We start from the raw sequence: 43,276 nt of genomic DNA, 5'->3' as shown, positions 1-43,276 counted from the left end.
ATGGTTATCAAATGGGATCGAAAAATCAAAAATAAAGGCAATGCTATTTTATCCGGTTTAGCTGCGTAGCAGCTTATTAGTTTCTACAAAAGCTTTCCAAAATGGCAAAAGTTGAGAAAATCGCCAGCGTCGCTCTAACGCAGCCCGAAAATTTGTTTTATTTAGTTCTTCACCTAATACATCTGAAAGTAGCTGCCACAACCGGAAGCCAACTTCTTTAACATATATTTCAGAGCGATGATGATGCCTAGCAATTTCTTTATATTTTTGATTGTCCCACGCCCCCCGCAATATAGCCTTTTGCAGATTATCTAGGTGTTTGCCCGTCATGGCAAAAACCAGATGGTCAGCAAATTCTAAGATTTCTTCAACATCCATCGGTCAGTTGGAGGTAAGTTTTTCATTCTATTATAACATAACTAAATATAACTTTTTCCAACTCAACCAACTAAATCCAGCTTTTTTCAACTAAATTCAAAATAAAATACCTACTTTATCCAACTTTATATGACTTGACAGGGAATACGTTCACCGCCAAAATTAAAAGTAGTTAATATTTGTTAATAAGTCGTAAGGAGCTATCTGTGTCTTACTTATTAATCTATGGAATTCTTGCCTTTTGGGTATATAAGGATTCACTAAAAAGAAAAATCGATCCAACTTTTCCTTGGGCAATAGGAAATTTACAATTGGGTTCACTTATATTGAAAAAGCAAGCGATAGTTCCTTGGGCGCTTGGAACTTTTTTGTTAGGGCCGATCGTATTGCCGGTTTACATCGCTAGACGACCTTTAATGGTTGGTGAAGTGCGCGAGGGTGGCACAGCTTGGAATATTCTGAAAAGCTTTGCCATTTTCTGGACAGTTTTTATGTTTGCCTCGCTAGTCTTAACTATAATAGGAGTTGGCAGCCAAGCTTCAACAGAAGCAGAACAGGCAGGAGTAGCGATCGGAGCTTTCCTTTCCTTGATTCTGTTCTGGTTCTTTCCAGTCACAGGGGCACTGATACTGGGACTCTTCTTAAAGAAGTCAAGTATAGTTGAAAGAGGTCCAACAGGGCGTTTAGCAACCGAGACAAAAGAATATTTGACATCTGAAGAAAGCGCTGAAAATAAATAATTTAGTTCTCTTTAACAAAGGAATTCATATGAGCGACGAGCCTAGTCAGAATTTAGAGGGTGTGCCTGCCAGCGAACCCGCGATCGCCTCAGTTACTAATGTTACCAATCAAGCCGACAGCCCCTCGATCGATTCAAATAGTCAAATTAAATTAGAGCAGCAGGTAGTAAATGAAAACGCGACTTATGCTGAAAAGACCGACCGACTAAAAGTCCTAACTAAGTTGCTCAAAGCAGTGACCCCTCTAATTTGGGCGGGTGTTATAATTTTGGTAATTATACCACTTTTAGGTAACTGGATAATTTCACAGTCGGTAACTTCTAACCGCTCATTATCATCTCCAATATCAACAGTTACGGTTCCCGCCCCTCCTGACTTGAGCAAAGTTAACCTAGAGATTCAAGGTGCTATTAAAAAATCCCACGCTCTAGCTGAGAATTTTGCTTCTAAAGAGTTAGATACATGGGAAGGAGAATTAAACGGGCGCGTCGATAGCTTCTTAGATTGGTACTTTGATTATTTTAATCAGAAAAAAATGGAGTTTGCGACTCCTTTTAAGTTTATTGTTTCTGCTGTAACTCATAAATTTGATATGTCAGCAGCATCTCAAAAAGTTGCTGAGAAGTTAACTGAAGATTTTCAAAGAGAATTTGCTAAGCGGGTACTGGTTCCCAAACTTGCACAAATGAGATTGGAGTCAATCTGTACAGAAACCACTAACTTGTATATCTCGGAACTTGGCAATAACATTAAAGGCATTCCAAGCAGTTATAACATCCCTCAAGGAGAGTGGGAAAAGTATCTGAATGACATTGCTGTAACCATTAATGACACGGAGGGTACTCTATCCAATTTTTCGTTAAGAGTATTAATTGGCGGTGGCGGTTACATAGTCGCTAAGCCTTTACTTATTGGATTGGCAGGCAAAGTAGGAAGTAAAGTTATGACCAAGTTTGCTGGAAAGGCTGCGGCAAAGATGGCAGCAAAAACTGGTGGAACCGTTGCCGGTCAGCTTGGGGTTAGTCTGATAGATCCTATTGTGGGTGTAGGTATATTGATTTGGGATATCTGGGATTACGATCACACAGTCAAAGTAGAAAGACCGATTTTGCGTCAGAACATTTTAGCGTACTTGGATCAAGTTAAAATTTCACTGTTAAAGAACCCCGAAAGTGGCATCATGACAGCCATTAATCAGTTAGAAGTAAGTATTTTGAAGGGGATTCAATCTGCCCCTGATACATTGTAATTCAAAGATGAAAGTCAAGCTTAAATCTCTAGATTATTAGTTGAGCCTGAAATATGCTATCAGTTTTTATCCAGAATCTGAAGGTTATACAGCCATAATAAAAGACCTTCCGGGTTGTATGTTTGTGGGGGAAACTTTGTCGGAAGCGACGGAGAACATTGAAGAAGCTAGGGAATTGTGGGTAGAGACTGCTTATGAGTACGGCGAGGAGATTCCTTTACCTGCGACTGATGTTTAGCATAAAGGACGATCGAGTTTGAGGGAGGGTTAAAGGGCGATTCCCTTCGGGATAGCTTCGCTTCACGCTCTTTTATTTTTTTATGAACCGCTGATGCAGGCAGATTAACGCAGATTAACGCGGATGAAGAGTGCGCTCGTACTTTTGAATCAATTCCCTTTGGGGTAGCTTTACTCGCGCGGACTTTTCCCCAACCTTTCCAGAATCCCAGGCCACACGCCCGTAACACGATCGCAAGTACGATCGCCTATAATCGAAACTAGCCCAACTCTCATCAGTTGAGAAACCGCCATGAGTCAAGACAAGGAAGAAATTAGCTATTCAGAGAAAACAGAACGCCTCAGAGTTATCGGTCAGTTTATCAAAACTGTGACACCGATGATTTGGACGATCGTAATTCTCGTAGTCATCATTCCCCTATTCGGTAACTTTCTAATTTCCCAGTCACTAACAAATACCGGAACCACAGCAGTTGTAGTCTCGCCGCCACACGATTTCAGCAAAGTCAACCAAGACATAAAAAACGCCATCCAAAAATCCCATATAACAGCCGAAACTTTCGCCTCAAAAGAATTGGACAAATGGGAAAGCGAAGTAATTGCAAGAGTTGACAATAGTTTCCTCGATTGGTACTTTGATTACTTCACTCAAAAAAAGATGGAGTTTACCGTACCTTTTAATTTCGTGAAATCTGCCGTACTCAACAGATTTGATATGACAGCAGCATCTCGTGCTGTTTCCGAAAAATTAACTGAAGACTTTCAAAGAGAATTTGCTAACCGCGTGCTGGTACCCAAAAACGCTCAACTGCGATTTCAATTAATCACTCAAGATACTGCTAATTTGTATATATCAGAAGTTAGCAAGAATGTGAAAGTAGTTCAAAACAATTATAATATACCGCAAGTACAGTGGGACAAATATCTGAACGATATTGCCACCACAATTAGCGACAAAGGAAACGTCTCGAATTTATCATTAAAAGTATTAGTTGGCGGCAGTGGCTACTTAGTGGCTAAACCCTTAATTTTGGGAGTAGCAGCTAAAGTTGGTAGTAAAGTTACCGCAAAAGTTGCCAGCAAAGCCGCCGCCAAGGTAGCAACAAAAACAGGCGGTACAGTTGCTAGTCAGTTGGGAGTAAGTTTAATCGACCCGATTGTCGGCATCGGAATTATCATTTGGGATTTGTGGGATTATAATCACACAGTCAAAGTAGAAAGACCGATTTTACGGGCACACATTGTAGAATACTTGAAAGATGTCAAAAAGTCCCTGCTTACAAATCCTGAAAGCGGAATTATGGCAGCAATTTATCAGTTGGAAAGTGGTCTTCTCAAGTCACTTTAATCATTGAGCGTTGCTTAATAAAGGTATGAATTAAATAGTTCGTAATTGCCATAAGCCAAGTAGGGTGACTTTTTTAGATTCCGAAAAAAATAATTTATACCGTTAATCAGCACCGTAAAAAAAAGATAAGATAGAGGAACAACTAGAATAGTTGCAAGATTTTAGCGCCTATAAAAATATCATAAAATGGAAGAAAGGGCAAGCTGTTTAACTCAGATTAAAAGGATTTAGTTATCTAGAAATAGAAAAACGATTAGAAGTTTCAACAACTTTTCTGGCACAAACTCACAGAAAATACTTAGCCGGGAATCGCGGAATTCAAGTTAAAATATCACGGTTAAAAAGATTTCCGCAACGCCTCGACTTCCTGTCTCAACCAGAAAACCAAAATCTATCAGAAGTAGAAATATTTTTTATGTGAAGTTATGATGTAATATTTAAATCATGGTCAAGTTACTATAGAATATTGAAAGCGGTTAATTAACCGGGCACACAGCCAAGGTATAAAAATGGAGAAAACAGCGATAACTTATTCACAAAAAACGCTATTTTGGCAGAGAAAGATGATCAAAGCCGAAGCCAGAAATAGCAGTAGGATAACTGGTACTGTATCCCTTAGATGAGTGTCAGTCCCTCGCTCAAATACTCCAAAGGAAATGATCGAGTCGGCAGTTGCGATCGCCCCCTGAGACTAAAATCAAGTAAAATTGCAAGTATTGGTCGATCGACCCCCGTTACTCGACTATATTTGGATTCAAGGTTTGCTATACTCCAGAAATAGACACATATTAACCTTTGGAAAATCAATAGGCCGGAGCTATGACATCCTATGCAACCTCTACAGCAAGAGCCGAGATGAGTGAGATCCGGCGCTTGAAAAACATACTGCCCCCAGAACTCCAAAGTTGGGTAACAGTAGAAAAAACAATAGAAGTTAATCCTACCCTGATCCGCAGCGAAGAAATAGGCAAAGACCAGGTAGAAATCCAAATAGACCTGATCCGCTGGGAACAGCTAGCAATGGATCAGCGTAACCTCCTATTTTGGCACGAAGTCGCCAGAATCCAAAACGACACCATCCCCAGAGACGGTTGGGAAATGGCAGCCCTCGCCATTGGTTTAGGCGGCGCCGTCGGCGAACTTTGGGTGCAAGACGGCTTGCTGCTGTTATTAGCCCTATCCCTGTGCGGTGTCTCCGGCTGGAGACTTTACCAAAAAAACAACGGAGAGAAAAGTTTAAAAGAAGCAATAGACGCCGACGAAAAAGCCCTCGCCCTAGCCACTCGCTTCGGCTACACTCTCCCAAACGCCTACAAAAGCCTCGGCAGCGCCTTAAAAACCTTAATCGAGCAAACCTCCAAAAAACAGCAGCGGGCTAAATACGAAGCTCGCCTCCAAGCCCTCAAACGCAACGCAGCCAAAGCCAAAGCCAAAGTCAAACCCATCACCCGCGAAACCTCGCAGTCAGAAAACGTCTACAATTCTTAACCTCATCCCCCGACGCTTGTTACCGGGGTTTTCCAGTTAACGGTTAACTGTTGACTTCTGTGTTAGCTGTTAACTGTTAACTTAGGTGGCTATCCGGTGCAAGAGATGCACGAAAATTATTAACGACAAGATTAATCAGCCTGAATCCACAAAAATCTTGATTCCGATGTCAAAGTTTGGCAGCGACTGCGTTCAAAAATCTTTGGGCCAAAACTGGCTTTGGTAGACTTAAGTCTATTTTTGCCTTTGATATCATTCTCGGCGGGCGAGTTTGGAGGCATTTTTGTAAAGTTTGTATAAAGCTAGCCTTTTGTTAACCATAATATTTGGTAAAGGTGGAGCTGCTAGGACAGAATAGGCTAAAGACATCAGCTTGAAATTTGAAACTAGGACTTCATGGTCAGTCACACCCCAGAGGCAGATTTTCGGGTTACTTACTTGGACGAGATTCCCTCAGTTCACATACCCGTGCGCTTGAGCGTACTTGAAGCCGTAAACTTCAAGACAACCTGCCAGCAACTTTTTTCGGGAAGCACCGTTCCCAGCAAAATTGTCCTAGACTTCAGTCAGACGACATTCATAGACAGTAGCGGGATAGGTGCTTTAGTCAGCAATCTGAAATTTGCCAAACAGCGCGGCAGCGACTTGGTGCTCCGAAGCCTCAAGCCGCAGGTGATGGCAGTATTTGCTCTCACCAGCCTAGATCAAGTGCTGACGATCGAGCAGCCCTCTGCAACCTCAACTCCCATAGAGACCAACCCCTCGGACAATCACCTACCGATGACCCACCCCTCAGTGCAGTCGTGGGTGAAGCGACTGATAGACATTGTTGGGGCAATAGTCGGTTTGATGATTACAGGAATTTTGTTCGTACCCATAGCAGCAGCCATCACTATCAACGATCCAGGCCCGATATTTTTCGGTCAAACCCGCTGTGGGTGGATGGGCAGACAATTTCGGATTTGGAAATTTCGATCGATGTGTACCAACGCCGAAGCCATGAAAGACCAAATCAAAAACCAAGCTTCTGGCGCATTTTTCAAAAATGACAACGACCCGCGGATTACCAAAGTCGGGCGCATCTTACGCAAAACCAGTCTCGACGAACTGCCGCAGTTTTGGAACGTGCTCAAAGGCGAAATGAGTCTAGTCGGCACCAGACCGCCAACGCCAGACGAAGTTGAGCGCTACGAAGTCCCTCAGTGGCAGCGTTTGGATGTCAAACCCGGGATGACAGGGGAATGGCAAGTCAACGGTCGCTCTCAAGTCCGCGATTTTGAAGATGTCATCCGTTTAGATTTAAAATACCAACAAAACTGGAGCCTGATGTATGACTTGAAACTAATTGTTAAAACTGTAACAGTCCTGTTTAACAAAAATAGTGGCGCTGTGTAGGAGCCCTCAACAACCCAGCCCTGAACTTTCAGGTGCTGTTGCCGACGGGCGGCGGGAACTCAAACTTGATACTTAGTCAAGCAGACGATCGCTAGCGATACCTACGTTAGCATTAAGTGTTAAAATTCACACGCCCAGAAAATGCACAGCTAGTTGCCAGCTCTGGAATCAGAGCATTAATAATTAGCAATTAGCCAGTTCGAGGTCATAATCGAATGAGCCCAGCATGATTTTCGAGGACGAGAAGAACTCACCTGTGTTTAGAAAAGTAGCGACTCCTAACACGGTCGAAGCTTAAATCACTGCCTCCCAAGCTGACTCGGAAATTTTCCCTATTTAAACGCCCTACCGAGGCGGGTTACAGTATCAGAAGTCTCTCATTTGCTGTGCGAGTAAATGGTGCGAAAGGAATGCTCACCTTGAGGCAAAACGGGCTTCTTCAACTCAAGCTTGACTTAACTAATATGTTGCCAAGACCTTGCCCTCCTTTTTATCTCCCTCCGGCGCTGAGTACAGCGGTGGTGGGGGCCGACCAGGGGGAAGAAAGATGAAAGACAAGCAACCAAAGGCTGAGCCGCACATTCAGGTTGAAACAGACCTGAATGCTTTAACATCCGTTTTGGAATGGTTGGAGAATATCGTTTTGCCCCTGTTGCCAGCGGATTTCTGGTGGCAGTGCCGGCTGATAATCAACGAAGGCTTTACAAACGCTGTCCGCCACGCTCACCAGAACTTGCCCCCCACGACGCCCATAGACATTGAGGTAAAAGTGTTTGCCGATTACTTAGAAATTAGGATTTGGGACAGGGGTCAACCCTTCAACTTAGAAGCAAAGCTGCACTCGATCATGCAAGAGCAGCGCGATCCTTTGGACAGAGAAGGAGAAAGGGGACTGGTGTTCATGTACAAGCTCACAGACGACCTTCGGTATATCCGTACCGACGATCGCCGCAACTGCCTGGTAATGCGAAAAAACATTAGCTGAGGGCGCGATATCCGCCCGGTAAGGGCGGCTTCTTTCGCAAGGAGTGGAAGATCCCCTCGCCCCCTATTGTCCTACCCGGAACCCAACCACATCCTCTGCAATTCTGCGGGTGCAGGCTTGATGCACGCGGCTGCAGGACAATTGGCTTCAAAATAAATATTATGCGTATTCTAATTTATTCCTATAACTACTATCCAGAGCCGATCGGCATTGCCCCCCTGATGACAGAACTAGCGCAAGGCCTAGTCAAGCGGGGCCACCAAGTCCGAGTCGTCACAGGAATGCCCAACTATCCCCAGCGCCGGATTTATCCGCAATATGAGGGCAAATTTTACCTCACAGAAGAACACAACGGCGTCACAATTCAGCGCAGCTATCTGCGCGTCAACGGCCCCCACCCCAGCCTCCTAGACCGACTTGTCCTAGACGGCAGTTTTGTCGTCTCCAGCGCCGTCCAAGCCTTCAGAGGCTGGCGTCCCGACGTGATTTTCTCGACAATGCCCCCTTTACCGATTTGCGTCCCAGTCGCCTTTTACGGCTGGATTCGCGCTTGCCCGATCGTCCTCAACGTTCAGGATATCGTCTCAGAAGCAGCCGTGCGCGTCGGCTTGGTCAAAAAAAACGGACTGCTAGTTGGCATTGCTGACGCCTTAGAAAAATTTGCCTACAGCACAGCCAGCCAAGTCAGCGTCATCGACAGCGGTTTTGTCAAAAAATTGCACTCTCAGGGAGTACCCCCGGAAAAAATAGTTTGCGTTCCCAATTGGGTTGATGTTAATTTCATTCGGCCCTTACCCAAGGAAAGTAACTCATTTCGAGAAACTCACAAACTCAAGGGCAAATTTGTCGTTCTCTATGCTGGCAATATTGCCCTAACTCAAGGCTTGCAAACAGTTGTCCAAGCAGCGGCTCGTTTGAAACACCTAACAGAAATCGCTTTTGTAATTGTGGGGGAATCAACAGCCTTGGCGCGCTTGCAACAAGATTGCGAAACTTACAAAGCTAATAATGTAATGCTGCTACCATTTGAACCGCGAGAAAAATTGCCCGAATTGTTAGCTGCTGCGGATGTTAGTTTAGTCGTACAAAAGCGCCGCGTTACTAACTTCAATATGCCTTCAAAAATCCAAGTAATTCTCGCCAGCGGTCGGGCAATTTTGGCGTCGGTTCCCGAAACCGGTACGGCCCAGAAAGCAGTGCAGCAAAGCGGTGGCGGGGTGGTGGTAGCGCCGGAAGATCCGCAGGCTTTGGCTGAGGCTGTTGAGGATTTGTACTTGCACCCTGCTAAGGTGGATGCGTTGGGCGAGCAGGGCAGAAATTATGCTGTGGAGAATTACGGATTTGAGGAAGCTTTGAATCATTATGAAGCTTTATTTGCGGCGGTGGCAGCGAGTCATGCGGAGAAAATATTGGAGCCTTTGCCGAAATAAGATAAGCGCTTGAAACCGCCCGTGCTTACAGTGGCAAAAGATGTTCCGAACACTACAGAACGAACACTCGTTAAGATAAACGCCCAAAAAATGAAAGACTGAGGATCGATCGATTTAATTCCCGAATATACCAGCACCGGAACTGTACCCGCAGCCTTCCAGACAGCCATTACTGGCCCGATTCAAACTAAAATAGCGATAACTGATAAAGGTTTTTGACGGCCAATAACAGCCATTTCGATTAAGCTTTTTAGCGAAAATCCCCTTTTCAGCAAAACGGCAATCTAAATTGCCATCGAAGCCAGAAGTGGAGCAACTATAAAATAACCTTGGATGGCACTGACTAAAAGTAGAATAAATGAAATAATTACAAAAAATAGCAAATCCATTATTGATGGGCTTTCATGTATTCTCTTAGTAAGGCGTTGATCTGGGTTTGATAACCACGACCTTGAGATTTAAACCACTCCAAAACATCACTGTCAATGCGTAAGGTAACTTGAGCTTTAGTCTTAGGGTTGGGCAAGCCTCGCCGAACTACGGCTTTAGCAAACATTTCAGGCGTAATTTCCGGGCAATCAGAGAAATCAATATCTTCATCAGTCATGGCATCTAGGCGTTCCCAATCAGTTTGAGATTTGCTCGAAGTAAATTCGTTGTTCATATTTAGTTGCTTTTCTAGCGGAAATAATGCGGGTATATTCCTCTCGTTCTGTATGGACAATAGCGACTACTCGCCCTTGCAACAAACCAAAAGTCACAAACCTCTGCTCCCCATAACTGAATCGTTCGTCCTCAACCGTAACGATTTCTCCATCAAAAACTAATGGAACGTCGATAAAGTCAATTCCATGTTTGCTAAGGTTGGTAAGACGTTTAGTCTCATCCCACTCAAATTCCATACCTTGATTGTCACTAGATATTGTAACTACAATTTGTCGTTACAGCCACTCAGTTTAACACATATTTGGATTGTTCAGCTAAAGCCGATCGCCCCCTTCGTCCCCTTCACTCCTCCCCATCCCAGATATCACCACACCCCTGCGTGCCCGACACCGCAGCCGATCGAAACAAAACGCTAAAATAAAAGACACTATACAATTTCGGAGTTAATACTTGGCACTTGCACCCGCGCGCGAAAACGTCCTAGCTTGGCTCTCAGACCGCGTTCCTGCTGCCCGCATCAAACACATCCTCGGAGTCGAACAAGTAGCAGGTGACTTGGCTCGCCATTACGGCCTCGACGAAGCAAAAGCCCGATCGGCCGGTTTGTTGCACGATTTGGCAAAATACTTCAAACCTCAACTGCTGCTGCAAATGGCCCAGAAGGAAGGTTTAGAGTTAGACTCAGTGTTGGAAGCACACCCGCATTTGCTGCACGCAGACGCAAGCGCGATCGTCGCCAGAGACGAATTCGGGGTGGTCGATCGAGAAATTTTGGACGCCATCGCCAATCACACCCTCGGCAGACCAAACATGAGCCAGCTCAGTTGTACCGTATTTATAGCAGACACTATAGAGCCGAGCCGGGGCAACACAGCCGAACTAGAAGCACTGCGCGAGGCAAGCTTGCAAAATCTTTATGCAGCCGTGTGGCAAACTAGCGATTATTCTCTTAAATATTTGCTAGAAACTCGCTGCTACATCCACCCCCGCACCGTACTTACGCGGAATTGGGCGCTGCAAATGGCCCGCGAATCGCCGGAAACAGGAAATTCGACCCAGAAGTCGATCGAACAAATCACAAGTTAAAAGTAAAATTTACCAGAAATCCTGTCCTTACTTTTGGCTTCAACCTAACTCCTATTTCCCGTCTCAAACTGCCAACAACCGATCGCGAAAACGCACCGATTCCCCCTTACCGTATCAATTAGGAAATTAAACACTTAATGTCTGATCTAACTCAACTCGAATACTCCAGGGCTCAGTCTACAGCAACGGACGGCACCTCCCCAGACGAAGCTCGCGGCCTGATCATGACCGTTGCCCAAGCAGCCGATGACCGCAAAGCAGTAGATATTGTATTGCTCCGCGTGTCAGAAGTATGCTTTTTGGCAGACTACTTTGCGATCATCACCGGATTTTCCAACGTGCAGGTACGAGCCATCTCCCAAGCGATAGCAGACCAAGTGGAAGAAGAGTGGCAACGCTTGCCACTTCGTACACAAGGCCTATCAGACGCTAGTTGGGTCGTCATGGACTACGGCGACGCGATCATTCACATTTTGAAGCCTCAAGAGCGGGAGTTCTACAATTTAGAAGCGTTCTGGGGACACGCCGAACGCATTGACTTTTCCCCCACGCCGTGAGGATGGCTAATGTGAAAAACGTTTCTGCTTCTATTTGTCCCGTTCCGCAAGAACAGCGACCGATCAATGAATACCAAGAACTTAAAGAATCCTGGTTTTTTAGCTGGGTAACACTCAATTGGCCAGGATACCTGGCAAAACTAGCTTGGGTGTGGGCTTGGAGTTGCTTGGTATCCGGGCCGATAGCTGCTTCTAGCTTTGCTCCTGTCAAGTATCCAGCTCAGTTTGTCCTCAGCGGTGCCGCCGGTGCCAGTTTTATTCTAGGATTAGCTTTGCTGCGACTCTACTTGGGTTGGTTCTACGTGCGATCGCGCCTTTCAAATCCCACGGTCGTCTACGAAGAGTCTGGCTGGTACGATTGTCAATCTTGGCCTAAAACTCCCGAAGTTTTGCTTCAAGACCAGTTGATTGTCAACTACCAACTAGAACCAATTCTCAGGCGTCTGCGGCAGACATTTTATGGTTTGACAGTGTTGCTGGTTGCCGGGGGACTAACTTGGAGTTGTTTGTAATCGGTTCGGGAAGGGAGTTTTTGAGTTTTGAGATTGCCGCGCACAGCCAACCTGTGGACACGGAGTGCATGAGTCAGAAACGATCGCAGAAAGATTAACTTTATAACTCTTAACTGGCAGCTCGCAACTCATAACTTCCACCGGCCCCAATCTAAAATCTAAAATCTAAAATCTAAAATTGATATGACAAGGGGAAAACGAACCCAAGCTCCCGAACTGGAAGTCACACTGCTGCGCGAAGGTATTGTAGAATCGAGGCACCGCGCCCAGGCCGCTGTTTGCGACAACCGCGGGCGCGTTCTGTCTGTTGCTGGTAACTCGGAAACGGCCTCATTTGTCCGTTCTTCACTCAAGCCTTTTCAAGCTTTGGCGGTGACGGCGACTGGCACTTTAGAACGCTACGAATTGACCGATCGAGATTTAGCGATTATTTGCAGTTCCCATCAAGGTACGATCGAGCAATCGCGACAGGTATTTAACGTCCTGTGGCGCTGCGACATTGACCCATCTAAACTTCAATGCCCCATTCCTGAAGGCAAAAAGAGCGCCCTGCAATACAACTGTTCCGGCAAACACGCCGGTATGCTGGCTGTCTGCCAGCAACTGCACTGGCCTCTGGACACTTATTTGCGCCGCAAACATCCTGTCCAGCAGCTTATTTTGGGCAAAGTGGCTGACTTGCTGGCAATGCCTGCCGAAGAGTTTATCAGCGCTCGCGATGACTGCGGCGCTCCTACCTATCTGTTGCAGTTGGGGCAAATGGCGTCTTTGTACGCTAAGTTGGCCTCCGGCGACAATGTGGAGATGGAGCGGATTGTCCGCGCTATGACTCATCACCCGATGATGGTTGCTGGTGAGGGCAAATTTGACACAGAACTGATGCGCTTGACTCAAGGGGAATTGGTGAGCAAGTCCGGCGCCGAAGGGGTGCAGTGCATTGGCCGCGTTGGCGAAGGCATGGGCTTGGCAATTAAGGTGACGGATGGGGGAAAGCGTGCTCAATTTGCTGTGGCGATTCACTTGCTCAAGCAGTTGGGGTGGATTACTCCGACGATCGCCGAAACTCTGGCGGAGACTTACCTAACTCTCAGTGACTTCAAGCGCTTGGAGGTAATCGGGGAAGTTTCGATGCTTTAGGGCGATCGAGACTCGCTCGCCGATTTCAGCAACCCCTCCCACAATCTAAAAAGTTTTTTTGATTTAGGGGTTGCAATTTTCAGAAAGATATGGTTATATTAGTAGAGAGACAAAAAGCGACGCGGGATAGAGCAGCCTGGTAGCTCGTCGGGCTCATAACCCGAAGGTCAGTGGTTCAAATCCACTTCCCGCCACCACATTAAACAAGACAAGCCCCGGCAGCCTAAAAGTTGCTGGTGTTTGTTTTATGCCGTCTGTTTGATGCCGAGTGCGATCGCCTCTTCGACAGATTGAAAGCAGTTTATTTTAGGCGGCAACAAAAATGAGGACACAGCGCTGCTGTGTCCCTAGTGTATATTTGTATTTTTATGTTTGAGAAAAAATAAGACCCACCCTCAACCTAAACACTCAACCCTATAGCTGGTAAAACTATAGTCATTTATTGCAATGACATGGAAGGCGTCAGCCCCTCCCCTTTCCGTTTTACTTTGAGCGGATTAACCCGCATTGGCCCAACTACGCAGCTCACTATCCCATCGCTAAACGCATTTGGGATTGCTTTTCTGAGGATATTATAAGATCCATTGATATCGGAATTAATTAACTGACCAGTCGATGTCTTATACAAACCTCGCTTGATCCGTTTACCCGTAAACATCGGCTCTTTCTCTGTTTTCCCATAAACAGGGATTAGGTCAAGACCCAAGAAGTTAGCCTGCGATGTGTAGGATTCTTCTTGTAAAATTACCTTGATCCCAACCAGTCGAGCTTTGTATTCCAACATTTCAATTAGTCGAGCATGAGGAATGCTGACAAAGTTTTGATTGGTTTGTTTCCCTAAATTAATCTCAGTCTTCCACTGTTCATTTTTGCCAACTACTAACGTTCCAATTTGTTTCGTCCTTAAAATGTCAACAATTAGGCGACTGGCATGATGTAAGTAGTTATCAATTTTTTGATGGCGACAGCGAGTCAATCGTTGAATGCGAGGTGAAGTTTTTCGATTTCCTTTTAATTGGGGTTGTAGCTGTGCCTTGCGCTTGTTGTAGAACTGATTAATTGATTTTAATGGTCGCCCGTTAATCAGGAGCGGGGTGAAACCCGGCTGATTTGAAGTTAACGCCACCAAGTTATTCAGTCCTAAATCAATGCTAGCTACAAAATTGTCGTCGCTGGCGGTGGACTCCTGTTCATCATAAATGACCTCAATTACATACGAATCGCATTTGGGAACCAACCTAACTTGGCAGATTTGATCGGGATTTACCTTGGTTTTAATTGAAAAATTCGTACCCGAAAGTTTAATAATTCCTTTCTTTAGAAATTTGCTACTAATTGCTTGAATCGTGTAGACGAGAATGTTTCGTCCTTTGAACTTATCTTTGTACTTCGGCAGTTTCGGGCGACCAGTGAATTTAGAGTCATCCACTTTGTATGCTTTAACCGCTTCAAAAAACGATTTCCAGTTTTTGTCCAATATCATCAAGATTTGCTGACTGACTTTAGCTGGCATTGCCTTGTACGCTTCATGAAATTTCATCAATCGATTCATTTCGTTGTAATTGACATAACCCCATCCATAAATAAAGTTCTGACGAATGACGTAATTGGCGGCATTGTAGAGGTTTTTGGATTTAAAGGCTAGTTCGTCAATTTGGGCGAAACGATGTTCCGTGGATTTAATGATGTGCCTCTCTGTTAACTGCATTTGAGATTTCCGTTCTTCAGGCTGTGCGTATTCCTTATTCAACACTCACAACATAATACCATTATTGTTTATAATTGCTTATAAACTCAATGAAGTTTTACAATACTTTTCGACGACCGCTTGTGCAAGCTTTATGTGTCAAAAAATTGCTATCCGATATCCATATTTTTCAACTCAGGATTTTTAAATTGCTAAGTCGGCTGAGCTTCCAACCAATCAAAAATCAGGTTTAACTGTTCCAGTGTCACTAACCCGTATTGCCACAGAACCATTGGCAGTTCGCTGGCATCTTGTTCACCGTGTCGGAGAGCAACGGCGATGGCAGAATTCGAGATCGCCAACTCTCCCCGCAAATAATCGATCAGTTGAGCCTTTCCCATCACCTTCACCGCCAGTTTTATGCGCTATTGTAAAGATATGTATCTAATCAGTCTGTATCGGAAGTTTAATTGGTCTAATTTTAGGTTCACAATAGAGAACCATGTGTGATGGAAACCGCACAAAACTGGTGATAAAACTCAGATAAAAAAGCGATCGCAGTCACAATAACTCCGAGCATCAAAAATTGGGTTCCGCGATCGCTCGTTTGCTTCACATCAATTTATTTAAAATTGCTAAAGTCCTAGCTGAAGCTGAACTCCCGCTTCTGTACCGCTGTCGGTTTGTTTTGGAGGTAAAGGATTTCCTTGACGCTGGGCGTCCGAAGGAGTAGTAATAAATTCCAATGGGCCCTCGATTTTGAGGCGAAATGTGTCGCCCAAGCTTCTTTCCCTTCTAGCAGAATTAGCCGCCGTTTCTGGTTCCCCAATCAAGTTTTGGTAGTCCGAGTCTAAGGTTCTGTCCTCCACAGTCCTCAACGAGTCCCCAGATAAAGTCGTTTCCGAATATTGGGGCGTTGGTTGCAGTCTTTGTTGGGCGAGAACCGCCGGGGTCAAACCGATAAAAATTGAGCTCAGTCCGAGAGCAGTGCCAAGAGTAGCAATAACTGCGTTCATCATCCATACCTCCGCTAGTTGCATCCTACTATGCTTATTGTACCGAGCCGGAATTAAGTTGCACTCTATCAAAAGTAGCTGCTTGTGGAGATATCAATTAAAGTTCCTGTGAAAACTTATAACTTTCGATCGCGCTATCTGCCCAAGAGAACTGACCAATAATTTCTTGATGGTACCCGCCACGTGATTTATCCGTGGAATCAATCCAAAATCCAAAATCCTTGCATCCTCAAGCCCCCGGATTTATCTCGCGCAAGTCAATCTAAAATCTAAAATCTAAAATCTAAAATCCAATGACGCAGCAACCGGGTTGAAACGCCAAAATACCTAATTTCAGGCATGAGTCAACCAAAAACTCGATTGGTTTCATTAGCGGGCGTCAGGAGTGGAAAAATAGTTACTGCTGGACGCACGGGCGGCGATCCATCGGTTGTTTTTCACGAAAATAGTTCGCAGCAGACCGCCAAAACGCTAAAAAAACCTGGTTTCAGATACCTGTTCAAAAAAAGAATGCTACAGCTTGCCAATTCTCAGCCCTTACAGAATCAGTCTTTCCCAATTCTTTAATTCTTGAATCTCAAATCTATAATAGTATGAGCGTGTAGAGTGAGTCCAGCATTGATACTGCATTCATCTCGATCGCCAATGTTCCCAAAGCTCCCGATCGCGCTAAGATGGCGGTGGCAGTCGTTAAAAACTCAGTTGCCAGGGGCAGATTCCGAGTTATTAACAGCACTTTGCCTACTAAAACCATCTCAACTTCAAAACCTGCGATCATCAAGTTGTACTTGACCAATAATTTCTTGATGGTACCCGCCACGTGATTTATACGTGGAATCAATCCAAAATCCAAAATCCTTGCATCCTCAAGCCCCCGGATTTATCTCGCGCAAGTCAATCTAAAATCTAAAATCTAAAATCGAATGACCGGAATGTTGTGGGTTCATAATAATTCTGCTTTACCATGCCAATCAAATATCTGACCGACCCGATTTTAAAAATGTCGGGCAAAGTGCCAATTCGCATCGTCCTTGTTGTGCCTTTTGCCCTCCAGACTTTCGCTGCGGTAGGGTTGACGGGGTGGCTGTCGCTGCGGAACGGGCGCATAGCCGTCAACGATGTTGCCGCACAACTGCGGGCAGAAGTCACATCGCGTATCCAGCAACATATTAATAGTTATATTGAAACGCCACACCAAATCAATCAGCTCAATCTCGATGCCATCCGTCTCGGCATTTTGAACGTGCAGGATAGTGATAGTTTGCAACGCTACTTCTACAAACAAATCAAAATTTTTGATAAAATTAGCTACATTCAATTCGCATCGGAAGAAAAAGATTTTATTGGAGTGGAACGCCTCGACGACGGCAAGTTGCAAATTCAAATTTCCAATCAATCTACTGGCTATAACTTTCACAGCTACGCGCCGTCCGAGTTCGGGGAACCAACCAAGCTATTAAAAACTACTCTCAACTACGACCCCCGCGTCCGACCTTGGTACATAGCTCCGGTGCGGGCAGGCAAACCGACTTGGAGTAAAGTTTATACTTATTTTGATGCTCCCAAACTAGCGATTACGGCTGCTCAACCAGTCTATGGCGATGATGGGAAACTGATAGGAATCCTGGGTTCTGACTTGACACTTTCCAAGATAAATCAATTCTTGGAAGGTCTAAAAATTGGCAAATCAGGACAGACTTTTATTATAGAAAGATCTGGGCAATTGGTGGCAAATTCTACTCTGGAACCGCCATTTATTGTTAGCAACGGCGTTCCGAAACGGATTATGGCAGCCAGCAGCAAGAATGTTCTAATTCGATCGACCGCCCGCTATTTGACAGAACGCTTCGGGGATTTGCACAAAATTGACAGATCTCGCCAGTTAGATTTTACGATCGACGGTCAACGGCAATTTCTACAGGTGACGCCGCTTTTAGACAGCAGGGGCCTCGACTGGTTGATTGTGGTGACGGTTCCTGAAGCCGATTTTATGGAAAGGATTAATGCCAACACTCGCTATACTGTGGTGATGTGTCTGGGTGCTTTGGTGCTGGCAACGGCGATTGGCGCTCTGACTTCTAGGTGGATTGTTGTACCGATTCGGCGTCTGAGCAAGGCTGCGGAGGCTTTGTCCCGGGGAGAATGGGACGGGATGGCAGTAGATTCCCGCTTGATGGCGTCTGTAGAGCGGGAGGATGAGGTCGGTGTCCTGGCTCGCTCTTTTAATATGATGGCAGCTCAATTGGAAGAGTCGTTTACTACTCTCGAAGATCGGGTGGAATCTGCGATCGCCGACAAAAATCAATTAATTATTTCTCTGAAAAAATCGCAGCAAAAACTGGCTCTCCATCTTCACCAAACTCCTTTGGGAGCGATTGAATGGAATCTAAACTTTGAAGTAGCGGAATGGAATTTGTCAGCGGAAAGAATTTTTGGATACAACCGCTTGGAAGCTATGGGATGCCACGGAGTCGATCTCATAGTTCCTGAAAATGCTAAGGAGTATGTCAGGCAACTATCTATAACTTTGCTCACTAATAAAGGAGGAATTAGTAGTATTAACGAGAACATCAGAAAAGACGGAAAAATTATTCTTTGCGAGTGGTACAATACGACTTTGGTTGATGCTGATGGCAGCATTATCGGGGTGGCATCGCTGATTCAGGATGTGACTGAATTTCACAATGCTGTGGGGCAGTTGCGGGCTAGCGAGGAGCGGTTTCGCCAGTTGGCAGAAAATATTCATGAGGTATTTTGGATTAGAGAACCCAATCAAAAGCAGCTAGTTTATGTGAGCCCTGCTTGCGAGAAAATATGGAATTTGAGCTGTCAGAGTTTGCAGTCAGAACCGGAGGCTTTTTGGGATGCTATTCACCCCGAGGATCTCGATCGCGTCAAGGCTGCTTTTGAGAAACAGGTGCGGGGCGATTATGATGAGGAGTATCGGGTAGTGCGATCTGACTGTTCAGTTTGCTGGGTGCGCGATCGGGCTTTTCCAGTCCGCAACGAAACAGGGGAAATTTACCGCATCGTCGGTATTGCTGAAGATATTACCCAGCGCAAATTAGCAGAAGAATTCCAAAAAGTCGCTCAAACCGCTCAAGCTGCAAACCAAGCCAAAAGCGCCTTTTTAGCTAATATGAGCCATGAATTGCGAACTCCCCTCAACGCGATTATTGGTTACAGCGATATGCTCAAAGAAGATGCAGAGGATTTAGGCTGCGAAGATTTTATCCCCGACTTGCAAAAAATTCAAACAGCGGGCAAACACTTGCTATCTTTAATTAGCGACATTCTAGATATTTCTAAGATTGAAGCGGGGCGGATGGAACTTTACTTAGAAACTTTCAACCCGGTTAATTTAATTGACGAGGTAGTTTCTACTGTCAAACCCTTGATAGATAAAAATTCTAATAAGTTTGAACTTGATTGTGCTGACGACTTGGGAATGATGTATGCTGACCTTACCAAAACTCGTCAAATATTGCTCAACCTGCTGAGCAATGCAGCCAAATTTACGGAACAGGGCACTATTAGCCTCTGTATTGAAAGAGTTAAACATGACAGCTTAACCACTCAAGAAGTAGCCGAACCTTCCGACTCAATTATTTTTCGCGTAGCTGATACGGGCATTGGGATTCCCCCCGAACAATTGCAGCATTTATTTCAAGCATTTATGCAGGGCGACGCATCAACTACGCGCAAGTATGGCGGCACGGGTTTGGGATTGACTATTAGCCGTCACTTTTGCGTGATGATGGGTGGCGATATGCACGTTGAAAGCGAGTTAGGTTGCGGTTCGGTTTTTACTGTGTGCTTGCCGGCCCGCGTTGAATTATTGGTCAGCAGTTAGTCTGGCTATCCGGGACGCAATTGTTAGACAAGAAACCAGGTTTATTGACAAAAAACCTACGCTTTTAGATAATTTATGAGCAATAAACCAAGGTGATGATAGGATGCAGCCTCAGTCTTATTCTAGTTAATTCGCCGTTTCTGCCGGCCCAAAAGTTGAGCTGTTAATACGCCGCCGACAAAGCCAAAGAAATGCGCTTGCCAGGAAACTCCCTGCTGCGAGGGCAAAACTCCCCAAATTAAACTGCCGTAGAAGAAACCGACAATTAAAGATACCAAAATAGATGTAAAGCTGCGTTCAAAATAGCCCCGCAGCAGCAAAAAGCCGAAGTAACCAAAGATTAATCCGCTGGCACCAATGTGAACGGAATAGGGCGCGCCAGTCAGCCAAACTCCGAATCCGCTGACTAGCACAGTGACGGCACTCACGATAAAAAAGTCGCTCATTTCTCGCAGCATTATCAACCAACCCAATGTCACAAAAGGGAGGGTATTGGCAGCTAAGTGAGCAAAACTGCCGTGCAGAAAAGGCATCAACAAGATGCCTTCAAGTCCGTCGATGCTGCGGGGGCGGACTCCGTAGTCATTCAGCCTGCCTCCGAACAGGAAGGCATCGACAATTTCGATAATCCAGAGGAGGGAGACGAAGCCGCCGAGAATGGCGGCGTGGCTTTGCAATTCGCGGGCGATAGCTTTGGTTTCTGGGTTACTCATGGGTTGTGAGGGCGGTGATACCGATTATTTCTAATTGTAGGAGTTTCTGGGCGATCGCGAGCAAAGATTGTTGGGTCGAGGTTTCAGGGTTTTTTGCAGCAGAGCTTATTTAGAAATATTATAAGTTTTATTAAAAATTCCGCATTTTCACGTATAGGATAATTCACCTGGATGCGTCACAATTGTAATTGAACTACAAAAGGAGAGTCAACCGAAGGTTGAAGCTAAAACGTAGAAGACAGAATTTTTACCCTATCAATCAATTGTTGGGCTGGAAATGAGGACACTTTTTAGAGTGCACACCGTCTTTTAAAAAAATCAGGAACTACTTTTCTCGCCCTAAGTCATTAATTTAAGAAGTTCAATCCGGTAAAGCAAAACGAGATGCTGTAGATACTGATTGTAGATAATATCGCACAAGCTCTACAGAGAGTTCTTGGCACCTCGTTATAAAAGAGGAAGAGAGCAAAATGAACGTATTTGAGCATACAGTCTCCTACCGAACTCTGCCAAATTGGGTAGGATTTGGTAAACAAGAAACCGCCGTTAATGTCGCTACAAATTCTCAACCTTACGGTCAAAAGCCACACTTTGACCCCTTGCATCCGCTAAAACAATGGCTTGATAACACTGCAATTAAAAGTCAAAAGTTGGCTCGGTTGCTGTGTAAGTTTATTCCCAGCCAGTGTCCGTTTGAGCGAGAAGTCAAAATTGGCGATCGCACTTTATTATCCATTCCGCCACTGTGCAAGTTAAATCCGCTTTACGAGCAAGTGGTTGGGCTGCGCTTTCGAGCTTTGTGTTATTTGGCTGACGAATGTGGCGAAGATGTAAGTCCTTATTGTTAATTCTGCAAAAACTTAAATTTCTCACTGTCTTTTCACCCTCCCTTCTCCTTGTTGGGGAGGGTTTTTTTATTTTGAGATTATTCGGCGGTTGAAACTTGTTATATCAATTCCGGTTACACCGGAATTATTGTTGACTGTTGACTGTTGACTGTTGACTGTGAGTCAAAAAACTGAATGGTTGAGTGTTAACTGTTGACTCGATTTTATTATTTTGATGCAACCGGAAACGATATTAACCTCAAACTCAAATGTGGCGAAGCGCCGGTCATTTGAGTTCGAGGTTAAATTACACAAACTTTCGTCTGCCTCAGCAGAAAAGCCTGATATTCTGTTAGATCCCCGGCTTTTTGAAGAAGTCGGGGCTTGAAAGAGCGATCGCATTTACATACTAAAGGGAGCGAATCACTCGTTGTTCGAGAATGCGTTTGCCTTTGTTATAAATACTAAGGCTGGCTCCTGTAACAATGTAATCGTAGGTGCCATTTTTGGCCACGTAACCAGTCCCCTCTTCAGTTCGAGCACGCAGGGCGATCGTGCTGCCGTTACTCTTTTTAACGCCGTAGTAATATACTTGATTGGCGTGGTTGTAGCACAGATAAATCCGAAAGTTGCTGGTCTCGAAATAGTTTGCCAGTGTCTGTCTTTTGCGAACACAAAAATCTCTCACCTGTTTTTGGGGAGTGGATACCTTAGCTATTTGTATTGTTTCAATCGGAGACTGAGTGCGAGACGCTGTTGGTGCAGTGCTTGTGTTCGATTGTCCTAGAGCAAAGGTTGCCGCTGGATTGCTGGCAAATAGCATTAAACCGAGTAAGCTGGTTTGTGTGAGTCTTGCTGTGAAGTTCATAAGTCATTCGTTTAAAATATGTTGATGCGTCTAATCTAGGTAAGTTGGATTGATTAGGGCGATCGAACAGTACAGTTTTCACAATTGGCCTCAAGGAGGAAATCCTGGGATGCAATTTCCGTTTCCCCTGAAATATTGCACCATTTTCAATAAGCTTTCAGGGGCAGGCTAGAAGCCCGCCCCACACAAGGATTGAATGTATAGTCGAAAGCTGGTTACTGAGAATGATATTTTTCTGGGAGTTTCTCTGCAACTGACTGGCCGGCGGACAATTCAATAACTGGCACTTTCGATTGCTGATAGGACTTATGCACTAACAAGCGATCGCGAGGACAAAACAGAGAATTATTTTAAATATTGGGCGCCAACTGCGGGCGCTGATGCTAATTTTCATCAATTTCGATAAGTGCGATCGCGCGACACGCCCCCGTAACCCACGAGGGAAGTCTTTACGTGTCGCTTTTGGGCTTTTCCGGTTCAGAAGGTAGATCTCCCTTTTTTTTCGCTTCCAAAACGGCTGTTTCAACGATAAAAGCGATCAAACTAGCTGTGGGTCTACCTTGCCGATCGGCCCACAGTTCTAAGGATTCATAGATGTAGTCGGGGAGTGTGATGTGAACGCGCTTGCTCACTGTCAATATTTACTGTTTGTGAACGCTCCCAATCATACAAGTTTACGCCGATCGCGGTGTTAGAACGCTATTTTAGTAATTTTATGCTACCAATGAGGGCCTTTTGTGCAACAATTTGTACAGCACACCACAGGTGCAAAGTCAAAAGCCAGTCCCCCGCCGTGGAAAGCAAGGACTGGCTATGGCTCCCATTAACAAAGGAGATACCTTTACAAAGGAGATACAACTATTATGCCGTATGAGAAACGTCTCAAGCCGTGGATCGTGGTTCGTTTGCTTCCAAATCTACAAAGGGTCGTTGTCGGTCGCTTTCGCAGTTGGTCTGATGCAGAGGGTCATTTGCGAGTTCTCAAACAACTGCTTCCGGCTGCTCGATTGACCTTAGTTTTCGATCCGATCGATTAATTTTGGTGGCGAGTTGATAAGCGTGCGATCGCCCTTGGTTTGAGAAGGGCGATCGCCTTTTCTAAGCTAAGACCAACTTTTGTCTTTTACCTATGTAAAAGCTTCTAATATCCTAGTCATGGGAATAAAAAGTGAAAGTTCATCGCCTTCTAAGGCAATAAACCCGTATTGTAAATAAAATCCCTTAGCTTGTTCGTTGAAAGCGTCAACTATCACTCCAAATACTCCTATATCTTCCGACAAACGAATCACTCTGTTAAAAGCATCGACTAGCAGTGTCTCACCTAGTCTTCTACCCTGCATTGATTGAGTTACTGCCAGTTTGCCGATCCGCATGACTGGAAGAGGATAGCGCGGCAACCCTCTCCTGTAATTTTCAGGCAGTAACTCTCGTTGTAATTCAGCCATACTTATTGAATAATAGCCTGCTACTTGACCGTCACCGCCTTGAGGAATTGCCACCCAAGTTTTAGCAATGCCTTTTCTTTGATTTTGTCGGGCGTATTTTTTGAGATACTGATTTAACTCCGGCACACCGCAATCAAAATTCTCCCGAATCACCCTGCTATCATCTATAGAGCAAAAAATCCATTCCATTATTTATTTGCGATCGTATTTTTGCCGATACCTCTCGATCGCTGCTTTCAGCTTAGAGTTAAGTTCTGGTGGGTTTTCAATCGCTGAGGTAACAATTTCCCAATTGGGTTCGGAAAGAACGATCTTTTCTGGTTTAAGTGGCAGTTCTTCGGCTAGATTTAGAGCAACTTCGAGCAGATATTCGCTCACACTAAGACCCCACAGGGTAGCTGCTTTTTCTAACAGTTCTTTTTGTTCCTGATTGATAGTTATCTCAAGGGTGCTTGTTTGGGGAGTTTGTGTAGGGGTTGACATATTTTTTCACTGAGAGCAAGGTTGGCTCATTTGATATTATAGCAATTTTTCAGGTTGGCGATCGCACTTGCTTTGAGAAGGGCGATCGCCTACTTCCAACGTATATCGAGATTATGGCTAATTTGTTCTATAACGCAGGTATTTTCAAACCACAGCATCTCATCTTTTAATTAATACTTCATAGCACCGATAGCGTAAATCAGGAGTTTTATTATTACCTTGCGTAGCCGAATAATTTTGAGGAATCAGCATCAAACCTCTTTCTTCTATTGACTTAATGCTGAAGTAATTAACAGGAATATCAAATGGAAAAACTGTTCCTTCTGCTAAAATTTCTTTAATGTCTTTTACATAATTTTCATAAACTAATAGGTAAATAGAGTTAGGACGTAAATAGCTAAGGCTTTCTACGATAAAAAATTCCTTTAAGTTATACCCATCCGCTTGTAACTTTTTGGCTATACTCCATCGGGTATGGATAGGTAGCCAAAAGTCAATATAAAAGTATGGATTTTGGTAATTTCCGCGACAAGTAATGGCTGTTTCTACTTCAGTTTTTTTCAGTTTAGTTTCTTTCAGCTTAATTACTCCTGAAATGTCCATGTCATTAATAGTATCAAACAAATCGTCAAGTAGATAACTATTCTCTTCATTGGGACGAACTTTTGCTGTAAATTCTTTGAGTATTAACAAAGCTTCTTCGTCACTAACTGTTAATGATGTATTTTTAATTTCGTCCCATTTTTCTATTTTGATATAAGTTTTAATATCTTCAATTGTCCAATCAGTCCATCTATCTTGACTAAGCGGAGAGTCAATACCATATGATTGTTGAAATTCGTGAAATTGTTCAAATTCTTGAATCCGTGATTCATCATTTGTCATAATTATCTGCTAAATGTAATTTTTTAACTTCGTTTCAATGCCTGAGTTGCAATAGTATTGACTGTTCAAAGGCTAACAGTAAGCTGGCAACCATGTCAAGGTGGTAAAGAAAGCTCTCAAACACCTTAAATTTCGTAAGAGGCGATCTTTAAATCTTCTTCTTTAAAGACATGATTACCAATAAACTAGGTTTATTGCCGATCGCGAACGTCTAGGATGGCACAAAGCCGTCGATCGAACCTTAACAGGGCTGACAGTGAGGTGGGCATTTGCCCACCTTACCAATAAACTACGCGCCGACAGATTCCTTCGCTGCGTACAGCACCTCAACGGTAATCTTATCAATCCCCCGATCGCGCGCAAACTTCTCAGTATTCCGCTTCACCTTACCCCGCACAAAGCCAGGGATTTTATTCAACTCAGCTTGTCCATCTTTTGTCCAACCCATATCAGAGTCAGCCGAAATACCCTTCGTAATCACTTCCTTGGTATCGTGGCCGCCGAAGATTTCCAGCAAGTGGTCTTCCATTCCCAAAGTGAAGGAATTGTAAACCAAATCTACGCACTGATTCGTGCCTTCATAACCCAAAAATGGCTTGTAGCCGATCGGGAAATTTTGGACGTGAATCGGTGCAGCAATTACGCCGCAGGGAATATCCAACCGCTTACCTACGTGGCGTTCCATTTGGGTACCGAAAATTGCCGAAGGTTCCGCTTTGGCGATCGCATCCCCGATCGCCCCGTGATCATCCGTCACCAGCACTTCATCGCAATACTCGCTGACCTGTTCCCGGAACCAGTCAGCGTCGTGTTTGCAGTAGGTTCCTGCCCACACAACGTGGATTCCCATCTCGCGAGCCAAAATCTTCGTCATCGCCGCAGCGTGCGTATTATCGCCAAATACGACGGCTTTTTTGCCGGTTAAGTTTTGGCAGTCGATCGATCGCGAAAACCAAGCAGCCTGCGACACAAATCGAGTTTGTTGGTCAATAAAATTTTCGTAATCAACATCCGCGCCTTGAGCATTCAAAACTTGCTGAATCTTGCGGATACAGCGCGCAGTTTCTACCACACCCATCGGCGTAATATCTACCATCGGCGTACCGAATTCTTTTTGCAAATACTCCCCGGCCATCATCCCCAATTCCCGATAAGGAACCAAGTTAAACCAAGCGCGCGGCAGTCTTTTTAAGTTATGAACCGAAGCACCTTCGGGAATAACTTCGTTGACTTCTATGCCCAAATCTGCCATCAAACGCTTCAACTCGGTGCAGTCGTGCTGGTTGTGGAAACCCAGGGTAGACATACCGATAATGTTGACAGATGGTTTTTCGCTTTTGGCTTCTACTAAATCGCCTTTTTTGCGGGCTTTGTTAATGTAAAATTGGACGATTTGATCCAAAGTGCGATCGGCTGCTTGGAGTTCGTTTACCCGATAATGGTTAACATCCGCCAGCAATACATCGCCTTTGGCATCCAATTGAGCTCGTTCCACGAAGTTTTCCAAGTCTTCTTGCAGAATGCTGGAGGTGCAAGTCGGGGTGAGCACGATTAAATCTGGGTGTTCTTCTCTGTCTTTGCGGGTGATGTTGTCCACCACCCGTTCCTGCGAACCCCGCGCCAGTACGTGTCTGTCAACGACGCTGGTAGTTACCGGGGTGAAATCCCGTTCCCTCTCCAGCATGGAACGCATGACGTTGAAATAGTCGTCTCCAATGGGTGCGTGCATGATTGCATGGACGTTTTTGAAGGAAGTGGCGACGCGCAAAGTGCCGATGTGGGCTGGGCCTGCGTACATCCAATAAGCCAATTTCATAGTTTTTTTCCTGGTGCTGGTTGAGAATTGCCCGATCGGGCGATTACTGCTAAATTTTAAGGTTGTTTCTGATTTTCTCACCGGATGAATCCTTGAGAAATACTAAGTTTCTGAGGATTTACACATTTGGGAAATGCTCAAACGCTTTGCCTGCTTGGCATTTGACTCGCAATTCAAACAACTTTACCTGGGTTTTATGGCAATAATTCTTAATCTTTCCTAAAATTTTCTTAAGAGTTAGGCAAATTTGATTAATGTAGGGTTCGCTGCCGCGCACCAGACAAGGTGCAATAATTCTGCATTTCTTGTCAAATTTACTCAGGTCAAACGGTCAATCGATTTTAGATTTTAGATTTTAGATTTTAGATTAAAGAATTGAAGCATTGACTTGCGCGAGATAAATTCGGGGGTTTGTTTATCGGATACAGGTTTTTTATTTCTGGACGGATGAATCAGGTGGCGGGTATCCTGGATGCTTTCGGTCAGTTAGTATTGTTAATCGATCGATCAAAATAGATATAACTGAAGGAACTTGCAGCTTCCGAAGCAACACTTAACTCCCTCCGCGCCTTGGTAGCGAATTATAGTTAAGATTTGCATCGGCCGTTGTTTTGAAGCACCCCAAATTCGTGCTCGATCGCCGGAAAAAATAAATCTTTCAGCACTTGCGTATTTTCACGAGATGTGGTGACGCTCCACTAAAGTCAAGCGATTGCTTAGAATCGGAGATGATTTAGTTGTCAACATGGCGATCGAGCATTAAAGTAAATCCTTGCACAAATCCTGTATTTGTGATTTTGTTTACCTAACTGCTGAGGTGACGAAAGCCCCAGCGTGCTTTTGTCAGCAGTAGCTCATTCCTGTCAAGGCCTGCTTTCCCACACATCCCAAAAGATAGCTCTTGAGCGATAATGAGGAATAACATAGGATTTACGAAAAGAAACCCGATTTACACGAAAAAATCTTGGGTTTGTCAACGACTAGCAACGAAGAAACCCGGTTTCTAGCCCGCCGCGCGTCAGTCCTGTAACATTGACCAAGCACACCTAATTTGAGAGAACCCAACTATGATGGCAATTCCCGGCGTTGCAGTTCTCGCTCTCATTTATGAAAGCAGCACTTCCCTGGTTTACCGCGGCCACAACGAGCAGAACAACCAACCTGTTATTATCAAACTTATCAAAGAAGACTATCCGACTCCTGAAGAACTGAATAGATACAAGCGCGAATATGAGATCACTGCCAACTTAAGCCTGTTGGACGGAGTTGTGAAAGTGTATAAGTTGCAACAGGTTAGAAATAGTCTGGCAATGATCTTAGAAGATTTTGGCGGGGAATCTTTAAAAATATTTATGGGTTCCCAAAAATTTACCATTTTAGGATTTCTAACTACTGCCATCAAAGTCGCTGAAACTTTGGGAGAAATCCACGGAAAAAATGTAATTCATAAAGATATAAATCCCTCTAATATAGTTTTTAATCCTGCTACAGGACAAGTGAAACTAATAGACTTTAGCATTTCAACAGCATCCAACCTGGAAAATATTCCCAGTAAAAATCCTAATTTTCTAGAAGGCACTTTAGCCTACATGTCGCCCGAACAAACCGGCAGAATGAACCGGGTAATCGATTACCGCACCGACTTTTATTCCCTCGGCGTGACCTTCTATGAAATCCTGGCAGGACAACTCCCTTTTCCCACTACAGATCCGATGGAGTTAGTTCACTGTCACATCGCCAAACAGCCAGTACCTCTCGCTGAAATAGCCCCAGAAATTCCTAAAGCTGTTTCAGATATTGTGATGAAATTGTTAGCAAAAACCGCTGAGGAGCGCTATCAAAGTGCTTGGGGACTCAAAGCCGATTTGGAATCCTGCCTGTTTCAGTGGCAAACATCTGGGTTTGTTTCCGATTTTCCTCTCGGCAGCCAAGATATTTCCGACAAATTTCAAATACCTCAAAAACTTTACGGCAGACAGCGAGAAGTTGAAACTCTTTTAGCGGCATTTGAACGGGTAGCAGCAACAAATAATCGAGGCTACCGCACCGACAATTCTCAAATTTCTGTCATCAAAAAAGAAAGCAAATCGAAAAAAGAAATTCCCTTGTCAGTCCTGGGGAGAGGACAGCATAAATCTCGCAGCGAGATGATGCTGATTGCCGGTTATTCCGGCATTGGCAAATCTGCAATGGTGAAGATTTTAGACAAACCTATTACCCGCAGACGTGGATATTTTATTTGGGGAAAGTTTGACCAGTACAAGCGAACTATTCCTTACTCTGCCGTTGTCAGCGCTTTTTCGGAATTGGTGCGGCAACTGTTAACTGAAAGTGAGGCTCAATTAGCAGTTTGGCGCGAAAAACTCCGCACTTCCTTCGGTCAAAACGGGCAAATTATTATTGATGTTATTCCCGAAGTTGAACTAATTGTCGGATCTCAGTCTCCTGTAGCTGAATTGGGGCCGACGGAATCTCTGAACCGCTTTAATTTAGTCTTTCAAAATTTCATTCGTGTATTTTGTCAGCCCGAACATCCGCTGGTAATTTTTCTCGACGATTTGCAGTGGGCTGATTCGGCTACTCTCAAGCTGATCGAATTGATGATGACAGATGAAGCTACGCAATATCTGTTTTTAATTGGTGCTTATCGGGATAATGAAGTTAGTCCTACTCATCCTTTAATGATGACTGTGGAGACGCTGCGGAATCAGGAAGCTATCATTAATCAGATTGCTTTGTCGCCGCTGGGGGTGGAAAACATAACTCATTTGATTGCCGAGACTTTGCACAGCGATCGAGAATCTGTCAAACCGTTAGCTGAATTGGTAATCAGCAAAACAGACGGCAATCCTTTTTTTGTCAATCAATTCCTACAAACATTGTATCAGGAAAACTTGCTAGTTTTTCACCCGCCCCAGTCGGGGAGCAAGGGCGGCTGGCATTGGGATATGACTCAAATTGAGCAGTGTGCTATCACTGACAATGTAGTAGACTTGATGGTACAAAAGTTGAGAAAACTGCCAAGTTCAACGCAGCAAGTTTTGCGTTTGGTGGCTTGTTTGGGCAATGAATTTGACTTGAATACTCTTTCTTTAATTAATGAAAAAGAAGCCTCGGAAACTTTTTCTCACCTGTTGCCCGCGATTAAGTCTGGACTGATTCTGCCAACTTCGGAATTGGAAAGCAAGTCATTAGATTACGTGCTGTTTCCACTATTAATTCTGAATTATAAATTTTTGCACGATCGCGTACAACAAGCAGCTTACGCTCTGATCGACGACTCGCAAAAAAAGGCAGTTCACCTGAAAATAGGCAGGCAAATCCTAGAAAACACTCCGGCTGAATATCGCGCTGACAGAATCTTTGAATTAGTCGATCACTTGAATGTAGCTCGATCGCTAATTAGAGACGATCGAGAATTAATTGAACTGGCGACGCTGAATTTAGACGCAGCCCGCAGAGCCAAAGATGCCACTGCTTATGTTGCTGCCTTGCAGTATTTAACCGCAGGCATGGACGGTTTGAGCGCCGATATTTGGGATGCCCACTACGATTTAGCCTTTGCCTTGCACATGGAGCGGGCAAATGTTGAGTATTTAAACGGTTATTTCGAGAAGTCTGAAGAATTTATTAATATAACTTTGGAAAAAGCGCGATCGCCCTTAGAAAAGGTAGAAATTTACAACCTGCTGATCGTGCAGTACACCCTGCGGGCGAAGTACGAAGAAGCCGTTAAAGCCGGAATCAAAGCTTTGGACTTGCTAGGCATTGACTTGCCCCTAGACGGGCTACAAAAAGTCATATCCGAAGAATTTGCAGCAGCTACAAATATTTTAGCAGGTAGAGAAATAGCTTCCCTAATAGACGCCCCCGAAATGACTGTACCAGACAAAAAAGTTGCAGTCAAATTAATTACAAACTTGCTGACATCGGCTTACCTCAAAAATCCCGACTTGTGGAAAGTCAGCGTTTTAAAAGGAGTCAATCTTTCTCTACAATACGGTTTAGTACCCGAAGCCTCTCTTTGCTATGCTGGCTACGGTATGTTCTTAAACGCAGTTTCGGGAGATTACAAAGCTGCGTATCAATTCGGCTTGCTCTCGCTGAATCTCAGCGAAAAATCTGGCAATATCGGCTTAAAATGCAGAGCCTGTTCATCCCTGGTCAGTATTTTTTATTACTGGTTCAACCACATCAAAGATTCCCACGCAATCAGCAATGAAGGATATCAAGCAGCTTTAGAATCAGGAGATTTAGAGTATGCGGGTTATATCCTGTCCAACCGCATAGCTAACTCATTTTTTCAAGGTAAAGAAATATCGCAAATTCTGCTCGACACGAGCAGGTATTTACAATTCAGCCAAAAAACCAAAAATCAGCTCGTAACCGATATATTATTAGGAGTAGAGTTAATCCTCCGTAACTTGAGCAAACTAACTCCTGAAAAGTTTGTATTTGAAAGCGAAGATATCAGCGAAGCTGAATACGTACACAACTGTCAAGCTCATCAAAATTTGTACTCGCTGTGCCTTTATCAGATTCGCAAATGCCAGGTAATGTACTGGTACGGCAACTTCAACGAAGCGCTACAACTAGCTTTTGAAGTAGAAAAACAGCTATCTTTTATTACCGGAGCGATACCCGCTACCGAATGGAATTTTTTCTTTTCTCTAACTTTAGCCGCCGTTTTCCCAAATGTTTCAGAAGACAAGCAAAAGGAATACTTGGAAAAGTTAGAGGACAACCAAAAACAGATGAAAATTTGGGCAGACAACTGTGCCGAAAATTTTCTGCACAAGTACCTTTTAGTACAAGCAGAAATAGCCAGAATTTCCAAGAAAGATTCAGAAGCTGTAGAACTGTATGATTTCTCTATAAATTTAGCCCAAGACAATGAGTTTGTCCAAAATGAAGCGCTAGCTAATGAACTAGCAGCTAAGTTTTGGTTGAGTAAAGGCAAGTATCAATATGCCAAAATCCACTTGCGCGAAGCTCACTCGTGCTATTTGCGCTGGGGTGCAGTTCGCAAAGTAGAAGATTTAGAACAGAAGTATCCGCAGTTGCGGGAAATGACGCCGATCAACGGAAGTTTTAACAACAATCAAACTACCACGACTATTCATACTTCTACGGGCAGCGATGCGAGAGTGCTGGATTTAGCAACTGTAATGAAAGCATCTCTGGCGATTTCTAGCGAAATTGTCCTCGATAAGTTGTTGGCTTCTTTGATGAGAATCTCCTTAGAAAATGCGGGTGCTCAATTAGGTTTTCTAATTTTAGTTAGAGATGGTCAACTGTTGATTTCAGCTAAAGCGTCAGTATTTGCTGAAGATGTAGCTGTGCTGCAATTTACGCCTGTTGGAGACTATCATGATTTACCTGTGACGGTGATTAATTATGTGGAAAGGACTCGCTCGGATTTGGTGTTGAGCAATGCGGCGGCTGAGGGACTATTCACAGCCGATCCTTACATCGCTAAACACCAACTGCAATCTATTTTGTGTACTCCCATCATCAATCAAGGCAAACTGATCGGCATTCTTTATTTAGAAAACAATTTGACTGTCGGAGCATTTACTCCCCACAGATTGGAAGTTTTAAGGTTGCTTTCTTCCCAAGTTGCTATTTCTTTGGAAAATGCTCTACTTTACAATTCGGTGGAACAGAAAGTGCAAGAGCGGACGCAGGAGTTAAATGAAAAAAACGAGCGTTTAGAACAAACTTTGCGCGAACTTAAACTAACTCAAGCTCAATTAATCCAAACCGAAAAAATGTCTAGCTTGGGGCAAATGGTCGCTGGTGTAGCTCACGAAATTAATAATCCTGTAAGTTTCATCTACGGCAATCTCAATCCGGCTAGCGAATACGTTAAAGACTTGCTAAAATTGATTGAGCTTTACCAGCAGCACTATCCAGAACCTGCTGATGAAATTCTAGAAGAAATAGAAACAATTGAGCTGGAATTTTTGAGCGAGGATTTGCAAAAGCTGCTGGATTCTATGAAAGTAGGAGCGGAAAGAATCCGGGATATTGTGCTAAGCTTGCGGAATTTCTCTCGCCTCGACGAAGCACAAATGAAGTCGGTAGATATCCATCAAGGCATCGACAGTACGGTGATGTTGCTGCAACCGCGCCTGAGAAAAGAGGGCGGGCGTTTGGGAATTGAGGTGATTAAAAATTACAGCACGCTACCCCTAATTACTTGTTATGCGTCTCAGTTGAATCAGGTATTTATGAATATTTTGACAAATGCGATCGATGCTCTCCTCGTAGCAAGAGATTGCCCGGAAAACTCTCATCAACAGCCTACGATTACAATTTCTACAGAGGTGACAGACAGGAATTCTGCCATAATTAGAATTGCCGACAGCGGGCCGGGGATGAGCACTGAGGTGCTGCACAAGATATTCGATCCATTTTTTACAACTAAGCCCGTGGGTTCGGGAACGGGTTTGGGATTGTCTATTTCTCACTCGATTGTTGTGAGTTCTCATGGGGGAAAATTGACTTGTGTTTCTGCACCGGGAGAGGGGAGCGAGTTTATTATTGAAATTCCGATCGCCCCCAGGCAAGTTTTGTAATCGGCGCTACCATCAACCAACAGCATTACTGAAAGAGTAATGATGTTTTAGAGAAAATGGAAGAATCAACGTCTCTACCTCTCTTTGTCTGCGTAAATCCGCTTGCGCCGTTCGTGATTGTTGACGATTCTGCGAAGCTGAGTGGGCATCGCTGTTGCAGGAATTTATAAAATAAGTTAGGAATGAGAATTAAATAACTTCCACTCTTGAAAGTGGGATGGGCGTCCCGCCCGTCCTTTTTGAACGGGCGGGACGCCCATCCCACAATAACAATTAAAATTGTAAGTTATTTAATTCGCGATCCTTAGTGAGAAAGTTTCCAGCATTCTCGCGCAATTTCCCAATCCTCCTGTGTGTGAATTACCAAAATTTTTACGGCTGAATCCACTGCCGCAATATCTTGATCGCTCGGTGAATGTTGATTTTTCTCCCCATCCAATTTTAAGCCTATAAATCCAAAAGCTTCGCAAGCTGCCGCCCGTACAACAGCAGAATTTTCCCCAACTCCCGCCGTAAAAATTAAAGCATCCAACCCTCCCAAACTCGCCAGCATGGCACCAATTCCGGCACGCAAACGGTGGATGTAAATATCCAAAGCCAGTTGAGCTCTCTGATTACCTTGGGCGATCGCATCTCCAATCTGCCGCAGATCGCTAGACACGCCTGAAATCCCTTTTAAACCAGAATTTCGATTGAGAATACCATCAAGTTTCTCAGCAGTAAAATCGGATTGTTTTAATAGATGAATGAGAATGCCTGGATCGATCGAACCCGATCGACTTCCCATCATCAAACCTTCCAAAGGCGTAAATCCCATCGTCGTGTCAACACTCCTGCCACCGCGAATGGCTGCCAGAGAACATCCGTTGCCCAAATGACAGCTAACCAACCGCAAATCTGCCAAATCTTGACCCAGAATGTCGGCGGCCCGACGCGCGCAATATTGATGGCTAATCCCGTGAAAACCGTAGCGCCGAATCCCATTTTCCAGCCATTCATAGGGGCCGGGATAAACAAAGGCTGCGGGCGGCAATTGTGCGTGAAAAGCTGTATCAAATACTGCTACTTGCGGCACATTTGGGAGGATTTTTTCAACGGCTTCGATACCTTCGAGGTTAACCGGATTGTGAACGGGGGCGAAAACAGATAAACGGGCGATCGCCTTTTTAACATCCGGCGAAATTAACGTACTTTGCTGATAATCTTCCCCGCCATGTACGACGCGGTGGCCGACAATATCCACCTCTTTTAAATCATTAATGGTTTGAGTTTTCCCCCTCCAAAGACTCTCCAGCATTCGATAAATAGCATCTTTGCGAGACTCGGAGGCAAACTCCTCTTCAAGCCGATCGCCTTTTGCTGTTTTGACTTTCAACTCTGCTATACCCTGCTGGTGAGTCCAATCAATTTGAGCTGACCAGAGGGGTTGCAAAGGTCGATCGGGCAGGACATCGTTTAACTCGTAAAGACAGCTCTTTTGACTGCTAGAACCCGCATTTAACACCAGTATTTTCATGCTTTATTATGTCCTGTTGATTCGTTCTTTCGATCGCTAGGCGATTGCAATCGCGTCTTGTCAAACTTTCGTCCGCCTGCACAGACTAAGAAACCTTGAGAGCCTGGGAAAATTATTAAGAAAAATGTCGAAAAATTAACTCTTAATGCAATGTGTAGCTAACAGTTGCATTTTTTTGATATATCTTCTAGGCAGATTTTCATTTACTAAAGTTTAAGGAGCCGATCGATGTTTACACCAATTTTACTTGCCACTGTCGCCAGAACCGTAGAGTGGAGCCCCACGACCGGTTTGATTATGATTCTTTGCAATATTTTAGCTATTGCGATCGGCAAATCAACCATCCAGAAGCCTACCACAGGCCCAGCCGCGCCCTCGATATTGGGCGGTTTGAGCTTGGGTGCAGTTGTGGGAAGTCTCTGCTTCGGTCATATTTTGGGAACAGGTACGATTTTAGGATTGTCTTACATAGGCGCGATTTAGTTTCAGACTGTAGGGTGCGCCTCCGCACCTTACCCGCAATTTCAAGTACCGGGTAAATTGCGGAGGTTTTCATCCATGTACGATCGATCGCCCAAAACCTCCAGCAACGGGCCGCGAACATCAAACTTGACAATACTGACAGAAGCTGCTAAAGCGCTAATGCGATCGCGATAACGTCCCAAATCAATCCCCAACAGACTGCAAAGAATAATCCGAATAGTAGCTTTGTGGGAGACAACCAACACATTTCCATTCTTGTATTTTTCCTCAATTTCGGCAATAACTAAGGAAGCTCTACTGGCAATTTGTACCGAAGTTTCGCCGCCGTTGGGTGCATTCCAAGCCGGTTCAGTCAGCCAGTTAATATAATCTTCTGTATATTCTTTTTTGACTGACTCTAATGTTTTGCCTTCCCACTCACCGTACTTAATTTCCCTCAGTCCATCGCGAAGCTGCATTTCAATTCCCACAGCATCGCACAAAGGTTTTGCAGTGGCAATTGTGCGTTTCATCGGACTGACATAAACAGCATTCCAAGGCAATTTTGCGTAAGTAGCAGCAAACTGTTCTGCCATTTGAGAACCTGCGGATGTTAATTCTGGGTCGAGGTCGCCGCAGAAGCCACCTGTTTTGCTGTAAGTCGTTTCACCGTGTCGTAGAAAATAGATTTTTAAGCTCATGAGTTAATTGTGTGTGAATTTTACTATGTTAGCAAAAGAGTTTAAAAAACTCCTTCAAATCATCGAGAGCAGGATGAGCCCAATTCCAAATATCTTTTTTGTGTTTCATAACATAATCAAACCCAGACATACTGCATTTCTTTCCAGCTTGTTTCTGTTCCTGATTTGAGCAAGTATCATACCTGAGATAGATGCTCACCCAGAATTTATCAAAATCTTTCTGCTTGATTTCCTTTCCCTCCTTTTCTTTTATGCAACTTCTCCAGCTATCCAAACAATCAGCATAAGGTGATTCTCTAGCCTTTATTGCCTTTAAAAGCGTTTCCAGTTCGCCTTTACCTCCAACATTTGTAAAGTAACAAGCCAATTTTGCATTTGTTCCATGATCTGTACAAATATCGATAAATTGTTTAGTGCTTGACAAGCTTTCAGCTTTAAACACTTGCTTTATACATCTATCTACGAATTTCAGCCGTTCTTGCTCTGCACAATTATCAATATCGATAATAATTCCAATCTTTTCAATATCTTTGCGGTCAATCTTTCTTATTAAATTTTTTAAAGCTTTGATTAACTCTGTTTCGCTCAAGCCTTCCAAAGGTTCATAATCACCTATATAAATAGGTTTTTCTACCTGGATATCGCAGTTTAGTTTCTCAACCATTGCCTGCATGAAAAATTTATCATTTTTACTTTCTACTATGACAATATTACTCACCTCTCACTCCTTCTTGATGCTCTAGTGCGTAATTCAAAGTTTCCAAATCGAGCCGACTTCCGATTATTTGATTTGTTTTGAGTTTCCTTGCTAGTTCAAAATATGCGCTGCTGCATTCCTGATTTTGTTCTAAACCCACATCAGCAAATGCTTGAAGCATCTCTAAACTGTGCGTTGTAGCAAAAATCTGGGTATCCAGTTCAACCGCTAAGCGAAATAATAATCTCCAAAATTCCCGCTGAGTTGTATAGTGTATACCATTTTCTATCTCATCAATTAGCAATATTTTATGTTGGTTGTTGACCAGTTTAAGGATAATTTCTGCAACTCTGTTAATGGCATCTCCAAACAATGATAGAGGCAAACGATTTTCACCTTTTCTTCTCAAGTAAAGCGTGGGTTCCCCAATCGAAAAACTCTCTACTGATTCTATTGAAGAGTCTAGAACTTGAAAAGCTTTCAAAACTTCCCTATATTTGTCATCCAAACGCGCGAGGTCAAATAGTTCCATAATATCTGTCCCCAAAGACCTCATACAAGATGGAATAAAAGGCGGTTCGTTAACATTAGGACGCTTCCCAAACCAGTATTGTCTTGATGAAGTAGCTATGACAACGGACTGAACATTTTCTTGATTATCTCGATTTGACTTAATATTTAGGACTAACAAATCATCTTTATCCTTCAAGAAGGACTCTCTTAATCTTTCTACATTTTGATCGTCAAAAATATTGTTCACATTTCCCGATTCATCTAAGCAAATTTCTATTTTGTGTATGACGTTACTCTCATCTTTTCCCTGAATTACTATAGCTGCGTCTTTGTTCTGGGAATAAAAAAAGTTTTCCCATCCCCTCTTAAATATTGATTGTATTAATTCTCTCGGTTCTCTCGATTCTCTCGGTTCTATTGGTTCTATCGATTCTGAGGATTCCCTTCTCAGCGTTTTTAATGCGAATATACTTCTACCATCGGGATCTTTATAGAGAAAAATTGCTTCTAGCAATGCTGTCTTGCCAGCATTATTTTTACCCCCGATTAAATTGACTCTTTCAAACCCAGAAATTTTGATTTGCTCAAAGCACCTAAAATTTTGAATTTCTATTTTTTTAAGCATGACCGCCTCTTTTGAATGTACAAATCCTAAATCACTGTTGATTTATGCTAACATTAATTCTATCTTAGTTGTTTTACTTGAGTCGCAACAAGCGAGGAATGTCATGCAGACTATAGACCTTTTTGAAGTCATTGAACGCCATCCAAGCAAGGTAAGCGGTGCATGGGTATTTCGAGGAACGCGCGTACCTGTTGCCGCCTTTTTCGAGAACCTTAAAGATGGAGCATCTATTGACCAGTTTCTCGAATGGTTTCCAGGAGTAACTCGCGCCCAAGTTGAGGTATTACTCGATCGCGCCCTAGCCTCGTTAACGCAGATGGCACAAGCATGAAGATATCGATTAACCCGCAAGTCCGCCGGGGGTTGAAAACCCCCGTCTCATAGCGAAAGTCCTCTAAAAGAGGACTGAAAAGCCAATTAAATCAACCACTTAATTCCTAATTTCAAATCTCAAATCTCCAATCTCAAATCAATAATTCCCAATCTAACATCTAAAATCTAAAATCGATAGTCGGTTTCAACCGACTTTTGCTATGAGACAGGGGTTTTCAACCCCTGGCGGACTCGCGGACTAACGACAGATATCTCATAGCAACTAAAAAAGCCCTCAATTTCTGAGGACTTTCTTTTCATACCGCGATCGCACCTATCCAGGTGCACCCGATCGCACGGTTTGATCTCCAGTCGTTGTCGGATCTTTCGTTTCCTTCGGCGCTTCCGACGAAACCGCGCCCGCGTGCGGCCACTTCCAGTCGCGGATTTCCGGCATATCATCGCCGTGTTCGTTGATATAATGCCTGTGTTCGATCAGCTTGTCACGGATAGCTTGTTTGCCGTAAGCTGCGACAGAACTCAGTTTTGGAACGCGATCGAGTACATCTCCAACTAAATGGAATCGATCGAGGTCATTAATCACCACCATATCAAACGGCGTCGTAGTCGTTCCCTCTTCCTTGTAACCCCGAACGTGAATATTCGGGTGATTTGTCCGGCGATAAGTCAAGCGGTGAATCAGCCAAGGATAGCCGTGAAAAGCAAAAATCACCGGCTTATCTTTCGTGAACAAAGTATCAAAATCCTTGTCAGACAAACCGTGGGGATGTTCGCTAGCCGGTTGCAGCGTCATCAAATCCACCACATTCACCACCCGCACTTTTAAATCGGGATAATCTCGGCGGAGAATGTCCACAGCAGCCAAAGTTTCCAGCGTCGGAACATCACCCGCGCAAGCCATCACCACATCCGGTTCGCCGCCTTTATCGTTACTAGCCCACTCCCAAATGCCGATGCCGGCGGTACAGTGTTTAATCGCAGAATCCATATCCAAATACTGCAATGCCGGCTGCTTCCCTGCAATAATCACGTTGACATAGTGGCGACTGCGGAGACAGTGATCCGTTACTGACAGCAAAGTATTAGCATCGGGCGGCAAATAAATCCGCACCACTTCCGCTTTCTTGTTAATTACGTGGTCAATAAAACCCGGATCTTGGTGAGAAAAACCGTTGTGGTCTTGTCGCCAAACGTGAGAAGTTAGTAAGTAATTCAGAGATGCGATCGGTCGGCGCCAAGGAATGTGACGAGTAGTTTTCAACCACTTGGCGTGTTGGTTGAACATCGAATCGATGATGTGAATAAACGCCTCGTAGCAGGAGAAAAATCCGTGGCGTCCCGTCAGTAAATAGCCTTCCAGCCATCCCTGACATAGATGTTCGCTGAGGACTTCCATCACCCGGCCTTCGGGGGAGATGTGGTCGTCTTCGGGCAAAATTTCCCCCGCCCACATCCGGTTCGTCACTTCAAACACCGGATCGAGGCGGTTTGAGGCCGTCTCGTCAGGCCCGACAATGCGGAAATTGGCGTTTTCCTGATTGAGTGTCATCACGTCTCGCAGGAAGCGGCCGGAAACGCGGGTTGCTTCTGCCATTACAGTGCCCGGTTTTTGCACGTCAACGGCGTAGTCTTCAAATTTCGGCATTTTCAAGTCTCGCAGCAGCAGGCCGCCGTTAGCGTGGGGATTTGCCCCCATGCGCCGAGATCCCTTGGGCGCGAGTTCTGCCAATTCGGGAATTAACTTGCCATTTTCGTCGAAGAGTTCTTCCGGCTTATAGCTTTTCATCCAATCTTCGAGGAGTTGGACGTGTCCCGGCTTAGAAGCCATTTCCGAAAGTGGGACTTGGTGCGATCGCCAATAATCCTCAGTTTTCTTACCGTCAACTTCCTTCGGCCCCGTCCAGCCTTTGGGAGTTTTCATCACAATCATCGGCCACTGGGGACGGCCCGAATAGCCCTCCGTCCGGGCTTTTTCCTGAATCGCCTTAATTTCGCCGATCGCGGTATCGAGAGTTGCAGCCATCAACTGGTGCATGGTTTCCGGGTCTGAACCTTCCACCCAATAAGGTTTGTAGCCATAACCGACCATCAAACTTTCCAATTCCTCCTGCGGAATGCGGGCCAACAGCGTTGGATTGGCAATTTTGTAGCCGTTCAAGTGCAAAATCGGCAACACGGCCCCGTCGCGAACCGGGTTGAGAAACTTGTTAGAATGCCAGCTAGCAGCCAAGGGGCCGCTTTCGGCTTCCCCGTCACCGACAACGGCCGCCACAATCAAATCGGGATTGTCGAAAACTGCACCGTAAGCGTGGACGAGGGCGTAGCCGAGTTCACCTCCTTCGTGAATCGAACCGGGAGTTTCCGGGGCGACGTGGCTGGGGATACCGCCGGGAAAGGAGAACTGTTTGAATAGCCGTTTGATACCCTCTTCATCTTCGGAAATGTTCGAGTAATATTCGCTGTAAGTGCCTTCGAGATAGGTGTTGGCCACCAAGCCCGGCCCGCCGTGTCCGGGGCCTGCGATGTAGATGGTGTTGAGGTCTTGGGCTTTGATGATGCGGTTGAGGTGAACGTAGATGAAGTTTAAACCTGGAGTGGTGCCCCAATGTCCGAGGAGTCTCGGTTTGACGTGTTCGATTTTGAGGGGTTCTTTGAGTAGGGGATTGTCGAGGAGATAGATTTGTCCGACGGATAGGTAGTTTGCCGCCCGCCAGTAGGCGTTCATTTTGTGTAGTTCTGAGTCGGAAAGCGGCTTTAATTGCGGGATCTCGGTTGTTCCTAGCATCATCAGCTATTGACTCCTAAGTTGTGGTTGTTTTGTAAAGTGCGATCGTGAAGTGCGATCGATATTAATTGGTTATCTGTGACATTTTGTATTTAAACTCCATGTCTTCCACACCAACTATTGAATTCTAGCTCGTTTATGTCTCCATCAAAGTTTAAATCAATGTTAATTTATGGCTAAACATCGCACAATTTCGAGGTAATAAAGATAGAGATTTGCGGGGATCAAGGAATTCAGTAATATAAAATAGGATTTACACAAGAGCTTGCGGAGAGTGTTCACTGGGCACCTGATGCGTATGTGCTGCAGCGGGTGGGAGAAGTTGTGCAAGTCCCCAAAAAGATACTTTTCAAGGTAGAACTCGTAATGATTTATATGTGAATTAAATTTTATTTATGCAGGCGAATTGTCTGCTGACTCCTTTTCAGGTAGAGTTCTGTATGTTTGTCATATCAAAGTTCTCGTTAGTTTAGCTTGTGGACGTACTTAAATCATACTCATCTTGAATATTCTTGATTCGGAAACTAGCATTAAATTTTTTCTTAAACTGACTTTGTAGCTGTTGTATACTTGGTGTTTGTTTTGGCACACGTGTAGACACGACAAAACATAGCTTCTTAATCTTTTGCGGATTTGCCGAAAGTAAATTAATAGTTGATTCTATTTGTTTAACCGCCTGTGCAATATCGCTTCCTTTCAACTCTACATATATTTCTACTGCATCAGAAGGAATGAGTGCGTAGTCGCAACGCAAAGTCTCATTGTCACTAATAACGCAGCCATCAACCTTAATTATTAATATTTCGTCTTTATTCGGGTTGAGGAACGTTATTTTACTTTTGTTTTCCTGCAAGACAATCTTGGTGTCGGATCTATGTTCCTCACACTCTGGAATACTTTTCATATACGATTCAAACTAAGTTGAGAAGTTGATCGAATTCAATAGCTAGTTCATCAGAAACAGAATCAATTACTCGCGCATCAATCAACCCAGTATCAGGACACACAATACTATTGCATTTTCCATTCATCAAAACATAGGCTGAGAGATCGGAAACATCTAAGGATTTGTATCTAGATACAATCTCTTCTAGTTGATGTTGTATATCTTCGCTGGACTCTTCATAAAGAAGCCCAGCCTGGAGCAGATTATTAAGTGCTGTCAGGACATAAGGACTATGGGTAGTTATAAAGAATTGAAGTTGCTCTTTGCGAGAATTAAAGACTGTAGCGATCAACTCGACAATATTACGCTGTGCGCTTGGAAATAAATGCGCTTCCGGCTCCTCAATATACACTGTCTGACCGACAGGAGGGGAAGCTAGTAAAGGTAGTGCAGCTAGTATAATTGTCAGAGGCAATGTTTCCTGTTGACCGGAAGATGAGTTCGCAATACTAATACGTCTTCCATCTGCCACCTCCAGAAAATCTTTGCCTTTTTCCTGTATGTGCTTACCACATAAAGACTGCTCTATTAGCCTGTTTATTTCCTCTAGTATATCTTTTGTATATTTATCTTCAACATCAACTTCATATTGTATACCCAAATTTTTTATCCCTTCGTATGTTGAGCCAAACGATCTTAGAAATGGATCTAAGGTATTATTGCTTGACAGAATAGAAAAAATATTGCTCTGAATATTAGAGAAAAATGAGCGACCAGCAGGAATAAAAAGCTGATTGAAGGCTGCCTCTCGACCAATGGATCTGCCTAAACTTTCTACTAAGTGATCTTTTAAAAATTTTTGGCTGAAAAGTGAACTATAAATAATATCAAAACTAGGAGCTATTTCCGAGCTTTTCTCTCTTCCTTTTTTTAGCAAATTGCGTAGGTCTGCCAATTTTTTCTTGAAAAAATCTGAATAGCTGAGGGAAATTCTACCTTTGGTATCCTGTTTTCTCCTAACTTCTATAAAAACATTGGAAATTTCATACCTGATGAAAAAATCTTGTTTTCCCCAACAATCAGGAGGAAAATATTCCTCAAACGTCTTGGAATAGTTGGAATCTAGATTGCGTTTTGTCTGCTCATTATCTACAACCGATAAAATTTCCCATACGAAGTTCTTAAAATAAAAAAGGAGTTTAGCGCAAACGCTTTTACCGCTGGCTTGAGGGCCAATAAGTATATTTATTCGTTTGATTTCAATCTCTAAATCCTTGATGCCAGCAAAGTTTTTAACTATTAATTTTTCAGCCATAATTGAAATCAAGTATGGTAAGGGCTTGTGTCATCTTAACATACAAATTTAATTTTTATGG

At 44.0% G+C, this 43,276-nt stretch carries 40 protein-coding genes and 1 tRNA gene; 19 read left to right on the top strand and 22 right to left on the bottom strand.

From position 1 onward, the window contains the following. Positions 1–57: 57 nt before the first annotated feature. Positions 58–378, bottom strand: coding sequence for an ATPase (locus QUB24_RS16235; protein ID WP_333154192.1), 321 nt, complete (start codon positions 376–378; stop codon positions 58–60). A gap of 206 nt (positions 379–584) precedes the next feature. Between QUB24_RS16235 and QUB24_RS16230 the strand changes: the two genes are divergently transcribed. From QUB24_RS16230 to QUB24_RS16210, 5 genes are all read left to right on the top strand, one after another. Then, positions 585–1,118, top strand: coding sequence for a hypothetical protein (locus QUB24_RS16230; protein ID WP_333154190.1), 534 nt, complete (start codon positions 585–587; stop codon positions 1,116–1,118). 28 nt (positions 1,119–1,146) lie between these two features. After that, positions 1,147–2,367: a hypothetical protein gene (locus QUB24_RS16225; RefSeq protein ID WP_333154188.1), complete on the top strand. Its 1,221-nt coding sequence runs from the start codon at positions 1,147–1,149 to the stop codon at positions 2,365–2,367. A 40-nt stretch (positions 2,368–2,407) separates the two neighbouring features. Then, the gene (locus QUB24_RS16220) at positions 2,408–2,605 is read left to right on the top strand and encodes a type II toxin-antitoxin system HicB family antitoxin (RefSeq protein ID WP_333154186.1); all 198 of its coding nucleotides are present in this window, start codon (positions 2,408–2,410) and stop codon (positions 2,603–2,605) included. Between the two features lie 291 nt (positions 2,606–2,896). Further along, on the top strand, positions 2,897–3,952 hold the full coding sequence (locus QUB24_RS16215) for a hypothetical protein (RefSeq protein ID WP_333154185.1): 1,056 nt from the start codon (positions 2,897–2,899) through the stop codon (positions 3,950–3,952). A gap of 819 nt (positions 3,953–4,771) precedes the next feature. Then, on the top strand, positions 4,772–5,440 hold the full coding sequence (locus QUB24_RS16210) for a DUF3318 domain-containing protein (RefSeq protein WP_333056576.1): 669 nt from the start codon (positions 4,772–4,774) through the stop codon (positions 5,438–5,440). 131 nt (positions 5,441–5,571) lie between these two features. Here the strand turns inward: QUB24_RS16210 and QUB24_RS16205 are convergent, their stop codons facing one another. Further along, positions 5,572–5,721 carry a hypothetical protein gene (locus QUB24_RS16205; protein WP_333154183.1) on the bottom strand — a complete coding sequence of 50 codons (150 nt, stop codon included), beginning with the start codon at positions 5,719–5,721 and terminating at the stop codon, positions 5,572–5,574. A 115-nt stretch (positions 5,722–5,836) separates the two neighbouring features. On the opposite strand from QUB24_RS16205, the gene QUB24_RS16200 reads away from it, so the two are divergent. The 3 genes from QUB24_RS16200 (at position 5,837) to QUB24_RS16190 (ending at position 9,250) form a co-directional block, all read left to right on the top strand. Next, on the top strand, positions 5,837–6,835 hold the full coding sequence (locus tag QUB24_RS16200) for a sugar transferase (RefSeq protein ID WP_333154181.1): 999 nt from the start codon (positions 5,837–5,839) through the stop codon (positions 6,833–6,835). 547 nt (positions 6,836–7,382) lie between these two features. Beyond that, positions 7,383–7,820: an ATP-binding protein gene (locus QUB24_RS16195; RefSeq protein WP_333154180.1), complete on the top strand. Its 438-nt coding sequence runs from the start codon at positions 7,383–7,385 to the stop codon at positions 7,818–7,820. Between the two features lie 161 nt (positions 7,821–7,981). Then, the gene (locus tag QUB24_RS16190) at positions 7,982–9,250 is read left to right on the top strand and encodes a WcaI family glycosyltransferase (protein WP_333154179.1); all 1,269 of its coding nucleotides are present in this window, start codon (positions 7,982–7,984) and stop codon (positions 9,248–9,250) included. Positions 9,251–9,638: 388 nt separating this feature from the next. Here QUB24_RS16190 and QUB24_RS16185 read toward each other — a convergent pair whose 3' ends face one another. Next, complete coding sequence (locus tag QUB24_RS16185) at positions 9,639–9,914, bottom strand: BrnA antitoxin family protein (protein WP_333154178.1); 276 nt, start codon at positions 9,912–9,914, stop codon at positions 9,639–9,641. Continuing rightward, on the bottom strand, positions 9,877–10,152 hold the full coding sequence (locus QUB24_RS16180) for a BrnT family toxin (protein ID WP_333154177.1): 276 nt from the start codon (positions 10,150–10,152) through the stop codon (positions 9,877–9,879). The genes QUB24_RS16185 and QUB24_RS16180 overlap by 38 nt, the downstream gene beginning before the upstream one ends. A gap of 214 nt (positions 10,153–10,366) precedes the next feature. Here QUB24_RS16180 and yqeK point away from each other — a divergent pair, with 214 nt between their 5' ends. The 5 genes from yqeK to QUB24_RS16155 all read left to right on the top strand — a co-directional run bounded on the left by yqeK (position 10,367) and on the right by QUB24_RS16155 (position 13,405). Then, the gene (gene yqeK / locus QUB24_RS16175; protein WP_333154176.1) at positions 10,367–11,002 is read left to right on the top strand and encodes a bis(5'-nucleosyl)-tetraphosphatase (symmetrical) YqeK; all 636 of its coding nucleotides are present in this window, start codon (positions 10,367–10,369) and stop codon (positions 11,000–11,002) included. 137 nt (positions 11,003–11,139) lie between these two features. Further along, positions 11,140–11,559 carry a ribosome silencing factor gene (gene rsfS, locus QUB24_RS16170; protein ID WP_333154174.1) on the top strand — a complete coding sequence of 140 codons (420 nt, stop codon included), beginning with the start codon at positions 11,140–11,142 and terminating at the stop codon, positions 11,557–11,559. 2 nt (positions 11,560–11,561) lie between these two features. Then, positions 11,562–12,071, top strand: a complete 510-nt coding sequence (locus QUB24_RS16165; RefSeq protein ID WP_333040353.1) for a CGLD27 family protein — start codon at positions 11,562–11,564, stop codon at positions 12,069–12,071. A gap of 183 nt (positions 12,072–12,254) precedes the next feature. After that, the gene (locus QUB24_RS16160; RefSeq protein ID WP_333154172.1) at positions 12,255–13,208 is read left to right on the top strand and encodes an asparaginase; all 954 of its coding nucleotides are present in this window, start codon (positions 12,255–12,257) and stop codon (positions 13,206–13,208) included. Between the two features lie 120 nt (positions 13,209–13,328). After that, positions 13,329–13,405: transfer RNA gene (locus tag QUB24_RS16155), tRNA-Met, on the top strand. A 242-nt stretch (positions 13,406–13,647) separates the two neighbouring features. On the opposite strand, the gene QUB24_RS16150 is transcribed toward QUB24_RS16155, so the two are convergent. From QUB24_RS16150 to QUB24_RS16135, 4 genes are all read right to left on the bottom strand, one after another. Continuing rightward, a complete protein-coding gene (locus QUB24_RS16150; protein WP_333154170.1) occupies positions 13,648–14,916 on the bottom strand; it encodes a transposase in 1,269 nt (422 codons plus the stop codon). Positions 14,917–15,107: 191 nt separating this feature from the next. Further along, a complete protein-coding gene (locus tag QUB24_RS16145) occupies positions 15,108–15,296 on the bottom strand; it encodes a DUF2949 domain-containing protein (RefSeq protein ID WP_333154168.1) in 189 nt (62 codons plus the stop codon). A gap of 234 nt (positions 15,297–15,530) precedes the next feature. Further along, entirely contained in the window at positions 15,531–15,914 is a 384-nt protein-coding gene (locus QUB24_RS16140) for a hypothetical protein (protein WP_333154167.1), read from the bottom strand. 580 nt (positions 15,915–16,494) lie between these two features. After that, a complete protein-coding gene (locus QUB24_RS16135; RefSeq protein WP_333154166.1) occupies positions 16,495–16,731 on the bottom strand; it encodes a hypothetical protein in 237 nt (78 codons plus the stop codon). Positions 16,732–16,875: 144 nt separating this feature from the next. On the opposite strand from QUB24_RS16135, the gene QUB24_RS16130 reads away from it, so the two are divergent. Next, positions 16,876–19,764 (top strand): PAS domain S-box protein, encoded by a 2,889-nt coding sequence (locus QUB24_RS16130; RefSeq protein WP_333154165.1) that lies wholly within the window; start codon positions 16,876–16,878, stop codon positions 19,762–19,764. Between the two features lie 122 nt (positions 19,765–19,886). On the opposite strand, the gene QUB24_RS16125 is transcribed toward QUB24_RS16130, so the two are convergent. Next, positions 19,887–20,477: a rhomboid family intramembrane serine protease gene (locus QUB24_RS16125; protein ID WP_333154164.1), complete on the bottom strand. Its 591-nt coding sequence runs from the start codon at positions 20,475–20,477 to the stop codon at positions 19,887–19,889. A 470-nt stretch (positions 20,478–20,947) separates the two neighbouring features. Here QUB24_RS16125 and QUB24_RS16120 point away from each other — a divergent pair, with 470 nt between their 5' ends. Further along, entirely contained in the window at positions 20,948–21,325 is a 378-nt protein-coding gene (locus QUB24_RS16120) for a Mo-dependent nitrogenase C-terminal domain-containing protein (RefSeq protein ID WP_333154162.1), read from the top strand. A gap of 388 nt (positions 21,326–21,713) precedes the next feature. On the opposite strand, the gene QUB24_RS16115 is transcribed toward QUB24_RS16120, so the two are convergent. Further along, positions 21,714–22,172, bottom strand: coding sequence for a hypothetical protein (locus QUB24_RS16115; RefSeq protein ID WP_333154161.1), 459 nt, complete (start codon positions 22,170–22,172; stop codon positions 21,714–21,716). Positions 22,173–22,621: 449 nt separating this feature from the next. Continuing rightward, complete coding sequence (locus QUB24_RS16110; RefSeq protein ID WP_015178554.1) at positions 22,622–22,804, bottom strand: ribbon-helix-helix domain-containing protein; 183 nt, start codon at positions 22,802–22,804, stop codon at positions 22,622–22,624. Positions 22,805–23,035: 231 nt separating this feature from the next. On the opposite strand from QUB24_RS16110, the gene QUB24_RS16105 reads away from it, so the two are divergent. After that, positions 23,036–23,209 (top strand): hypothetical protein, encoded by a 174-nt coding sequence (locus QUB24_RS16105; protein ID WP_333154159.1) that lies wholly within the window; start codon positions 23,036–23,038, stop codon positions 23,207–23,209. Between the two features lie 90 nt (positions 23,210–23,299). Here QUB24_RS16105 and QUB24_RS16100 read toward each other — a convergent pair whose 3' ends face one another. The 4 genes from QUB24_RS16100 to bchB all read right to left on the bottom strand — a co-directional run bounded on the left by QUB24_RS16100 (position 23,300) and on the right by bchB (position 26,801). Further along, the gene (locus tag QUB24_RS16100) at positions 23,300–23,806 is read right to left on the bottom strand and encodes a GNAT family N-acetyltransferase (RefSeq protein WP_333154158.1); all 507 of its coding nucleotides are present in this window, start codon (positions 23,804–23,806) and stop codon (positions 23,300–23,302) included. 3 nt (positions 23,807–23,809) lie between these two features. Further along, positions 23,810–24,100, bottom strand: coding sequence for a DUF1778 domain-containing protein (locus QUB24_RS16095; protein ID WP_333154157.1), 291 nt, complete (start codon positions 24,098–24,100; stop codon positions 23,810–23,812). Between the two features lie 159 nt (positions 24,101–24,259). After that, complete coding sequence (locus tag QUB24_RS16090; protein ID WP_333154155.1) at positions 24,260–24,985, bottom strand: hypothetical protein; 726 nt, start codon at positions 24,983–24,985, stop codon at positions 24,260–24,262. Positions 24,986–25,274: 289 nt separating this feature from the next. After that, on the bottom strand, positions 25,275–26,801 hold the full coding sequence (gene bchB, locus QUB24_RS16085; RefSeq protein WP_190659189.1) for a ferredoxin:protochlorophyllide reductase (ATP-dependent) subunit B: 1,527 nt from the start codon (positions 26,799–26,801) through the stop codon (positions 25,275–25,277). Positions 26,802–27,868: 1,067 nt separating this feature from the next. Here bchB and QUB24_RS16080 point away from each other — a divergent pair. Then, the gene (locus QUB24_RS16080) at positions 27,869–33,382 is read left to right on the top strand and encodes an AAA family ATPase (protein WP_333154154.1); all 5,514 of its coding nucleotides are present in this window, start codon (positions 27,869–27,871) and stop codon (positions 33,380–33,382) included. Between the two features lie 304 nt (positions 33,383–33,686). Here the strand turns inward: QUB24_RS16080 and QUB24_RS16075 are convergent, their stop codons facing one another. Next, positions 33,687–34,898: an acetate kinase gene (locus tag QUB24_RS16075; protein ID WP_333154152.1), complete on the bottom strand. Its 1,212-nt coding sequence runs from the start codon at positions 34,896–34,898 to the stop codon at positions 33,687–33,689. A 228-nt stretch (positions 34,899–35,126) separates the two neighbouring features. Between QUB24_RS16075 and psaK the strand changes: the two genes are divergently transcribed. Continuing rightward, positions 35,127–35,381, top strand: coding sequence for a photosystem I reaction center subunit PsaK (gene psaK, locus QUB24_RS16070; RefSeq protein ID WP_333154150.1), 255 nt, complete (start codon positions 35,127–35,129; stop codon positions 35,379–35,381). Between the two features lie 41 nt (positions 35,382–35,422). Here psaK and QUB24_RS16065 read toward each other — a convergent pair whose 3' ends face one another. The 3 genes from QUB24_RS16065 to QUB24_RS16055 are packed head-to-tail and all read right to left on the bottom strand — an operon-like array spanning position 35,423 to position 37,896. Continuing rightward, on the bottom strand, positions 35,423–36,061 hold the full coding sequence (locus QUB24_RS16065) for a histidine phosphatase family protein (RefSeq protein WP_333154149.1): 639 nt from the start codon (positions 36,059–36,061) through the stop codon (positions 35,423–35,425). A gap of 28 nt (positions 36,062–36,089) precedes the next feature. Further along, on the bottom strand, positions 36,090–36,779 hold the full coding sequence (locus QUB24_RS16060; protein WP_333154148.1) for a DUF3226 domain-containing protein: 690 nt from the start codon (positions 36,777–36,779) through the stop codon (positions 36,090–36,092). After that, positions 36,772–37,896, bottom strand: coding sequence for an AAA family ATPase (locus tag QUB24_RS16055; protein WP_333154147.1), 1,125 nt, complete (start codon positions 37,894–37,896; stop codon positions 36,772–36,774). Before QUB24_RS16055 ends, QUB24_RS16060 begins: the two co-directional genes overlap by 8 nt. A gap of 103 nt (positions 37,897–37,999) precedes the next feature. Here QUB24_RS16055 and QUB24_RS16050 point away from each other — a divergent pair, with 103 nt between their 5' ends. After that, positions 38,000–38,227, top strand: coding sequence for a DUF433 domain-containing protein (locus QUB24_RS16050; protein ID WP_333154146.1), 228 nt, complete (start codon positions 38,000–38,002; stop codon positions 38,225–38,227). A gap of 315 nt (positions 38,228–38,542) precedes the next feature. On the opposite strand, the gene QUB24_RS16045 is transcribed toward QUB24_RS16050, so the two are convergent. The 3 genes from QUB24_RS16045 to QUB24_RS16035 all read right to left on the bottom strand — a co-directional run bounded on the left by QUB24_RS16045 (position 38,543) and on the right by QUB24_RS16035 (position 43,215). After that, a complete protein-coding gene (locus QUB24_RS16045) occupies positions 38,543–41,017 on the bottom strand; it encodes a phosphoketolase family protein (protein WP_333154144.1) in 2,475 nt (824 codons plus the stop codon). A 466-nt stretch (positions 41,018–41,483) separates the two neighbouring features. After that, a complete protein-coding gene (locus tag QUB24_RS16040) occupies positions 41,484–41,918 on the bottom strand; it encodes a hypothetical protein (RefSeq protein ID WP_333056601.1) in 435 nt (144 codons plus the stop codon). 7 nt (positions 41,919–41,925) lie between these two features. After that, complete coding sequence (locus QUB24_RS16035; RefSeq protein ID WP_333154141.1) at positions 41,926–43,215, bottom strand: AAA family ATPase; 1,290 nt, start codon at positions 43,213–43,215, stop codon at positions 41,926–41,928. Positions 43,216–43,276: the final 61 nt, after the last annotated feature.

Source organism: Microcoleus sp. B9-D4 (assembly GCF_036705105.1).
Taxonomy (GTDB): Bacteria; Cyanobacteriota; Cyanobacteriia; order Cyanobacteriales; family Microcoleaceae; genus Microcoleus.
Note: the sequence above shows the minus strand (reverse complement) of the source record. Positions and strands in the feature narration are given on the sequence as shown.

Bases quoted from the DNA above. Each gene is read 5' to 3' on its own strand.
- QUB24_RS16235 (WP_333154192.1), bottom strand. From the start codon at position 378: ATGGATGTTGAAGAAATCTTAGAATTTGCTGACCATCTGGTTTTTGCC.
- QUB24_RS16225 (WP_333154188.1), top strand. From the start codon at position 1,147: ATGAGCGACGAGCCTAGTCAGAATTTAGAGGGTGTGCCTGCCAGCGAA.
- QUB24_RS16215 (WP_333154185.1), top strand. From the start codon at position 2,897: ATGAGTCAAGACAAGGAAGAAATTAGCTATTCAGAGAAAACAGAACGC.
- QUB24_RS16210 (WP_333056576.1), top strand. From the start codon at position 4,772: ATGACATCCTATGCAACCTCTACAGCAAGAGCCGAGATGAGTGAGATC.
- QUB24_RS16205 (WP_333154183.1), bottom strand. From the start codon at position 5,721: ATGCCTCCAAACTCGCCCGCCGAGAATGATATCAAAGGCAAAAATAGA.
- QUB24_RS16200 (WP_333154181.1), top strand. From the start codon at position 5,837: ATGGTCAGTCACACCCCAGAGGCAGATTTTCGGGTTACTTACTTGGAC.
- QUB24_RS16195 (WP_333154180.1), top strand. From the start codon at position 7,383: ATGAAAGACAAGCAACCAAAGGCTGAGCCGCACATTCAGGTTGAAACA.
- QUB24_RS16190 (WP_333154179.1), top strand. From the start codon at position 7,982: ATGCGTATTCTAATTTATTCCTATAACTACTATCCAGAGCCGATCGGC.
- QUB24_RS16185 (WP_333154178.1), bottom strand. From the start codon at position 9,914: ATGAACAACGAATTTACTTCGAGCAAATCTCAAACTGATTGGGAACGC.
- QUB24_RS16180 (WP_333154177.1), bottom strand. From the start codon at position 10,152: ATGGAATTTGAGTGGGATGAGACTAAACGTCTTACCAACCTTAGCAAA.
- rsfS (WP_333154174.1), top strand. From the start codon at position 11,140: ATGTCTGATCTAACTCAACTCGAATACTCCAGGGCTCAGTCTACAGCA.
- QUB24_RS16165 (WP_333040353.1), top strand. From the start codon at position 11,562: ATGGCTAATGTGAAAAACGTTTCTGCTTCTATTTGTCCCGTTCCGCAA.
- QUB24_RS16160 (WP_333154172.1), top strand. From the start codon at position 12,255: ATGACAAGGGGAAAACGAACCCAAGCTCCCGAACTGGAAGTCACACTG.
- QUB24_RS16150 (WP_333154170.1), bottom strand. From the start codon at position 14,916: ATGCAGTTAACAGAGAGGCACATCATTAAATCCACGGAACATCGTTTC.
- QUB24_RS16145 (WP_333154168.1), bottom strand. From the start codon at position 15,296: ATGGGAAAGGCTCAACTGATCGATTATTTGCGGGGAGAGTTGGCGATC.
- QUB24_RS16140 (WP_333154167.1), bottom strand. From the start codon at position 15,914: ATGATGAACGCAGTTATTGCTACTCTTGGCACTGCTCTCGGACTGAGC.
- QUB24_RS16130 (WP_333154165.1), top strand. From the start codon at position 16,876: ATGCCAATCAAATATCTGACCGACCCGATTTTAAAAATGTCGGGCAAA.
- QUB24_RS16125 (WP_333154164.1), bottom strand. From the start codon at position 20,477: ATGAGTAACCCAGAAACCAAAGCTATCGCCCGCGAATTGCAAAGCCAC.
- QUB24_RS16120 (WP_333154162.1), top strand. From the start codon at position 20,948: ATGAACGTATTTGAGCATACAGTCTCCTACCGAACTCTGCCAAATTGG.
- QUB24_RS16115 (WP_333154161.1), bottom strand. From the start codon at position 22,172: ATGAACTTCACAGCAAGACTCACACAAACCAGCTTACTCGGTTTAATG.
- QUB24_RS16105 (WP_333154159.1), top strand. From the start codon at position 23,036: ATGCCGTATGAGAAACGTCTCAAGCCGTGGATCGTGGTTCGTTTGCTT.
- QUB24_RS16100 (WP_333154158.1), bottom strand. From the start codon at position 23,806: ATGGAATGGATTTTTTGCTCTATAGATGATAGCAGGGTGATTCGGGAG.
- QUB24_RS16095 (WP_333154157.1), bottom strand. From the start codon at position 24,100: ATGTCAACCCCTACACAAACTCCCCAAACAAGCACCCTTGAGATAACT.
- QUB24_RS16090 (WP_333154155.1), bottom strand. From the start codon at position 24,985: ATGACAAATGATGAATCACGGATTCAAGAATTTGAACAATTTCACGAA.
- bchB (WP_190659189.1), bottom strand. From the start codon at position 26,801: ATGAAATTGGCTTATTGGATGTACGCAGGCCCAGCCCACATCGGCACT.
- QUB24_RS16080 (WP_333154154.1), top strand. From the start codon at position 27,869: ATGATGGCAATTCCCGGCGTTGCAGTTCTCGCTCTCATTTATGAAAGC.
- QUB24_RS16075 (WP_333154152.1), bottom strand. From the start codon at position 34,898: ATGAAAATACTGGTGTTAAATGCGGGTTCTAGCAGTCAAAAGAGCTGT.
- psaK (WP_333154150.1), top strand. From the start codon at position 35,127: ATGTTTACACCAATTTTACTTGCCACTGTCGCCAGAACCGTAGAGTGG.
- QUB24_RS16065 (WP_333154149.1), bottom strand. From the start codon at position 36,061: ATGAGCTTAAAAATCTATTTTCTACGACACGGTGAAACGACTTACAGC.
- QUB24_RS16055 (WP_333154147.1), bottom strand. From the start codon at position 37,896: ATGCTTAAAAAAATAGAAATTCAAAATTTTAGGTGCTTTGAGCAAATC.
- QUB24_RS16050 (WP_333154146.1), top strand. From the start codon at position 38,000: ATGCAGACTATAGACCTTTTTGAAGTCATTGAACGCCATCCAAGCAAG.
- QUB24_RS16045 (WP_333154144.1), bottom strand. From the start codon at position 41,017: ATGATGCTAGGAACAACCGAGATCCCGCAATTAAAGCCGCTTTCCGAC.
- QUB24_RS16040 (WP_333056601.1), bottom strand. From the start codon at position 41,918: ATGAAAAGTATTCCAGAGTGTGAGGAACATAGATCCGACACCAAGATT.
- QUB24_RS16035 (WP_333154141.1), bottom strand. From the start codon at position 43,215: ATGGCTGAAAAATTAATAGTTAAAAACTTTGCTGGCATCAAGGATTTA.